The sequence below is a fragment of the Mucilaginibacter gilvus genome (genome assembly GCF_004054195.1).
GTDB lineage: Bacteria > Bacteroidota > Bacteroidia > Sphingobacteriales > Sphingobacteriaceae > Mucilaginibacter > Mucilaginibacter gilvus.
The window spans coordinates 230,686-288,356 of sequence record NZ_SBIW01000001.1; the positions used below are offsets into that span (position 1 = coordinate 230,686).

At 45.5% G+C, this 57,671-nt stretch carries 57 protein-coding genes and 1 tRNA gene (1 of these 58 running past the window's edge); 36 read left to right on the top strand and 22 right to left on the bottom strand.

Annotated elements, in window-relative coordinates:
* A protein-coding gene (gldG, locus tag EPL05_RS01045; protein ID WP_128531658.1) for a gliding motility-associated ABC transporter substrate-binding protein GldG crosses the window boundary here: on the top strand, positions 1–450 show its 3' end. The gene continues 1,953 nt to the left of window position 1, outside the view; the window shows 450 of its 2,403 coding nt (coding positions 1,954–2,403); its start codon lies off the left edge, out of view; its stop codon occupies positions 448–450.
* Between the two features lie 21 nt (positions 451–471).
* Here the strand turns inward: gldG and EPL05_RS01050 are convergent, their stop codons facing one another.
* Entirely contained in the window at positions 472–1,104 is a 633-nt protein-coding gene (locus EPL05_RS01050; protein ID WP_128531659.1) for a hypothetical protein, read from the bottom strand.
* 152 nt (positions 1,105–1,256) lie between these two features.
* On the opposite strand from EPL05_RS01050, the gene dnaN reads away from it, so the two are divergent.
* The 6 genes from dnaN to EPL05_RS01080 all read left to right on the top strand — a co-directional run bounded on the left by dnaN (position 1,257) and on the right by EPL05_RS01080 (position 7,519).
* Positions 1,257–2,381, top strand: a complete 1,125-nt coding sequence (dnaN, locus tag EPL05_RS01055; RefSeq protein WP_128531660.1) for a DNA polymerase III subunit beta — start codon at positions 1,257–1,259, stop codon at positions 2,379–2,381.
* A 179-nt stretch (positions 2,382–2,560) separates the two neighbouring features.
* Positions 2,561–3,232 (top strand): DUF4397 domain-containing protein, encoded by a 672-nt coding sequence (locus tag EPL05_RS01060; protein ID WP_128531661.1) that lies wholly within the window; start codon positions 2,561–2,563, stop codon positions 3,230–3,232.
* Between the two features lie 13 nt (positions 3,233–3,245).
* Positions 3,246–3,989, top strand: coding sequence for a DUF4397 domain-containing protein (locus EPL05_RS01065; protein ID WP_128531662.1), 744 nt, complete (start codon positions 3,246–3,248; stop codon positions 3,987–3,989).
* A gap of 54 nt (positions 3,990–4,043) precedes the next feature.
* Positions 4,044–4,700 carry a DedA family protein gene (locus EPL05_RS01070; protein WP_128531663.1) on the top strand — a complete coding sequence of 219 codons (657 nt, stop codon included), beginning with the start codon at positions 4,044–4,046 and terminating at the stop codon, positions 4,698–4,700.
* Positions 4,701–4,804: 104 nt separating this feature from the next.
* Positions 4,805–6,286 (top strand): hypothetical protein, encoded by a 1,482-nt coding sequence (locus tag EPL05_RS01075; protein WP_128531664.1) that lies wholly within the window; start codon positions 4,805–4,807, stop codon positions 6,284–6,286.
* A gap of 117 nt (positions 6,287–6,403) precedes the next feature.
* A complete protein-coding gene (locus EPL05_RS01080) occupies positions 6,404–7,519 on the top strand; it encodes an AI-2E family transporter (protein ID WP_128531665.1) in 1,116 nt (371 codons plus the stop codon).
* A gap of 83 nt (positions 7,520–7,602) precedes the next feature.
* Here EPL05_RS01080 and EPL05_RS01085 read toward each other — a convergent pair whose 3' ends face one another.
* The 8 genes from EPL05_RS01085 to EPL05_RS01120 form a co-directional block, all read right to left on the bottom strand.
* On the bottom strand, positions 7,603–8,940 hold the full coding sequence (locus EPL05_RS01085) for a M16 family metallopeptidase (protein WP_128531666.1): 1,338 nt from the start codon (positions 8,938–8,940) through the stop codon (positions 7,603–7,605).
* 17 nt (positions 8,941–8,957) lie between these two features.
* Positions 8,958–10,274 (bottom strand): M16 family metallopeptidase, encoded by a 1,317-nt coding sequence (locus EPL05_RS01090; RefSeq protein ID WP_243837181.1) that lies wholly within the window; start codon positions 10,272–10,274, stop codon positions 8,958–8,960.
* 128 nt (positions 10,275–10,402) lie between these two features.
* Positions 10,403–10,984 carry a DUF4230 domain-containing protein gene (locus EPL05_RS01095; RefSeq protein WP_128531668.1) on the bottom strand — a complete coding sequence of 194 codons (582 nt, stop codon included), beginning with the start codon at positions 10,982–10,984 and terminating at the stop codon, positions 10,403–10,405.
* Between the two features lie 78 nt (positions 10,985–11,062).
* The gene (locus EPL05_RS01100; protein ID WP_128531669.1) at positions 11,063–11,482 is read right to left on the bottom strand and encodes an OsmC family protein; all 420 of its coding nucleotides are present in this window, start codon (positions 11,480–11,482) and stop codon (positions 11,063–11,065) included.
* A 298-nt stretch (positions 11,483–11,780) separates the two neighbouring features.
* Positions 11,781–12,848 (bottom strand): NADH:flavin oxidoreductase/NADH oxidase, encoded by a 1,068-nt coding sequence (locus EPL05_RS01105; protein WP_128531670.1) that lies wholly within the window; start codon positions 12,846–12,848, stop codon positions 11,781–11,783.
* 84 nt (positions 12,849–12,932) lie between these two features.
* Positions 12,933–13,637 (bottom strand): SDR family NAD(P)-dependent oxidoreductase, encoded by a 705-nt coding sequence (locus tag EPL05_RS01110; protein ID WP_128531671.1) that lies wholly within the window; start codon positions 13,635–13,637, stop codon positions 12,933–12,935.
* Positions 13,638–13,687: 50 nt separating this feature from the next.
* Entirely contained in the window at positions 13,688–15,466 is a 1,779-nt protein-coding gene (locus tag EPL05_RS01115) for an aromatic amino acid hydroxylase (protein ID WP_128531672.1), read from the bottom strand.
* A gap of 152 nt (positions 15,467–15,618) precedes the next feature.
* A complete protein-coding gene (locus EPL05_RS01120; protein WP_128531673.1) occupies positions 15,619–16,575 on the bottom strand; it encodes a lysylphosphatidylglycerol synthase transmembrane domain-containing protein in 957 nt (318 codons plus the stop codon).
* Positions 16,576–16,744: 169 nt separating this feature from the next.
* Here EPL05_RS01120 and EPL05_RS01125 point away from each other — a divergent pair, with 169 nt between their 5' ends.
* The 3 genes from EPL05_RS01125 (at position 16,745) to EPL05_RS01135 (ending at position 19,063) form a co-directional block, all read left to right on the top strand.
* Positions 16,745–17,614, top strand: coding sequence for a carbon-nitrogen hydrolase (locus tag EPL05_RS01125; RefSeq protein WP_128531674.1), 870 nt, complete (start codon positions 16,745–16,747; stop codon positions 17,612–17,614).
* 140 nt (positions 17,615–17,754) lie between these two features.
* Positions 17,755–18,003 carry a four helix bundle protein gene (locus EPL05_RS01130; RefSeq protein ID WP_243837182.1) on the top strand — a complete coding sequence of 83 codons (249 nt, stop codon included), beginning with the start codon at positions 17,755–17,757 and terminating at the stop codon, positions 18,001–18,003.
* A gap of 34 nt (positions 18,004–18,037) precedes the next feature.
* Positions 18,038–19,063: an agmatine deiminase family protein gene (locus EPL05_RS01135; protein WP_243837183.1), complete on the top strand. Its 1,026-nt coding sequence runs from the start codon at positions 18,038–18,040 to the stop codon at positions 19,061–19,063.
* Between the two features lie 179 nt (positions 19,064–19,242).
* On the opposite strand, the gene EPL05_RS01140 is transcribed toward EPL05_RS01135, so the two are convergent.
* Entirely contained in the window at positions 19,243–20,235 is a 993-nt protein-coding gene (locus EPL05_RS01140) for a hypothetical protein (RefSeq protein ID WP_128531676.1), read from the bottom strand.
* A 166-nt stretch (positions 20,236–20,401) separates the two neighbouring features.
* Between EPL05_RS01140 and EPL05_RS01145 the strand changes: the two genes are divergently transcribed.
* From EPL05_RS01145 to EPL05_RS01165, 5 genes are all read left to right on the top strand, one after another.
* Positions 20,402–21,235: a LiaF transmembrane domain-containing protein gene (locus EPL05_RS01145; RefSeq protein WP_128531677.1), complete on the top strand. Its 834-nt coding sequence runs from the start codon at positions 20,402–20,404 to the stop codon at positions 21,233–21,235.
* A gap of 45 nt (positions 21,236–21,280) precedes the next feature.
* The gene (locus tag EPL05_RS01150; protein WP_128531678.1) at positions 21,281–21,616 is read left to right on the top strand and encodes a DUF4288 domain-containing protein; all 336 of its coding nucleotides are present in this window, start codon (positions 21,281–21,283) and stop codon (positions 21,614–21,616) included.
* 20 nt (positions 21,617–21,636) lie between these two features.
* Positions 21,637–22,671 carry a sensor histidine kinase gene (locus EPL05_RS01155; RefSeq protein WP_243837184.1) on the top strand — a complete coding sequence of 345 codons (1,035 nt, stop codon included), beginning with the start codon at positions 21,637–21,639 and terminating at the stop codon, positions 22,669–22,671.
* Positions 22,668–23,414: a LytR/AlgR family response regulator transcription factor gene (locus EPL05_RS01160; RefSeq protein WP_128531679.1), complete on the top strand. Its 747-nt coding sequence runs from the start codon at positions 22,668–22,670 to the stop codon at positions 23,412–23,414. Before EPL05_RS01155 ends, EPL05_RS01160 begins: the two co-directional genes overlap by 4 nt.
* 92 nt (positions 23,415–23,506) lie before the next feature.
* Positions 23,507–24,211, top strand: a complete 705-nt coding sequence (locus EPL05_RS01165; protein ID WP_128531680.1) for a L,D-transpeptidase family protein — start codon at positions 23,507–23,509, stop codon at positions 24,209–24,211.
* 55 nt (positions 24,212–24,266) lie between these two features.
* Here the strand turns inward: EPL05_RS01165 and EPL05_RS01170 are convergent, their stop codons facing one another.
* From EPL05_RS01170 to EPL05_RS01180, 3 genes are all read right to left on the bottom strand, one after another.
* Positions 24,267–25,154, bottom strand: coding sequence for a flavin reductase family protein (locus EPL05_RS01170; protein WP_128531681.1), 888 nt, complete (start codon positions 25,152–25,154; stop codon positions 24,267–24,269).
* 116 nt (positions 25,155–25,270) lie between these two features.
* On the bottom strand, positions 25,271–26,266 hold the full coding sequence (locus tag EPL05_RS01175) for a fumarylacetoacetate hydrolase family protein (RefSeq protein WP_128531682.1): 996 nt from the start codon (positions 26,264–26,266) through the stop codon (positions 25,271–25,273).
* Positions 26,263–26,553 (bottom strand): hypothetical protein, encoded by a 291-nt coding sequence (locus EPL05_RS01180; protein ID WP_208394646.1) that lies wholly within the window; start codon positions 26,551–26,553, stop codon positions 26,263–26,265. The genes EPL05_RS01175 and EPL05_RS01180 overlap by 4 nt, the downstream gene beginning before the upstream one ends.
* Positions 26,554–27,208: 655 nt before the next feature.
* On the opposite strand from EPL05_RS01180, the gene EPL05_RS01185 reads away from it, so the two are divergent.
* From EPL05_RS01185 to EPL05_RS01205, 5 genes are all read left to right on the top strand, one after another.
* Positions 27,209–28,366 carry a homogentisate 1,2-dioxygenase gene (locus tag EPL05_RS01185; protein WP_128531684.1) on the top strand — a complete coding sequence of 386 codons (1,158 nt, stop codon included), beginning with the start codon at positions 27,209–27,211 and terminating at the stop codon, positions 28,364–28,366.
* Positions 28,367–28,439: 73 nt separating this feature from the next.
* Positions 28,440–29,564: a 4-hydroxyphenylpyruvate dioxygenase gene (hppD, locus tag EPL05_RS01190; protein ID WP_128531685.1), complete on the top strand. Its 1,125-nt coding sequence runs from the start codon at positions 28,440–28,442 to the stop codon at positions 29,562–29,564.
* A 127-nt stretch (positions 29,565–29,691) separates the two neighbouring features.
* Complete coding sequence (locus EPL05_RS01195) at positions 29,692–30,153, top strand: YciI family protein (protein WP_128531686.1); 462 nt, start codon at positions 29,692–29,694, stop codon at positions 30,151–30,153.
* A 125-nt stretch (positions 30,154–30,278) separates the two neighbouring features.
* Positions 30,279–30,776 (top strand): TspO/MBR family protein, encoded by a 498-nt coding sequence (locus EPL05_RS01200; protein ID WP_128531687.1) that lies wholly within the window; start codon positions 30,279–30,281, stop codon positions 30,774–30,776.
* 49 nt (positions 30,777–30,825) lie between these two features.
* The gene (locus EPL05_RS01205) at positions 30,826–31,365 is read left to right on the top strand and encodes a hypothetical protein (RefSeq protein ID WP_128531688.1); all 540 of its coding nucleotides are present in this window, start codon (positions 30,826–30,828) and stop codon (positions 31,363–31,365) included.
* A gap of 98 nt (positions 31,366–31,463) precedes the next feature.
* Here the strand turns inward: EPL05_RS01205 and tamL are convergent, their stop codons facing one another.
* Positions 31,464–33,857, bottom strand: a complete 2,394-nt coding sequence (gene tamL, locus EPL05_RS01210; protein ID WP_128531689.1) for a translocation and assembly module lipoprotein TamL — start codon at positions 33,855–33,857, stop codon at positions 31,464–31,466.
* Here tamL and EPL05_RS01215 point away from each other — a divergent pair.
* From EPL05_RS01215 to EPL05_RS01225, 3 genes are all read left to right on the top strand, one after another.
* A complete protein-coding gene (locus EPL05_RS01215; RefSeq protein ID WP_128531690.1) occupies positions 33,848–34,597 on the top strand; it encodes a TrmH family RNA methyltransferase in 750 nt (249 codons plus the stop codon). The two genes, tamL and EPL05_RS01215, sit on opposite strands and share 10 nt — an antisense overlap.
* 46 nt (positions 34,598–34,643) lie before the next feature.
* Positions 34,644–34,714, top strand: a tRNA-Cys gene (locus EPL05_RS01220).
* Positions 34,715–34,745: 31 nt separating this feature from the next.
* Entirely contained in the window at positions 34,746–34,919 is a 174-nt protein-coding gene (locus tag EPL05_RS01225) for a spore protein (protein ID WP_067190784.1), read from the top strand.
* A 183-nt stretch (positions 34,920–35,102) separates the two neighbouring features.
* On the opposite strand, the gene EPL05_RS01230 is transcribed toward EPL05_RS01225, so the two are convergent.
* Positions 35,103–36,137: a quinone-dependent dihydroorotate dehydrogenase gene (locus EPL05_RS01230; protein WP_128531691.1), complete on the bottom strand. Its 1,035-nt coding sequence runs from the start codon at positions 36,135–36,137 to the stop codon at positions 35,103–35,105.
* 95 nt (positions 36,138–36,232) lie between these two features.
* Between EPL05_RS01230 and EPL05_RS01235 the strand changes: the two genes are divergently transcribed.
* The 5 genes from EPL05_RS01235 to EPL05_RS01255 all read left to right on the top strand — a co-directional run bounded on the left by EPL05_RS01235 (position 36,233) and on the right by EPL05_RS01255 (position 41,812).
* Complete coding sequence (locus tag EPL05_RS01235; RefSeq protein ID WP_128531692.1) at positions 36,233–37,000, top strand: SGNH/GDSL hydrolase family protein; 768 nt, start codon at positions 36,233–36,235, stop codon at positions 36,998–37,000.
* A 141-nt stretch (positions 37,001–37,141) separates the two neighbouring features.
* Entirely contained in the window at positions 37,142–39,067 is a 1,926-nt protein-coding gene (gene abc-f / locus EPL05_RS01240) for a ribosomal protection-like ABC-F family protein (protein ID WP_128531693.1), read from the top strand.
* Between the two features lie 213 nt (positions 39,068–39,280).
* Positions 39,281–40,543, top strand: coding sequence for a type IX secretion system plug protein (locus EPL05_RS01245; protein ID WP_128531694.1), 1,263 nt, complete (start codon positions 39,281–39,283; stop codon positions 40,541–40,543).
* Between the two features lie 147 nt (positions 40,544–40,690).
* Positions 40,691–41,215 carry an acyl-CoA thioesterase gene (locus EPL05_RS01250; protein WP_128531695.1) on the top strand — a complete coding sequence of 175 codons (525 nt, stop codon included), beginning with the start codon at positions 40,691–40,693 and terminating at the stop codon, positions 41,213–41,215.
* Positions 41,216–41,287: 72 nt separating this feature from the next.
* Positions 41,288–41,812: an O-acetyl-ADP-ribose deacetylase gene (locus tag EPL05_RS01255; RefSeq protein ID WP_128531696.1), complete on the top strand. Its 525-nt coding sequence runs from the start codon at positions 41,288–41,290 to the stop codon at positions 41,810–41,812.
* Positions 41,813–41,906: 94 nt separating this feature from the next.
* Here EPL05_RS01255 and EPL05_RS01260 read toward each other — a convergent pair whose 3' ends face one another.
* The 4 genes from EPL05_RS01260 to EPL05_RS01275 form a co-directional block, all read right to left on the bottom strand.
* A complete protein-coding gene (locus EPL05_RS01260; RefSeq protein WP_128531697.1) occupies positions 41,907–42,314 on the bottom strand; it encodes an EVE domain-containing protein in 408 nt (135 codons plus the stop codon).
* 179 nt (positions 42,315–42,493) lie between these two features.
* Entirely contained in the window at positions 42,494–43,240 is a 747-nt protein-coding gene (can, locus tag EPL05_RS01265; protein ID WP_128531698.1) for a carbonate dehydratase, read from the bottom strand.
* A gap of 12 nt (positions 43,241–43,252) precedes the next feature.
* Positions 43,253–44,857, bottom strand: coding sequence for a SulP family inorganic anion transporter (locus EPL05_RS01270; protein ID WP_128531699.1), 1,605 nt, complete (start codon positions 44,855–44,857; stop codon positions 43,253–43,255).
* Positions 44,858–44,999: 142 nt separating this feature from the next.
* On the bottom strand, positions 45,000–45,332 hold the full coding sequence (locus EPL05_RS01275) for a hypothetical protein (protein WP_128531700.1): 333 nt from the start codon (positions 45,330–45,332) through the stop codon (positions 45,000–45,002).
* A 99-nt stretch (positions 45,333–45,431) separates the two neighbouring features.
* Between EPL05_RS01275 and EPL05_RS01280 the strand changes: the two genes are divergently transcribed.
* The 3 genes from EPL05_RS01280 to EPL05_RS01290 are packed head-to-tail and all read left to right on the top strand — an operon-like array spanning position 45,432 to position 48,286.
* A complete protein-coding gene (locus EPL05_RS01280; protein ID WP_128531701.1) occupies positions 45,432–46,973 on the top strand; it encodes an acyl-CoA carboxylase subunit beta in 1,542 nt (513 codons plus the stop codon).
* Between the two features lie 5 nt (positions 46,974–46,978).
* Entirely contained in the window at positions 46,979–47,455 is a 477-nt protein-coding gene (locus tag EPL05_RS01285; protein WP_128531702.1) for a hypothetical protein, read from the top strand.
* Positions 47,456–48,286, top strand: a complete 831-nt coding sequence (locus tag EPL05_RS01290) for an isocitrate lyase/PEP mutase family protein (protein ID WP_128531703.1) — start codon at positions 47,456–47,458, stop codon at positions 48,284–48,286.
* A gap of 293 nt (positions 48,287–48,579) precedes the next feature.
* On the opposite strand, the gene EPL05_RS01295 is transcribed toward EPL05_RS01290, so the two are convergent.
* Positions 48,580–48,936, bottom strand: coding sequence for a helix-turn-helix domain-containing protein (locus EPL05_RS01295; RefSeq protein WP_166727603.1), 357 nt, complete (start codon positions 48,934–48,936; stop codon positions 48,580–48,582).
* A gap of 125 nt (positions 48,937–49,061) precedes the next feature.
* Positions 49,062–50,396 carry a rhodanese-like domain-containing protein gene (locus EPL05_RS01300; RefSeq protein WP_128531705.1) on the bottom strand — a complete coding sequence of 445 codons (1,335 nt, stop codon included), beginning with the start codon at positions 50,394–50,396 and terminating at the stop codon, positions 49,062–49,064.
* Between the two features lie 122 nt (positions 50,397–50,518).
* Between EPL05_RS01300 and EPL05_RS01305 the strand changes: the two genes are divergently transcribed.
* From EPL05_RS01305 to EPL05_RS01320, 4 genes are all read left to right on the top strand, one after another.
* A complete protein-coding gene (locus EPL05_RS01305; RefSeq protein ID WP_128531706.1) occupies positions 50,519–50,746 on the top strand; it encodes a UPF0175 family protein in 228 nt (75 codons plus the stop codon).
* 138 nt (positions 50,747–50,884) lie between these two features.
* Entirely contained in the window at positions 50,885–51,190 is a 306-nt protein-coding gene (locus EPL05_RS01310; RefSeq protein WP_208394647.1) for a DUF3368 domain-containing protein, read from the top strand.
* Positions 51,191–51,439: 249 nt separating this feature from the next.
* On the top strand, positions 51,440–54,142 hold the full coding sequence (locus EPL05_RS01315) for a valine--tRNA ligase (protein WP_128531707.1): 2,703 nt from the start codon (positions 51,440–51,442) through the stop codon (positions 54,140–54,142).
* A 102-nt stretch (positions 54,143–54,244) separates the two neighbouring features.
* Positions 54,245–56,050, top strand: coding sequence for an ATP-binding protein (locus EPL05_RS01320; protein ID WP_128531708.1), 1,806 nt, complete (start codon positions 54,245–54,247; stop codon positions 56,048–56,050).
* Here the strand turns inward: EPL05_RS01320 and EPL05_RS01325 are convergent, their stop codons facing one another.
* Positions 56,051–56,509: a type I restriction enzyme HsdR N-terminal domain-containing protein gene (locus tag EPL05_RS01325; protein WP_128531709.1), complete on the bottom strand. Its 459-nt coding sequence runs from the start codon at positions 56,507–56,509 to the stop codon at positions 56,051–56,053.
* 119 nt (positions 56,510–56,628) lie between these two features.
* On the opposite strand from EPL05_RS01325, the gene holA reads away from it, so the two are divergent.
* Entirely contained in the window at positions 56,629–57,651 is a 1,023-nt protein-coding gene (gene holA / locus EPL05_RS01330) for a DNA polymerase III subunit delta (RefSeq protein ID WP_128531710.1), read from the top strand.
* Positions 57,652–57,671 lie beyond the last annotated feature (20 nt).

Below are 57,671 nucleotides of genomic sequence, written 5' to 3' on the forward strand. Positions count from 1 at the left end.
TTTCAAAGTCCGCAGAAGATAACCGGGGTATTGCTGGAAGGTAAATTCATATCCGATTTCCGCAACAGGCCGGTGCCCGATAGTTTGGGCGAAAAGATTGAAGTATTAGGCGAAAGCAAGCCCACCAAGATGATCGTACTGAGTGATGGCGATATCCTGCGCAACCAGGTTGGTGCAGATGGCTCGCCCTACCCGCTGGGGTACGACCGCTACACCAAGCAAAGCTATGGCAACCTAACGCTATTGATGAACATTGCCGATTACATGGCCGACGACTCGGGGCTGATCTCCCTCCGCAACAAAGAGATACAAATACGCCTGCTTGACAGGGCCCGCATCCGCAGTGAAAAACTGCAATGGCAATTAATAAATAACATAGTACCTATTGGCCTGGTGTTGATATTCGCAGTTTTACAGTTTTACATCCGCAAACGTAAATACGCCCGGTAATATTTATTGATGGTAAGCAAATCAATCATAGTCATCTACTCCTAAAATGACAACATCAGTTTTTCGAATAACAAAGAAACAAGTAAACCAACCTATATAATACTCGCCCCATGGTTGTGTGGCAACTATTATTCTATCATTGCCGGTCAGTAGGCTACCAATGAACTTGCTTATCATCACCTTGGAATAATTTTCCATTTTATCATAGCAAGATCCGAGCATGGCCATTAATAATAATCTGCGGCTAAAATCCTCCACATCAATCTCGTACAACCCGATTCCTCTAAACCGTTCTTTTGAATTATATTCTGAAGAAAATTCGGTAAAATAATCATCATCATTATATCGCCACTTTTTATCAATATCATGATGAGTAAGCAAATCAAAGATAAAATCATGAACCGCAATGTTAGCGCCATTTGCCTTTGTATAAACAGCCAATCCTCCAACCGCGTTATGGTCATGGATAACTATGTCTAAAACCTCCTTATCTATATTTTCTATTACTTCCGATAAAACAAATGCAGGCTGCGTGCCAATTCTTTTAAATATAATGCCGCGATTAAATGATAAGCTTGAAAACGCCAAATAAAACGCTGTATTTTCTAATGTCGAACTGTCGAGTTCTATAAAATGCAAATCCTTTAATTCCAATTTTTTTAATTTTATTTGTGAACAATCGCAGTTTCTTTGATTGAAGCCTAACCTATTGTTAATATTACAGCTTTTTATCAACATTACCTGCACATCGTAAAGTATGCACATTAAATTTTATACTTTTGATTTACTAAACGAACTAACCCATTATGAGATTCATAGTTTCCACATCAACCTTACTCAAGCAACTGCAGTCTGTAAGTGGCGCGTTAAGCAATAGCACCGTTTTACCTATACTGGAAAACTTCTTGTTCGAGATAAAAGACGGAAACTTAACCATTTCTGCAACCGACCTGCAAACCAGCATGACCACCTCTTTAGCCGTAGAAGCCAAAGAGAGCGGTCGTATAGCCATACCATCGCGCATATTACTGGATACACTGAAATCCTTACCGGAGCAGCCCGTATCTTTCTCTGTAGACGATAAAACTTTTGCCATTGAAATAAGCGCCGGCGACGGTAAATACAAGCTAAGCGGCGAAAACGGCGAAGACTTCCCAAAGATCCCTACCGTTGAAAACGCATCATCGGTAAACCTGCCTGCATCTGTACTGGGCGAGGCGATCAATAAAACCATATTCGCGGTAAGTAATGATGAATTAAGGCCGGCCATGACGGGCGTTTATTGCCAGCTAAGCAGCCAGCACCTTACCTTTGTAGCTACTGATGCCCACAAGCTGGTACGTTACCGCCGTAAGGATGCCAAAGCGGATAGCACTACCGCGTTCATCCTGCCAAAGAAAGCGTTAACCCTGCTAAAATCGGCCCTGCCGGATAGTGATGTTAATGTATCGGTAGAGTATAATAGCACCAGCGCATTCTTCAAATTTGGTAACATTAACCTGGTGTGCCGCCTGATAGATGAGCGCTACCCGGATTACGAAGCCGTTATCCCGAAAGAAAATCCTAATAAAATGTCGATAGACCGCCTCTCATTATTAGGCACCCTAAGCCGTGTGGCTATCTACGCTAACAAAACCACCCACCAGGTAAGGTTAAAAATTAGCGGCAGCGAACTAAACATATCATCAGAAGATATTGATTTTGCAAACGAAGCGCACGAGCGTTTAAGCTGCCAGTACGAAGGCGACGACCTGGAGATTGGTTTTAACGCCCGTTTCCTGATTGAGATGCTGAAGAACCTGAGCTGTGAAGAAGTATCGTTAGAAATGTCGACCCCTAACCGTGCAGGTTTATTACTGCCACAAGGCGGCGACGAGAACGAAGACGTATTGATGCTGGTAATGCCGGTAATGCTTAACAGCTACGCATAATATTGATTAGAGGATGGCATAAAGATCAATTGGTGGTTGCTTAACGGCAAAAACCTGGTAACTACTCCAACCTCTAATCAACCCAAAACAAAAAGTCCGGCCATTAAAAGCCGGACTTTTTTGTTCCACAGATAACAAAACCTGCGGTTATACAGTTATTATTGCATCTGCTAATTTATATGAATTTCAAGTTACCTGTTTTAATTGTAGTGTTGTTCGCTTTGGCCATATCCTCCTGCAAGGTAGGAGATGATGCCGTACCCGCGTCATCTAACTTAACTACTACCTTAAATGTAGTGAACGCTACAACCGATACGCTTAACTATTATCTTAACGGGAGCCGGGTAAATACAACTTCTTCGCTCTATCCTTTTGGCTATACCGGTTACCTTGCTGTAAAATACGCCGACCAGAACTACCAGTTTAAGCGGCTGGGCAATTCTGCTGTGTTGTTTAATCTGCCCTTAGCGCTCGATACCAACAAGGTTTACTCGGTGTATATTGCCGGGGAAGCTGCCGATGATACATTTACTACACGCGATACACTGGTTTCGGATACTTCCGGGCGAGCCAAAATAAGGTTTGTAAACGCGTCTCCCGGCTCGGGCGACCTGGATGTGAAGATAGATTCCCTGAACTTTAAACTGCGAGCGTATAAATCAACTTCGGTATTTTTGCCGATAGGTGTTGGTATAAAGCATATACAGGTATTTAGGGCGGGTACCACCAACGCCATAGCCGATACCTCGCGAACGCTGACAGCAGGCAGGATGTATACACTGTTTGCAAAAGGCAAATTAGCGGGTACGGGCGGTTTAAAATTTGGCACCGGGCTGGTAGTTAATAAATAGTTTTGATAAAATAATGATCAGTAATAATAAAAGCGGCATACTAAAATACCTGTGTTTGTTTATAGTGGGGGTGCTTATAGTGCCTCAGTTCCTGTCGTGCGGTAAGGATAATAACAGCACTTCGCTGGGTACAGATAATGGTTACCTCAACATTGTAAACCTCAGCCCCAATATAAACCCGGTAAACTTATATGCCGAATTTATAAAGCAGGGCCCAACCACCTACAGGTACCCCAATGCTTCGGGGTATTTTTTAATGAACATTAACGATACCCCGTTGCAGATACGCCCGGCGCTAAGCAATACCAGCAGCCAAAGCAACCTGCTTACGCTGGATAGATCGTTAAAGAAAAACGTAAGGTATACCTGGTTCCTTACCGGTTTACGGTCAGACAGTTCGCTAACCTACATCTTCACCGTAGATTCGGGCAGCGTACCAGCTGTAGGGCGCAGCAAAATAAGGCTGGTTAACGCCTCACCGGGCAGCGCGGGCTTAAATATTACCGCGAACGATTCGCTGGTTTTCTCAAACATAGGATACAAGGCTGTAAGCGCGTATAAAGAGGTTACCGCCGGCGGCTACAACCTCAAGATAAGTGCCACCGCGGCACCATCAACCATATTAACTACACTAAAAAACGTAACCATGCTGGATGGTAAGCTTTACACCATTTATGCCTACGGTTTACCCAACCGTACAGATACCGCGGCATTTAGCGCCGGTGTTATTTTAAACACAATCCCCGATAAAAAGTAATAATAAAGCGCTTTTTAGCTTTATCTTGCTATTTTTGACTAAAATTAAAATGCTTTGGAAATAATACACAGCCTGATAGACTTCATCCTGCACATTGATAAGCACCTTGCCGAAATAACCAGCCAATATCAGGGCTGGACCTACCTCATCCTTTTTGTGATCATTTTTGCCGAAACCGGTTTTGTAGTTACCCCGTTTTTACCGGGCGACTCGCTGCTGTTTGCAGCCGGCGCTTTAATAGCGGGTGGTGCATCGGGCTTGGATATCCATCTACTGGCCATTATTTTAATTATTGCGGCTTTTGCCGGCAATACGGTAAATTACATGCTGGGTAACTACCTGGGGCCAAAGGTTTTTAAAGAGAAGAACAAAATACTGAAGCTGAGCTACTACATACAAACCAAAGCCTTTTTTGATAAGCACGGCGGCAAAGCGGTAATATTTAGCAGGTTTATGCCTATTATACGCACCATAGCCCCATTTGTGGCCGGTGTTGGCCGGATGCCTATAGGGCGATACAGCCTGTATAACATTATCGGCGGATTATCGTGGATAGTGCTTTTCCTTTACGGCGGTTACCTGTTTGGTGGTGTGCCTTTCTTTAAAAATAACTTTTCGTTGGTTGCTATCGGCATTGTGCTGTTATCTATCCTGCCACCTATTTTCGCTTTCATTAAAAGCAGGATGAACAAGGGCAAACAAGCCGCTTAGTATTATCTGTCCCTCTTGCTCATATTAACTTATTTGTCAAAAAAATATCCCGATTCTCCTTTTTTTTGACGTAATTCAAGCCAGAAATAAACCTAACTTATTACATGAAAAAAATCTTACTTATTACAGTATTAACCCTTTTTACAACCATTGCAGTACTGGCGCAGAACGACGACCCGCCCATTATGGAGGATTTTGCCAACGGTATTAAGGGCAGTAACGCCTTTGCTTTTAACGAGCACCTGAATGTAATGCAGATAAGTACGGGCGATGAAAGCTTCGACCTGGTTGCAGTAAACGATAAACTACAGGTAGTATGGCGTACCTCGCTAGCCGGCTTTGGCATTAAAACCGATAAATTTAAAGGGAAGATAGTGGCGCTTGCCTCAACCACCCACTCTAACTTTAAAGGCACCAACAATACTTTCGAGGCCTATGTTGTCGACCCGGATAACGGCAAGGTGCTGTCAGATAAGATCGTTTATAAATCTGATGATGACTACGTGGAATACCCGCAAATGTATACCGGCGACGGTGCCTTTTTTAAACTGGCAGTAAGGCAAACCGGCTACAGGCGCAAAATACATATCGGCATCCCCTTTTACGATTGGTTTTCGGACAGGTACGCCCGCGAATACAACGAAACGCGCAAACTACAGGTTGTTGAATACAATGACAAACTCGATTCGGTAAGCTCCTTTAAGCCGGTGCGCTCCAACGGGCTGTTTGTATCCCTATCGTGGAATAAGCATGCCGATATGTTCATCAGTTGGCTTAACGGTCCCAGCATCGAGGTTTATAAGTATGATGCGGGTAAAACAACGCCATCTAACCAGTTAACGGTACCTGTTTCTTTCGAGATTAAAGATTCTGCTATCCCAAGCCGGATATTGTTTACCTGCCCGTCTGATAACAGCAACGTGCTTTACTATGGGCTAATTTACAGAAACCAGGATAAGGATGCAGAATTAGGTATAGGCAAGCTCGATTTTGAAAGCAGCAAGAAAGCATACGTTACCCAGGTGATAGATAAAGCCAGCCTGAAGGCTTTAAAAAAAGGCTTTGTACCCATCAATAAAAAAGTAGATGATATAGATATGGGGTACGCCGGCGGCATGAACATTAAATATATTACCGAGGCAGATGGGAAATTATTAGTGGCGCTATCATCAAATGCAACATACTCCAGCCAAGCTGGTTCCACTTTCTATATCGAATATTCTTTAATCGTTAACGCATATGATAAAGATCTGAATTTAAGATTTCAGCAGGTGTTCCCGGCAAGCAGTAACTATCCTAACCGCCAAGTAACTACGGGTTTCCATGTTGCCAAAAACAAATTATATCTGGTGGCCAATTCAAAAAAAGGCATGCGCTCTAACGTAGGCATTTTTGGTATTTTAGACCTCGGCAGCGGACAATGGCTAAAAACAGAAGAGCTTTCTAAAAAGCACATCAGCAACGGCGATTACTCTGAAGGCCCGTCCGTATTATGGTTTGGTAATAGCTATATTGTACCGTACTTTTCACAAAAGATGTTTTCGGCAGTAAAATCGGATGTTACACTGCAACTGAACAATTATTAAAAGAACCAGCCGATATTATAAAACAGCCTGCCAAAAAGCAGGCTGTTTTTGTTTTAGCTTTGCTTAAAACAATTACCGCCAAAACTGCTTTTGTGTTTAATATGAAAATACAATTACATGGCCATAAAAATTAAAGACCAACCCTTTTACATCCAGGCAACCGCCGTGCTGTTCGGCCTTGTTTTGGTTGTTTATATTCTATCAGTACTAACTGATATACTGGTGCCGCTGGGCTTCGCGGCGTTTTTGGCCATATTGTTAAACCCGCTGGCCAATCGGCTGCAGCGGCACAAAGTGCCCAAGGTGTTATCGATCGTAATTGCTATGCTGATAGCCCTATTGGTGGTAACCGGGGTGTTTTATTTCTTATCATCCCAGGTTATCCAATTCGGCGATTCGCTGCCCATGCTGAAACAGAAATTTGGTGAAATAAGCATGAATCTTAAACATTGGGTACAAGCTACTTTTGGCATAGCCGTTGCCAAGCAGGACCAAATGTTAAAAGAGGCGCTAAGCAACAGCCAGTCGATGGTTGGCAAAACGCTGGGCGGCCTTTTAGGCACCCTGGGCATCATATTTTTGCTGCCGGTGTATATATTCTTCATGCTGCTCTACAAGCCGCTTATCCTTAATTTTTTGTACGAGGTGTTTGCCGAGGAAAATTCTAAAAAGGTAAGCGAGGTACTTAGCGAAACAAAGGGTGCCATACAAAGCTACATAGTTGGTTTACTGATAGAGATGATCATTGTGGCGGCCATGAACTCCGCGGCGTTATTACTGCTTGGCGTTAAATACGGCATACTGATAGGCTGCATTGGCGCTATATTAAACCTTATCCCATACCTGGGGGGTATTATAGCCATTGCGCTGCCGGTGTTGATGGCCACCGTAACTAAAGATGGTTATTCCACGCAATTGGGCGTTATCATCGCCTACATCGTGATCCAGTTTATTGATAATAATATACTGGTGCCACGTATTGTGTCTTCTAAGGTGCAGATAAACGCGCTGATGTCTATAGTGGTGGTACTGCTGGGAAATCAGCTGTGGGGCCTCTCAGGCATGTTTCTTTCCATCCCATTTGTGGCGGTGCTTAAAATAATTTTCGACAGGATAGAAGACCTGAAACCATGGGGCAAGCTACTGGGCGATAACATCCCAACGCGCCACATGGGTGATATTCTCAGAAACCGGCGAAAGCGAAAAGCCGTAGTGCCGGAAGCGGAGCAATAAAAATGGCCCATAGTCAATAGACCATGGACCATAATATTTCTTGTTTTCATTTTATCTATGGACTATTGACCATAGACTATCGACTAATGGTTTGTGGGCGCGCCACCGTTGTTTAAGGTGCCATTGGTGAAAAATAACGGGTGTACTTTTGTAGGGTCGCCCTGGTAAACCCAAACAATGCTGCCAATGTATTTAAGGAATGCATTGCTTACATCATTCGTGGTTAACTTTTTAACATCATCAACCAGGGTGATAGAGCGCATCCAGTTATTATGCAACACTTCATTGTTTACCATTGCTGCTGCCTGGGCTTGGTTGGTTTCGTTTTTATAGTAGAACCCGGTAAGATAAGTCACCTTCATATCGGCTACCTCATCTGCCTTAAAGCCTTCAGTTTTTACCTTGTCTACCAGTTTGTCAAACACAGCAATGTATTTATCGGGTTGGGTAGTTGATACCGAAAACCTTGCCGTTGCCGTGTTGCCGGTATTAAACCATGCCTGCGGCGCGTAAGATAAGCCGTTATTGGTACGCACCTCTAAAAAGTGCCTGTTGGCAAATATGCGCATGGCTACGTTAAAAGCATTATAATCTGGTGTGCCCGGTGCAGGGCCACTGGTTATACCTTCCACATAGTTGGTTGCGAGGTCGCGTTTTTGAGCGGCAAATGTATTTTTATACACCTTGAAGAATGATTTTTTTGCTTCGAACGGTGCGCCGGCTTTTACGTTTGCCAGCATAGCAGCTACTTTAGCCTCAATATCCGCCTTCGGCAAATCAGCCACTACCACTATTATCATTCTGGATTTGGTTAAGATCTTATTGTAGTACGCTTTGGTTTCCGCAGCGGTAAGTTTAGACAAGATCTCAACAGTACCATCGGGGTCTTTAGCATAATCCCTGCCTGCAAAAGCAACCCTGTCGGCATATTTATCAATAGCAGCATCCGGCTGCGCGTCGTTAGATTTCAGGTTGTTTATCGCATCCTGTTTAATCCGCTCAAACTCTTTCGCATCAAAAGCCGGCTGAGTAATGGCTTCGGCATATAACGGCCATACCACATCTAAATCAGATTTGATGCAGTTCATCCTGATGAGCGCATACTCCTTGGTATCAAAACCCCAAAGCTCGGCGCTTACTTTATCCAGTGCATTTTTAAAATCATTTTTCGAGCGTTTAAGGGTTCCGCATTCGGTTAAGGCATTTATGGCCATCCCTTCAATACCCATTTTTTCGGCAGGGTAATTTTCTACACCGCCCCTAATTACGGTTTGTATCTCCACAATATCGTTGCCGCTTGGCTGTACAATTACCTTTACTCCGCTCACCGTAGTTTCGTAAGGCTTGTTTTGGGCCGTAGCGGTGTTAGTAGTATATAAAGCTGCCATTACCAGCAGCACAAATAAGTTTCTCTTTTTCATCTTTAATGTGTTAACGGTTATTTAGTGGCAACAAAAAATGCTTTTGCATTGGTTGTTTTGCTTGTTTCGGGGTTGACAATTAAACCAGCTACGGATGGTTTGCCGGTGATATAAGTGCTGATGTATTTGGCAATATCCGCGCGGGTTACTTTTTGGTAATTATCGGTAATATCAGTACCATAATCAAACGAGGTACTGCACCACCAAAAACTAAGCTGGCTTGGTAAGCCGCTTGGTTTTTCCATATTACGCGCTTGGCTGCGCAGCAAAATACCTTTTGCATCGGCCATTTGCTCGTCAGTAAAATAATCCGGCTTGGCAAACTGGCTTATTTGGTTTATCGTTTCATCATAACACTCTTTCAGCTTATTTGGATTGGGCACAATAAACAAAGTAATAGCACCGGTATAGTAAGAAGTAGTGTAGCTTATGCTGGCAGAAGAAGCCAAGCCCTTATCAACCAAAGCTTGCTGCAATTTGCTGGAATTAAGCCCAACAATGTAAGAGAATACATCTGCCGCAACGGTAGCTGCCGAATCGGTTTTGTAAGCCGGACCCTGCCATGCAAAGTTCATATACGGCGTTTGCGCAATGGTGCTTTCTTTTACAAAAGCCTCGCTTTTGGCAAGAGGCTTAAACGGAGGTATAGGGTATTTTTCGTGCGGGTTGAAGCCACTGTTTGCCCAATCGCCATAAATAGCTTCGGCAAGCTTAAAAGCATCTTCATGCTTCACATCGCCGCAAATGGTTAACAAGCTGTTGTTGGGGAAATAGTATTTATCTTTGATGATCATCATCTTCTCGGGCGTAGCCGTGTTGATGATCTCGTGTACGCCTATAGGCATTTTGCGGGTGATCAGATCGCCCCAAAGAGCTTTATTGGTTTCGTAGTATAACTGAAAATAAGGGCTGCTCTCTGCACGCTGAAACTCGCCATCAACCACCGGGCGCTCTTTGGCCATATCCTCGGCACGGTATATAGGGAAACGGATAGCGGCGTTCATAAATTTGAGGCCCGCGCTTAGGCTATCTCTATCAAAGGTAAAGTAGTAGTTTACGCGTTCTACGTTGGTGGTACCGTTCCAGATAGCGCCAAGTTCCTGTGTACGTTTCAGGAATTTCTCTTGATTAGGATAATCCTTATTCGCTTTAAAAAACATGTGCTCAAAAAGGTGCGAGAGGCCGCTATACTCGGGGCCTTCGGTGTAAGCACCATTCTTTACTGCTATCTCGATAGTGGCCAAGGGTACTTTGCTATTTTCTATAACAACAACTTCGAGGCCGTTTGCTAGTTTTTTCCAGAAGTAGCCTTTTGGCAGGCGAGGCTGGGCCATAACGCAAAGCGAGCACAAAACTCCCGCGGCGCTAAGCGCAATTAGTTTAATCAGTTTTGGAGTCATATTTATGGTAATTGTGAACCATAAATATATCGTAAATAAATTTTAAACTGAATTTTTAGTTATTATTTAAATTTCAGCGATACTTTTTTGCCCGAAACATTTTGCAGGAAGGGTAAAAATATCAAACGGGCGTTTTCCTGTGCCTTCCCCAGCAAATTCATTTCGCCGGCTGTGGTAAGCATTTTCTTTTCGGCAATTTTGTAAACATCCTCTACCATGGTTTTCGCTTTATCAGGGAACCACACGCCCGATACATCATACACGCGCGAGCTTTGATGGTCGAGCTTTACGTAACAGATCTCGGGTTTTGGCAGGGTGAGCCAAATGCTGTCCTTACTTTGGGTGATATCTTCCCTATTTACTTTGGTGAGATCTATACAGGCAGTTACCTCCCCTACCGCCACAAACAGCACGCGGGCATCGGGCAGTATGGTGTGCAGCTCCTTTTTCTCCACCACATCTTTCATAGAATATTTTACGAGTTCCAGCTTACCCATAGCCGTAATTTTAGACACCATAATATCCTGGTTCACTTCGGTTTGTGTGGCAAATTGTTTCTTTAGATAGAAAATAAGAAAGATAATGGAACCTATGATCACCAGTAAAAATACCATAGTAACAGAAACGCGGGACCGGAAAGCCATAATGTGTGATTTACCTATTGCTACAAAAAAAAGCAGCGATAGTTTGCCCACCGCTGCTTTAAATAAATAGGTTATTGCTTACGCGTAAGTAACGTTTAAAGTAATTGGCACGCTTAACGCTTTTGATACGATACAGCCAGCTTTTGCGCCTTCGGCAACTTCTTTAAATTTGGCTTCGTCCACGCCGTCAATTACAGAGGCTTTCAACTCCAGGTGAATGCCCTTAATTTCGAGCGCCTGCATATCCAGGTCGAGGATAGCATCGGTAGTAAGGTCGCCCGGGGTGATGCCTGCCTGTGATAGAGCCGCGCCAACCGCCATAGTAAAGCAGCCCGCGTGTGCAGCAGCTATCAATTCTTCGGGGTTGGTACCAATACCATCCGCAAAACGGGTTTTAAATGAATATTGTGTTTTGTTAAGAATAGTGCTTTGGGTAGTGATCTCGCCCTGGCCTGCTTGCAGGGTACCGTTCCAATGTGCGTTTGCTGTGCGTTTCATGATAGTGTTTGTTTTTGAGTTTTTACGAATGTAGTAATATGTTGTATTGATTTAAAATATCGGGTGTTATGATATTGTGAATAAGAGCTTCACCCGCCTCTCAAAGCAGCAATATGCTATGAGGAGGCAGTGATTGTTAAATTCCTTTACAGTTTTATAATAAAAGATTTGGACTATTATCAAAAAAAGTGTTAACCCAGTTTTTTTTTAATTTATTGACTATCAGGTTATTGAAAAATAAATTTCGAAATTGTGTTAACTTTTGTTAACCCTGTTAGAAAGCCTTTATCGATTGTTGTTACCACTGTGCTCTATCGTACTGGTTCGGCCATTTTACGGTTATCCCCAACTCGTGTGCAGCACGCAGCGGGAAATGCGGATCGCGCAGAAGTTCGCGCGCCAGCAACACCACATCTGCCTGCCCGGTTTCGATGATCTCGTTGGCTTGTTCGGCTTCGGTTATTAAGCCTACCGCGCCTGTAAGTGTGCCTGCCCCTCCTTTAACAGCTTCGGCAAACTCAACCTGGTAGCCGGGTTTCAACGGTATGCGCGCTCCTGCTATGTTACCACCGGTAGAGCAATCTATCAGGTCGATACCTTTATCCATTAATATTTTGGCTAACGCTATGGAGTCATCTATCGTCCAGCCACCTTCGGTCCAGTCGGTTGCCGATATGCGTACAAACAGCGGGTATTCTTCGGGCCAAACCTCTTTAACCGCCGCAATGATCTCCAACAATAAACGGGCGCGGTTCTCCAGCAAGCCGCCATACCCATCGGTACGGTGGTTGCTTAGCGGCGATAAAAATTCGTGGATAAGGTAGCCATGCGCGCCGTGCAGCTCAATCACCTTAAAGCCTGCGGCCAGGGCTCGCACCGCGGCGGCCTGAAAATCGGCAATTACTTTAGCAATGCCTTCCCGGTCTAATTCAAGCGGCGCCTCTTCGGCCGGTGTAAAAGCTAAGGGGCTTGGCGCAACAGATACCCAGCCATTTTCGGCGTTTGATGATATTTGTTTGCCGCCAGCCCACGGCAGATCGTGACTGGCCTTGCGGCCGGCGTGGGCCAATTGGATGCCTGCAACAGCGCCTTGGTCGTCAATAAAATTGGTGATCTCTTTCAATTTGGCAATGTGCTCATCTTTCCAGATGCCAAGATCGCCATACGAAATGCGACCCTCGGCAGATACCGCGGCAGCTTCGGTGATGATAAGTCCGGCACCCCCCACAGCGCGGGCGCCCAAATGCACCAGGTGCCAGTTATTTGCAAAACCGTCCGTGCTGGAATATTCGCACATCGGCGATACTACGATGCGGTTTTTTAACTCAATAGTTTTTATTTTTAAGGGAGAGAATAGATGCGGCATAATGTTCCTTTTTTTACAAATATGGCAAGTTACTATTGCAGCTATCTCATGGTTTTGTAAAATAGGAAGGGCGGTCGATTAACCCTACGGCGTAGTAACCGCAACGGGCAATACTTTGCCATTAAAAAACCGATGCCCGGTAACCGCGAAATCGGCAATGTACTTGCCCATTTCAAATGCCATTACCGGCGATTCATACCCGGGGAAGGCCTGCTCCAGCATTTCTGTTTGTGCCGAGCCAAGGGCCAGGCAGTTTACTTTGATGCCCTGCTCTGCCAGTTCCTGCGCCAGGCATTCGGTTAAGGTATGCAACGCTGCCTTACTTGCCGAATAAGCCGCCAAGCCCGGAAACTTGGCGCTCCCCTGGAACGCACCCATACTGCCTATGTTGAGGATATGCGAGCCTTCGCCCATAAACTTGAGCAGGCTTTGAATAATGCGCACATGACCTATGTAATTGCTTTGCAGCATTTCTACAAAGTCGGTTTCTAAAAGTTGGGTAAAGGGTTTATTAATGAGCACGCCGGCATTGTTCACCAGCACATCTATCCTGTCATCAAAGTTTGCTGTGATAAATTGCTGCAGCCCGGCATAATCATCATGTACAATATCAAAGGCAATGGCATATAGCTCGCAATCGGGGTTGAGGCCTTTTGCAATTTCCAATAGCTTCTCCAGCTTATCCTGCGAGCGGGCCAAAGCCATAACCTTGTGCTTGCCGGAGAGTATGAGTTCTAATACAGCTTCAAATCCTACGCCGCTGCTGGCGCCTGTTATAATAATGTTCATGAGCCCTGTACTGGGAATGATAAATGTTATTGCAAATTTAGTATTTGTATCTAAACCACCAATTTCTGTTCCACCGGATGTTTAATGAGATACAACCCATCGGTGATGAGTTTTTTGTATTCGGGTTCTGTAGCAGCTTTATGTTCCAAAAACCTGCGGATCTCGGCAGCCAGGGTACGTTCTACACCTTCATGATCCAGCAGCTCCAATATTTCCAGCGCACAGAGCCAATCATCATGATGGATTTTTTGCAGCATCAGCCATACATTGCCCAGGTAGCCAAAATTCTGTCCCATATGCCTGCGGTTACGCACCTGCTGGTATAGTTTGTGCAGTTGAAGTGTGTGTTCATCGTATTCGGGGTGATGCGTGCCGGTTACCGATTTGTAGGCGATCTCCAAAAAAGCATCCTTATCCGCCGCGCCGCAAAAAACCGAGGTGATCTTTTCCCCTACCGCCATATCATAAACACCCCATGCCGGGTCGAACAAGATGTTGCCGGCTTCGTCTTTTGCTGTGCAGCCGGTAAAGGTGATCAGCTGCACCCGGTTATTTTCAGCGTGAACGGCTTTCACTTTGCCTGTAACCGTAACGCCGCTTTCAAATTGTAGCATAGTGTTTTTGCCTGTCTCAATCCCGGCCGTTTTTAGGTCGTTTAAGGTGAAATCTTCAAGCGGTTTTTCAAAATTTTTTAATCTCCCCACCGGTGAGCTAAAACCGTCTTTATGATAGCTTTTGCCATGGCCTTTAAGCTGTTTATTACCTGCTGATAATGCCGTCGGCCCGTTAGTTTTCAGGAAGGAAACATTGCCCTCTTTATCGGTAGCCAGTGCTGTAAACGTGCCCGAAACCTGCAGGCCCGAGCTATACACCGCTGTACAGGTATTTTTACTGTCGATAGCTTTTTGCAAGCCGTACTCACCTCCCCGCCTGAATGACATTGTAGCGGCGAATTGCTCCAGCACATCAATGAGGTTTTGGAAGTTAGGTGTTACAAAAAGCTGTGGCTGCGTTTTAGTGATATCGTAGCTGTATTTTACGGCATCAATGGTGTAAGGAAGTTTATTTACCTGCTTTGTCATACAGCTGGCGCTCTCGCCGATAGAGGAGAGTAAGCCCGCGCCGTATATTTTTGGCTCATCCAAATTGCCTATCAGTCCGTATTCTACCGTCCACCAGTGCAAGCGGCTTAGCAGAGCCATTTCAGATGGTTCGCCCATGTTATCCTGCCTAAAGGCAACCAGTTCTTCGGCCTTTTTTATTTCAGCCTCATCGGCATCGGGCATCTCTTTTAATATAGATAGTGCCCTTATGGTTTCATACAATTCAAAATCCTGCGCGCTAAACATCGCTTTGGCACCTATCGAACCAAAATAGCTCAGGTACTCGTGGTAATCCTTATCGGCAATAATGGGCGCGTGCCCGGCAGATTCGTGTATAATATCCGGCGCGGGGGTATATTCAATATGCTTTAACTGTCGGATATCCGCCGCTATCACCAACACGCGGTACGCCTGGTACTCCATAAATGCTGCCGGCGGTATAAAACCATCTACAGTAACAGCACCCCAGCCAATTTTGGCCAAGGCATTGTTCATCTCTTTCAGATCGGGTATTTTTTCAATGGTAAGTCCGGCTTTTTGCAACCCCGGAATGTAAGGATAGTAGGCTACATCCTTTAGGTAACTGTAGTTTTGCCGCATTACATAGCGCCACACGGCATGGTCCACCGGGGTGTAGTGCGCGTAATTTTGATCTACAATAAATTGCTTTAAATGCGCGGGCAGTGCAGTAACCTGCGGGTTATTAAAATCATTAAATCGACTCATTAGAAGCAGGCTTTAAACTATTTTCTGATACAGAAACAGCAAATAACCGATTATGATTTGATAGATTTTATATTCAGAATATTATATTTTTTTAAGCCTGCTTGCCCGAATTAAATTGCGCTTTTAAAAAAATGCTTGTGTGTAGGGCTGGGTTACTTATCGTGTATTTCGATATCACCCTTGGGCAAACCTTCCTCTAACCGGCTTGGGCGCAAAACATAGTAAACGCCTGATAATGCCACCATAATGGATATCAGGTAAAAAGATATTGGCAGAAAAACACCCAGATCGGCACTCATCGGAAAAACGTGGCTCAGCTGCTGAAAAACCGTTTCGCGGATCCCTGCGCCGCCTACGCTAATAGGAATGATGGTTGCCAATGCCGAAATAAGGAATGATAGTAAATAAGGTGAGAACTTACCATGAAAATCTTGACCGAAAAGGATGCAGATGATGCCAATAACTTGTAACGACTGCACACCAAGCGCCTTTAAATGCCCTTCGAAAAAGTAGTGGGTATACTCCCTGAAAAACTTATACGCTATAAAGTAATATACGATGGAGCCGATGGTAAAAATACCCAACGGGATGCCGATATGGATGTCTATTTGTGGTATTAAAAATATCAGCGCTACTGTGATGAGACCGATAGCCCAAAGGCCGCTAAGCCTGTCAAACATAATGGCCCAGAAAACTTTTTTGGCGGGCAGCTTATACGTTTTATTGAGCAAGTATATTTTGTAACCATCGCCACCGATACCGCCCGGCAGCAGGAAGTTATAGAACAAACCCAGCAGGTAAAGCCTAAAGTTAAAGCGTGGATCGAGGTTTAATTTGATGGATTTGAAATAACTGGACAAACGCCACGAGGAAATCACCATAGAACAGAAGTAGCAACCAAGCGCAGCCAGCATCCACCAGTAATTGGCGTTTATCAGCCTCATTTTTACCTTTTGTAAAGGCACTTTGCTGAATACATAATATAGCAACGCAAAGGTAACGGCAAATTTAAGCACCAGCTTGGTTACACTCCATACGGTATCCTTCCACGTTTTAGGCTTCAGCGCCTTCTCCGTTTCGTCTACTTCGGTTTCAATCAGATCTTTCATTCGGGCGCAAAGCTATGTTTTTTTTGGATTACACCGATTTCACAGACTCGATTTCACAGATTTTAACAGTTATCAATTTGTAATCGCAACATCAAATCGGTGTATTCATTCAGTGCAATCAGTGAAATCCTGATCCTAAATAACTATTTTTGCGCAAATTTCTATCGCAATGGGTAAAGTACAAGTAGGGTTAGTGCAGATGACTTGCACTGCAAATAAACAGGAAAACCTGGATAAGGCTATTGTTAAGGTACGCGAAGCTGCCGCTAAAGGCGCGCAGATCATTTGCCTGCAGGAGCTTTTTACATCGCTTTATTTTTGTGATGTAGAGGATTACGACAACTTCGCGCTGGCCGAATCTATCCCCGGTCCGTCTACCGATGCATTATCGGCGGTGGCTGGTGAACTTGGCGTTGTGATCATCGCTTCCCTTTTTGAGAAACGCGCGCAGGGTGTTTACCATAACACCACCGCGGTTTTAGATGCCGACGGCCAATACCTGGGCAAGTACCGTAAAATGCACATCCCGGATGATCCCGGCTTTTACGAGAAATTTTACTTCACCCCCGGCGACCTGGGCTACAAAGTTTTCAAAACCAAATTTGCAACTATAGGTGTGCTCATATGCTGGGACCAATGGTACCCGGAAGCAGCCCGCATTACCGCGTTAATGGGTGCGGAGATACTGTTTTACCCAACCGCAATAGGCTGGGCAACCACGCAGGACGAAGCAACCAATGTAGAGCAATACAACGCATGGCAAACCATCCAACGTTCGCACGCGATTGCAAACGGCGTGTACGTGGTAAGCGTGAACCGTGTAGGCGAAGAAGCCGGCGTAAAATTTTGGGGCGGATCGTTCTTTGCCAACCCGTTCGGCGCCGTTATGCACCAAACCACAACCGATGAGGAAGAAGTTGTTGTAATGGAACTGGATCTTAATAAATCCGATTACTACCGCAGTCACTGGCCGTTTTTGAGGGACAGGAGGATTGATAGTTATCAGCCAATTACAAAACGTTTAATTGACGGCGACTAACTGGCCCATAGTCCATAGACCATAGTAAAACAACAATGGCATTTAAATTTGAAAGCCTCCAAGTTTGGCAACGTGCATTAGATTTAACTGAGGAAATTGACGCTTTAACAAAGAGGAATTTTCCTTAAGACGAATTATTTGTGTTAACCTCTCAAATAAAACGAGCTGCCGATTCGGTAGTTCTCAACATAGCAGAGGGTTGTACCGGCCAAACAAACGCTACCTTCAAACAGTTTTTGGGCTATTCGTTACGATCTGCAATAGAGGTGGTATCGTGTTTGTTTATCGGAAAACGAAGAAAAATTATTAACGACACCGAATTTCAAAAGCTATACGATGATTATCAAGCTTTATGCAAAATGATCACGGCTTTACGAAATTCGCTTTAAACTAATTCCTACTATGGACCATCGACCATTGACTATGGACTCAAAATTACACTTCCCTGCCGAATGGGCTAAACATACTGCTACCTGGTTAAGCTGGCCGCATAAGGAGGCTTCATGGCCGGGGAAGATAGACCTGATATACAGCAAGTATGCTGAGTTCATCAAAGTCCTTACAGAGGGCGAGATTGTACGCGTCAATGTAATTGATGCGCAAATGGAAGCTTTCGCCAAAATGCAATTGCAACTGGTGGGTGCCAACCTGAGTAAAGTAGAGTTTTTCCACTTCCCTACCAATGATGCCTGGTGCCGCGATCACGGGCCTGCCTTTTTGGTGAATTATGAAACCAAAGAAAAAGCTATTATAGATTGGGGCTACAACGCATGGGGTGATAAATACCCTCCGTACGATCTGGATGATGTTATCCCAACCAAAATTGCCAACCATTTTAACCTGCCGGTATATCATCCGGGTATTGTAATGGAAGGTGGGTCGGTAGATTTTAACGGCGCGGGCACGTTGCTTACCACTACCGCCTGCCTGCTCAACCCTAACCGTAACCCACACTTAAACCAGCAACAAATAGAAGGCTACCTGCAAAAATACTACGGCGTGGAGCAGATACTTTGGCTGGGCGACGGGATCATCGGTGATGATACCGATGGACATATAGACGATATTACCCGTTTTGTAAATGCCGACACCGTAATTACAGTGGTAGAAGAAAATAAGCACGACGAAAATTACCACATCCTGCAAGAGAACCTGAAAACACTAAAAACTATGCGCCTGCTCAACGGCAAACAGTTGAACATTGTGGAACTGCCCATGCCGGATGCCGTAATTTACGACGATCAGCGTCTGCCTGCCTCCTACGCTAATTTTTACATTGGTAACGCGGCGGTGGTAGTGCCAACCTTCCGCAGCAAACACGACGATAAAGCGCTGGATATTATCCAAAACTGCTTCCCCGACAGGAAAGTGGTGGGTATCGATTCTACAGATATCATTTGGGGATTAGGAAGTTTCCACTGCCTGAGCCAACAGGAACCGGCGGTGTAACAATTATTGAGCGAGTTGATACCAGGGTATATGGAGTAAGCCTTGCTTTAGTTCAACTCTGGTGTTAGTTCCTTCTGTCATTGTGTAGAAAACTGTTTCTGACACCTGAATCGATTTTGCTTTGCTAACCGGTCCCCAAGGTAATAAGGTGACATTATATATTGTTCTCTTTCCCCTTGTTATAGATACATTTTCCACTTTGGTAAAAAATATTTTCGGTTTAGTTTTATCAATAAACAGTTCACAGTTATTGTAGAGCCGCAAGAATAGCCTAATGCGGTGATAATCATTAAAACAACTTGCCCCTTTATTGCATTGGCCGCATCAGCTTTCCCCTTCCAATATAGCCCGCAAAAAAATATAATGGCAATACCGCCCATCGGAAGCCAAACCTGGCTAATTTCAACCAAATGGTATTTAACAAGGGGTTTTACTACCAAAAAGACACATGACATAAACATCGAATAATATATGCTGTATACCGGACTTGTTTTCTTTGCAGCAAATTTTATTAAGCCTTTTTTCTTAGACATAATTGCTATACCGACTAAGGGATATATCATTGCAACAACAGAATATATATCGCTTGATAATATTGCATCTAAAAAAAAGAAACAAATAATGAGCCCTATAATTCCCAAAAGGTTGTAAGCCAGTGCTAATTTGCCCGCAGATCGTAAACTATTCATACGCTCGTCTTCAGACAACCCAAATTCGTTACTTTGCAAAATATCGGTCAACTGACTTTCGTACTCTTCGGCGTTTAAATCAGTGTACCGTTCACTTAGTTCAGTAATTAAGCCGTCATTATCCCCTAAGCTATCGTAATCGTTTATCATTATCCTGCGCCGGCCTTCGGCAATGGAGTAAATTAAAATTGCCTTCTCTTCTACCCTGAAACCTTTTACGTCATAATTCGCAAACGTTCTTGTACCAAGTATCCCGCTTACCGATATCGAATCATTTGATAGGACAACCTTTCTTCTTACAAGGTAGAGGCCCAGCACTATCCCCACTCCAATCAATAAAATACTTCCCGAAATCGCACCTCCGAGGCTACTCGCGGTAGATATCTTGCTTGCTAAAAACGCCCCAAATGCAAACGACGCTAAAGATACCAAGCCATAAAAAATCTTCCATCCTCTCGATATTGTATACTCCTGTTCCATCATAAATTAATCGGTTTACCAAGATAGAATTTCGCCATCTCTTTTTTCCAAACTTTTTCACCGACAATTTATCCATACTTACCGACTTCTTCAATTACATCGCCTATTAAGCATTTGCATATATCAAATGTTACATTAGTTTTGGGTAACAATAAAAATTATAGAAATCATGAACACCAATATAGATCAACAACCTAACAAAGCCAATGGCAAAGTTATGGCCGGCGGAATCCTGCTTCTGGTAGGCGCCTTTTTGCTGCTTAAGCAACTCAACCTGTTTTTCATACCCGATCATATCGACCTATGGCCTTTATGGCTCGTATTCTCTGGCCTTTGGATCGGATCGCGCAGCAACTTTCAAAAATCAAACTGGGTTGTTATAACCGCCTTGGGTGTAATATTCCTGTTAACTTCAAATATCAATAATGCCGAAGGGTTTGTTTGGCCTGTAGCACTCATTGGCTTTGGTTTCTGGATCATCCTGCGGAAGAAAAAAACAGGCGACACTTTAGGCGGCGCTGATTACTGGGATAAAAAATATAAAACAAGCACGGCTGATACCGATAAACCCCTTGCCGATTTTGGCGACACTACTTATAGCTCTGCTACAGGCGTGCCCCCAACAGATAGCAATACCACCGGCACCACACCCCCACTATCGCACGATGATATTTTAGATGCTACCGCCATATTTGGCGGGGTTAACAAAAGCATTTTTTCCAAGAGCTTCAGGGGTGGTGATATTACCAACATCTTTGGCGGTACCGAGCTTGATTTTACCCATGCCGATATCAACGGCAGGGCGATAATAGATGTCACCCAGGTATTTGGCGGCACCAAGATCATCGTACCATCCAACTGGCAGGTAATTGTAGATATGAGCGCCATTTTTGCCGGTACAGATGATAAGCGGATGAAAAGCATACAAGCCGCAAAAAGCGACAAGGTACTGATTATCAAAGGTGTATCATTATTCGCCGGCTTAGAGATCCGCAGCTATTAATTAACAGACAATTTACTCTATCCATTTACATAAAATTTGAATAACATGAATTGGTACGTAGCAAAATTAGTGTTCAGGGTGATCAGCGGCAACGGCGATCATAACGCCCAGTTCGACGAGCAACTGCGCTTGATAAACGCCGATACCGAGCACCAGGCCTTCCAGAAGGCAAGCAACATTGGCCACGCCAACCAGGATAGCTTTGTAAACGTGCAAAAGCAAACCGTAAAATGGCAATTTATAGACGTTGCCGAACTAAATGTTTTAACCGGCCTTGCCGATGGCACCGAACTATATTACAACATCCACGAGGCTCCCGACCCGGACCTGTACATCGCCTGGGCACATCATAAGTCGGCCTTGTTGGGTGTTAAAAATTAATCATACCTAAATCACCAGTTTTGGCATCAGAACAATTATCAGGAAAGAAATTATTTGGGGCATTTGCTATATGCGGGGTGGTTTGGGCCGCCCTGCAAGCATACCTACTGCATAGTTTCGGCTTTGTTTGGATGGTTGCCCTTGCCGATGCCGGTGTTAGCGCATTATTGCTTTCGCTGGCTTGCTGGCTCATTAACAATAACCTGCGCTACTACCAGCCAGACCGCGGCAGCTATATTTATCTGCTGGTATGGTGCGGTGCCCTCGCTGCCGGCTGCGCATCATCCTCCCGGTATGTCCTTCCATTTTTTGGCTTTGGGGTGGTGTTTGATAATTTTCTGAAACAATCCTTCATCATCCGCCTCTTCACCGATTTTTTGGCCATCGGCTGGATGGCCATGATCAGCGCCCTGTTCTACTCGCAGATAGACCATAAAAAAACCGAGCAACGCAAAACCGAAGCCGAGAAACTGGCCCGCGATGCCGAGCTTTATAACCTGAGACAGCAATTGCAGCCACACTTTTTGTTCAACAGCTTAAACTCTATCAACGCTCTTATCGGCTTTAAGCCCGATGAAGCCAGGCGGATGATCCACCAACTGTCGGACTTTTTACGCGGCACCCTGAAAAAGGACGACCAGCTATTAGTACCCCTGAGCGATGAGCTAACCCACCTGAATTTATACCTTGAAATAGAGAAGGTACGCTTTGGCCACCGCCTGCAAACGGAAATAACCTGTTACGAAAAATGCGCCAAGGCCTTGCTACCATCCATGCTGCTGCAGCCTTTGGTAGAAAATGCCATAAAATTTGGCTTGTACGATACCACCGGCGATGTAACCATCAGCATCAGTGGCGAATTGGAGGATAACTATCTCATCATGACCATCCAAAACCCCTACGATTCGCAAACCTCCAGGCCCCGCAAGGGTACCGGTTTTGGGCTTAGCGGGGTACAACGCAGATTATATTTGATATTTGCACGCAACGATTTGATGGAAACCCATGCAAATGATAATATATTTACAACCATTATAAAAATACCGCAGTTATGACACGCGCTTTAATTATTGACGACGAGCCATTGGCACGTATGGTTGTATTGGAATATTTGCAGGCTTTTCCGCAAATTGAGGTTTTGCAGGAATGCGGCGATGGCTTTGAAGGCCTGAAAGCCATACAGCAACACCAGCCCGACCTTATATTCCTGGATATACAAATGCCCAAAATAAACGGTTTTGAGATGCTCGAACTGGTGGACAACCCGCCTGCCGTAATATTTGCTACCGCTTTTGACGAGTTTGCCATAAAAGCTTTTGAAGCCCATGCGGTAGATTACCTGTTGAAGCCCTTTAGTAAAGAACGTTTTGTTAAGGCCATTGATAAATTCCTGTCGCACAACAATACCGCGCCTTCCGCCGCGAAAACTACCGAAACATTGCTGGAGATAGCCGCGCAATCGCCCGCGCAAAACGAGCGTATAGTGGTAAAAACAGGCACCAAGGTGAAGATCATTTCGGTACAGGATGTAGAATACCTGCAAGCCGATGATGATTACGTAAGCGTTATAACCGCCGAAGGCGCGTTTCTCAAAAACAAAACCATGGCCTTCTTCGAAAAAACCCTGGACCCAAGGTACTTCGTCCGTGTACACCGCTCCTACATCATCGCCATACAGCAAATAACCCGTTTAGACCCTTATGAGAAAGACAGCCACCTGGCCATCCTCAAATCGGGTGCAAAAATACCGGTAAGTAAAACGGGCTATGTGAAGCTGAAGCAGGTATTGGGAATATAAAGTTCTGTTATTTTATATTTAACGAAATTAAATTCTAATAAAATACAATATTCAGGTATTTTTATCGTATCTACTGATAAAAATACCAATCCATGCCTAAGCTTATCTTTATTACGTTGTTGTCCTTTTTGGTGATAACAAAACCCGTCGACCTGCCCGATAGCAAACGCGCCAGCGATGTACGTACCACCCTCTGGCCCAGGTTACAGGCAGAACTAAGCGAGCGCGGCTTCGACAGCAACTACCATATTTACCTGCGCATATTTAAGCAGACGGACCAATTTGAAGTTTGGGCGAAACGGGGTGCTAAGTATGCCTTGTTTAAAAGCTACGATATTTGCTACTTCTCCGGCGGATTGGGCACCAAAACAAAACAGGGCGACGGCAAAAGTCCCGAGGGTTTTTATACCATCACCGCAAAACAGCTAAACCCGGCCAGCAATTACCACCTCGCCATAAACATTGGCTACCCAAATCAACTGGAACAGCAAAAAGGCTATACCGGCAGTGCCATTATGGTACACGGGCATTGTGCTTCCATAGGCTGCTATGCCATGACCGATGCACGGATAGAAGAGATCTACACCCTTGTTTACAAAGCCCTTAATGCCGGGCAGGATAAGATAAGCCTTGATATTTTCCCTTTTTATATGGACGATTACCACATGCAGGCAAACGCGGCTTCACCCTCCCTGCAATTTTGGAGAACCATAAAACCGGGATATGATCTGTTTGAGAGGAACCGGGTACCGGCGGTAGGTAGGGTGGTGGGTAAACAATACGCCTTTGCGAATTAGAAACACCCAATCAACCTGTAGAGACGCGACACTTCGCGTCTCTACCAAAGAGATTTTACATCAACAACACTTTCCAGGCCTCCTCCACCAGGCCACTATCCAGCAAATACTTGGCGCGTAAATGCAGTTGCACTTCGCGGGTTTGGCTGTCGCCGATGGTGGCATCAAACAGTTCTTTTATCTCGTCGCTTTGGGCAAAGGCCTCTACTTCTTCGTCCGTAGGCAAAAATTCTACGTTACCCAATTGCCCAAGGTTATTGCCGGTGAGCACTTTGGAGTTGCGGATGGCGTAAGGGATAGCATCAACCCCAATGCCGATGGTGCGCACGGGCTTGGCCACTTTAAACAGGTTATCGGCAGTAACGCGGCAGTACCAATCGCCACCGAGGCGTGCCACGAGGTCTATTTTCTCCTGATCTATTTTGCCGGTATCGTCCAGCACATCTTCGTTTATGTGGATCAGCTTTATTTCGGCGAGCACCAAATTACCCGCGCCAGGGCCGTCGCCAAGGCTGATCACCTCGGTCACCACGCACTCAAACTGCACGGGCGATTCGGCTACACGGGGCGGCTTAACCAATTCTGAGGGCAGCGCCGTTAGGCCCGATTTAATAAACTCATCCACTCCAGCCGGGTACTCCACGCTGGAGAGCGACACCTGCTGCACAATATCATAATTCACAATATTGATCACACACTCCGGCACCAGCTTTATGTTCTCCAGCGTATGCTTAGTGGTATTATCCCGCACCCTCCGCGCCGGCGAAAACACACAAATGGGCGGGTTAGTGCTAAACAAATTAAAAAAGCTAAACGGACTTAAATTCACGTTTCCCTCCGCATCCACCGTTGAAGCGAGGCAAATAGGCCGCGGCGCAATAGCGTAATGCAGATAGTTCTGCAATTCGAGGGGTAATAGGTCGGACGTTTTGAGGGTTTTCATTCTTTTCCCTGATGTTATTAATAAAGTTTGTCATTGCGAGGAGCGGGCCGGAAGCGCGGTGGGGCACACAGCTCTTCGCGGGACCCTCGCAATGACATGGTGGTAAACGGCGGGTTTTACTTTTTTAATCCGAGTATAGAAAACTCACTTTTGCTTTTTTTAATAATATTGCCCAGCATACCCAGGCCGGTTATCTCCAGTTCAACAAGGTCGTTGGGTTGCAGCCATTGGGTTTGGTAATTGGGGTTGTTTAGCAGGCCTGTACCGTTCAGTTCCAGGAAACAGCCTGTACCTACGGTACCCGAGCCTATTACATCCCCTGGCAGTACATCACAGCCATAAGCGCAGCGCTCTATGATCTCGGCAAAGGTCCAGTCCATATCGGCCATATTGCCGCTGCTTACCTGTTCGCCATTAACCAGGCATTTCATTTGCAGGTTGTAGGCGTTACCGGTATGGCCAGGTTTTGGCTCCGTTTTATACTGCTCCAACTCATCGGGCGTAACCAGCCATGGGCCTATCACGGTAGAAAAATCTTTCCCTTTTGCAGGGCCAAGGTTCAGCAGCATCTCCTCCATTTGCAGCGTGCGGGCGCTCATATCGTTCATGATCATGTAGCCGGCTATGTAGCTATCGGCATCAGCAGCTTTAATGTTGCGGCCTTTTTTATTCAGCACCACGGCAACTTCCAGTTCAAAATCCAGTTTCTGGAAATGGTCGGGCATACATTCTATTTCGCCGGGGCCTTGTATAGCGTTGTGGTTGGTGAAATAAAATATGGGGTATTGATCAAACTCGGCAATCATATCTACCTTGCGGTTGCGGCGGGCGGCGGCCACATGCTGGCGAAAAGCATACCCGTCGCGGCAGGAGGATGGGTGCGGTACCGGGGCTATCAATTCATAAAACAACTCCTCTTTACCCTGCATTTTGCCGCTGCGCAAGTCGTCATTAACCTTTTTGGCATGTTCCATTAGTTCATCTCCACCCCATAAAAACTCATTCATGTTATCGGGGATCAATTTATCGCAGGAGTTGAGGTTATAGATATGCCCTTTGATGTATACGCCCAAATGCTCGCGATCTTCGGTTTTATAGGATACTAATTTCATAGGTATGTTGGTTTATCAGGTTTAATTTTTTTGAGGCTGCGCTCCAGGAAGATGTTTACCAGGTATATAAAACCGCCAAGGGCGGTGAGGTCCAGTATAAAGTTGCTTAAATTAAACCCCAGCTGGCTTTGGTTTACATACGCAAGCTTCCCGTTGGTATAGCTGTAAAAATGCCATGGAAAACCCAAAATGGTGAAACCATCCGTTGCGGATTTATCTTCCATAAATAAAAACGTTAAAACAACCCAGGCAACTATTCCGAATACTATAGCTTGTTTCCTGATCATACTGGCTTAATTGGAAATCAAACATAGGAATTTTGGTTGATTAAGTAAATGGTTGATTGGTGAGTGGTATTTTTTACGGTAGTTCTTTGATGCCGATAACACCGCAACAGGGATTGTAGGGGAAGCCACGGCGGGGGCATGCGCGGAAAAGCAACGGGGCCGGAGCGCAGCGCAGTCCCGCAAAGCCCGGCCCGCAGGGGTTGCCATTGTTGGTGAGTGGAGCATTTTGGAGTTTGGATGCTCGATCTCGGATTTTTTATTTCTTTTTTAGATCAGCCATCACCAACCACTCTCAGAATCAACCTCACTCCTCACAACTCTCTCCTCACCAAAATAACCCTTGCATCTTCAAATAAAACCCCCTAATTTTACCTCATCAATCATGAGCATTAAAAAACAGTTTTACTTTTCCCTCGGGCTCACCTCTATGAGTGATGCTTCGTCCTTTAGGGATGCTGTGCTCGCTACTGCCGTTTTAGCGCAGTATTAAATTCGCTGTTGTAAGGTTTTAATATTGAAAGGTTGGAATGCGATTCCAGGTCTGTTCCGTTAAAACTATTCTGCTACCTCAATCGTTTAATAATTAATGGCTTAAGGGCAAGTTTTTAAAACTTCGCAACCTTAAAACATTCCAACATTTAAACCAACAAAACCAATGCCTATTTACCATACTTTAGGGAGCATCCCGCCTAAGCGGCATACGCAGTTCCGTAAGCCCGATGGCACTTTATATGCCGAAGAACTGGTTTCTACCGAAGGGTTCTCCAGCCTGTATTCGCTGGTTTACCATGCCTACCCGCCAACCATTGTGAAGGCGCTGGGCGAGCCATACTCCGTTGAACCAAAAATAGCCCGCGAAAAACATTTAAAACATACCAGTCTTATCGGTTTTAATATCGAACCGGTTGACGATTATCTGCAAAGCCGTAAACCTGTGCTGGTGAACGCCGATTTGCATATCTCGCTCGCCGCGCCGCGCAAATCAATGACCGACTATTTTTACAAGAACAGCCAGGCCGACGAGGTAATATTTATCCACGTAGGCAGCGGTACTTTAAAAACCGGCTTCGGGAAAATAAGGTTTGCCTACGGCGATTACCTGGTTGTACCCCGTGGTACCATTTACCAGCTGGAGTTTGATACACCCGATAACCGTTTGTTCATCGTAGAAAGCTTTAGCCCCATTCGCTCGCCAAAGCGCTACCGCAACGCCTACGGGCAGCTGATGGAGCACTCGCCCTATTGCGAGCGCGATATTAAGCGCCCAACCGACCTGCAAACGCACGACGAGAAAGGCGATTTTAAGATCCTCATTAAAAAACAGGGGCTTATTTACCCTTACATCTACGGCACCCACCCGTTCGATTTTATTGGCTGGGATGGTTTCCACTACCCATGGGCATTTTCCATCCACGATTTTGAACCGATAACCGGTCGCCTGCACCAACCGCCGCCCGTGCATCAAACCTTTGAGGGGAACAACTTTGTAATTTGCTCTTTTGTTCCGAGGAAATTCGATTATCACCCCCTCTCCATCCCCGCCCCATACAACCACAGCAATGTGGATAGCGACGAGGTTTTATACTACGTAGCCGGCGATTTTATGAGCCGTAAAAGCGTAGTAAAGGGACAAATAACCCTGCACCCCGGCGGCATCCCGCATGGCCCTGCACCGGGTTCGGTAGAGAAATCCATCGGCAAGGAAAGCACAGACGAACTGGCCGTGATGATAGACCCCTTCCGCCCGCTGATGCTAACTGAAGACGCGGTAAGAATAGAAGACGAAAATTATTTCAAGAGTTGGGTTATTTAAGGTGAAAGCAGAAAGGTAAAGGCTTTTAGGAAATCAACCATTCAATAATTCACTCAATCACTAATTAATAGCAATGGACACATTAACATTAGATACAAAACCAACCACAACAGATTTTTTGCCGCTTAACGGTACCGATTATGTGGAATTTTACGTGGGCAACGCCAAGCAGGCGGCGCATTATTATAAAACTGCTTTCGGTTTTCAGGACCTGGCTTACGCCGGGCCGGAAACAGGTGTGCGCGATCGCGCATCCTACGTTTTACAGCAAGGCAAGATCCGCTTGGTGCTTACTACACCCCTGCACTCTGATCACCCCATTGCCGAGCATATTAAAAAGCACGGCGACGGCGTAAAGATCTTGGCCCTTTGGGTGGACGATGCCTTCGACGCCTTTAAACAAACCGTTGCCCGTGGTGCCGAGCCTTACCAGGAGCCAAAATCCATCACGGATGAATATGGCGAAGTGCGCACCAGCGGCATAAAACTGTATGGCGAAACCGTGCATTTATTTATAGAACGCAAAAATTATAAAGGTCCGTTTTTACCGGGCTATAGGGCTATGCAAACCAGCTACCAGCCAACCGATACCGGCCTGCTATATGTAGACCATTGTGTGGGCAACGTGGGCTGGCATAAAATGAACCAATGGGTTAACTTTTATGAGGACATTATGGGTTTCCGCAACATCTTAACATTTGACGATAAGATGATCTCGACCGAATACTCTGCCCTGATGAGCAAGGTAATGAGTAACGGGAACGGTTACGTAAAGTTCCCGATAAACGAGCCCGCAGAAGGCAAAAAGAAAAGCCAGATAGAAGAATACCTGGAGTTTTACGAAGGCGAGGGTGTACAGCATTTGGCATTGGCAACAGCGGATATTGTAAAAACCGTTACCGACCTGCAAAGCCGCGGCATAGAGTTTTTAACCGTGCCCACCACCTATTACGACGAACTAACCGCACGGGTTGGCCATATTGACGAGGACCTTGGCCCGTTAAAGGAACTCGGCATCCTGGTAGACCGCGACGACGAAGGTTACCTGCTGCAGATCTTCACCAAACCGGTGGAAGACAGGCCTACGCTGTTCTTCGAGATCATCCAACGCAAGGGAGCCAAATCCTTCGGTGCCGGTAACTTTAAGGCATTATTTGAAGCGATTGAGCGGGAGCAGGAGTTGAGGGGAAACTTGTAATTAGATTTCGGAGATGGGAGTTCCGATTTTGGATTTAGTTTGGAGCCGGGCATTTTGCCCGGCTTTTGTTTTGATAATAGCTGAGCAGATTTTCTATCTTTATTTCAGAATCCTAAAACCACATGCTATGTTACGATTAAAATTATTGCTGCCCCTGCTGTTGATGGGCATAGCCTGCCTCGCCCAAACTGAAAAACCTGCCTATAATGCCGCGCTTGCCCAAAAGCTGGGTGCCGATCAATACGGTATGAAGAAATATGTAATGGCTTTCTTGAAAGAAGGGCCTACAAAAATTACCGATGCCAAAGCCGGTCAGGAATTACAGATGGCCCACCTGCGTAATATTATGAAATTGGCTGCCGAAGGTAAGCTGGTATTAGCGGGCCCTTTTATGGACGACCATCCTATACGTGGTATTTTTATTTTTAACGTGGCAACCATTGAAGAGGCACAAGGGCTTACCGCTACCGACCCTGCCATCAAAGCGGGTACTTTGGTTATGGAACTGCACCCCTGGTATGGTTCTGCCGCGCTGATGCAGGTGGTGCCCATTCATAACACCTTAGAGAAGAAAAGCGTTGCAGAATAACTTGCAAACAGATGCGGACAGTAGCATCAAACAGCCTCACAGAACTTTTAAGCCGGCCATGATCTCCAACAAAACGCCCGACCCGGCAGCCTAAACATTTGCGTTGCCGCCGTGTTATTGTTATCATGAAAGCCAACTCAGCCGTACCCAAATTCCAGCTTATCCCGTTGGCCATAAGCCTTTTTATCACACTGGCTATCGGCGGGGTTGCCACAATATTTACCCGGCCCGAGATCAAAGGCTGGTATATTACGCTCAACAAGCCGGGGTTTACGCCGCCAAACTGGTTGTTCCCGGTGGCGTGGACAACGCTTTACGTCCTCATTGCCATAGCAGCCTACTTGGTTTGGAAACGCCGCGACGGCACTCCAGTTTACAGAACTACGGCCATTATTTATAGCATACAGCTGCTGCTCAATTTTTTATGGTCGATAGTGTTTTTTGGGCTGCACCAAATATTTGGCGGGCTTATCATCATCGTGCTTTTGCTGGTGTTCATCATTCTTAATATCGCCTGGTTTGGCAGGTTCACCAAAACGGCTGCCTGGCTGCTGGTGCCGTACCTCGTTTGGGTGAGCTATGCCACGCTGCTCAACATCGGTATTTATATACTTAACAAGTGATGGAAAAAACACTATTTTTATTGCAGGTTATATCCCCTCAAATACACTAATGAAAAAGATACTTTTTACCTGCTGCCTGTTTATGATCGCATCGGGTTTTGCTTTTGCAGATACCGTTTCTATTAAACATTTTGTGGTGAAGGAAAACCCCTTCGCTAAAGACGAGATAGCTATTGTAGCGGTTGATACCGGCAAAAACATCCAGGAGAACGTAAACGGAACCTTCAGCTTTACCATTAATGGTTTTGTAGAGACATTGAAATTTGAAAAAGGCACCGCGTTTTTCCGCCACAAGCTGGAAAAATCGAGCTTTATATTTGCCCGCCACCAAAACGACGAAGGCACCACCTCTATGCTGTATTACGTTTACCGGCACGATAGTAAACTCACCCCGGTAAAAATAAGCTGGATCCTTTTGATAGCCATCCCTTTAGGTTTGGTCTTAATAGGCTACCTGTTTAAGCGGTTCATCATCATCGCCCTTATCATCTTCTGTATCTTCCTGTATTTCAACTACCACAACGGCCTCAGCATCCCCACGTTTTTCCAAAGCGTTTTAGATGGATTGAAGGGGATATTTAGTAGTTGAGATTGGAGTTTAGAGATTAGTTAAGCCCCTTAACCAACGCGGCATTACAATGACGGCGGTTTTTAATCGCGTCGAATCTTGAAATCCTTAAATCGTGTTTAAAACGGCAACCCTATACCAAAGTTAAGCTGCATAAAGTTATAGCTATCACCTACATAGTTGCCGTTGGAGTCTACACCGGTGCTGTTTGCTTTGAGGTATGCCTTTTTGAAATCGCCTGATTTAAACAATTCGTTGGCATGGCGGAAGAGCACCCATTGATCCGCGCCGTTAAACTGGGGGTCTTTAAATTTAAAGGCCGCATCCAGCCTGAAGATAAAGAAGCTAAGATCGAAACGCAGGCCGGTACCGATACCTATAGCTGTAGAGTTGAAAAGGTTATTTAGTCTGAATTCGCCGTTAGGGTTGTCAGGCGTTTTATGCAAGCGCCATACGTTGCCCATATCCATAAACAAAGCGCCCTTAAGTTTAGTGCCGAAGAAGTTATCAACCAATTTATAGCGGTACTCCAGGTTGGCTACCATTTTTATCTCGCCAAACTGGTCGAGGTATTTTAAGCGCGCCCTGGTAGTATCTGCAGCGCCGTTTACACCATAACTGGCGCGGTTAAATTGCCCGGGGCCAAGTGTACGCGGCAGCCAGGCGCGGATATCGTTGGCACCACCGGTATAAAAGTTCTTTTCAAATATCAGTTGGTTGCTGTTGCCGTAAGGAATACCAATGCCCGGGCTGAAACGGAAAATAAACTGCCGTTCGCCGCCGAGGCTTCTGTACAGGCGGTAATCTATTTCGGTTTTTACGTATTGCGAAAATGCGTTGCCAAAAAAAGTGCGCTGGCCGAGGCTGTCTTTGGGTGTTCTGAAAGCGCGGCTCAGTAAATTCAGCGTACCGCCGCCCAAATCCAAACTTCCGCGGAAATAATAGAAATTCTCGTAAGTGTTTAGCTTGATACTGTTATACTGAAAGGTATACTGGCTCCCCGATGTAAAGGTGGTACGGCCAATAAGGTAAACGTATGAGTAGCGGTTTTGCTTCAGCAGCTCTGCCTTGGCAATAGGGTCGATATTTCCGCTGGAAAATTCGATATTGATAGGGGTTATGGAGTGCTGTTTGGTACGCGTATCGAAGAAATCGTAGGTGATGGAGTTAATCCAGCTGCGGCGCTGCACCAGTCCTTTTTGATAAAACAAGGAGAAGTTGGTAGAGAAGGTGGTGTGCGGCACCCCAAACTTGGCCAGGTTAGGAAAATCGAACGGCGATACAATGCGCGGGTATATTAAACTCACCCCGGCTTTAAACTCCTGGTTTTGGATGCCTTTGCTATCGCCGGCGTTGCGCCCGCTATCAAACAAAATACTCCAGTTAAGTTTCACCTGTAAGGCCGCCGCCTGTTTAAACAAATTACGGTTGGTAAAGGTATTGCCAATGTTGTAGCCATATCGCCCGCCGTTAAACAGGAACTCCGCCTCCACCCTGTCGCTCATGCGTTTCAGCGGGGTAATATCTATGCGGGTATTGAGCCTGTTGGTACTATCAGGCAGCTTTTCATAAATTGGGCTGGGCACATTTCTAAAAACGTTCAATTCCGATAAGCGCGAAGTAGTAAGCGTTTGCATATCGATATCAAACAGGCGCCCTTTTTTCTGAAAAATATAGTCGGTTACCGTTTTTGGCTTAAACCTCCCCGAGTAATCCACATACCTAAACTGCGAATCTACCTGTATGGTATCGGGGTTACCGGTTTTGCGGCCGTTGCTTTGTGTTACGGTTATCAGTGTGTTATTAATGGTAAAAGTTGGATGCGCCGGCTTATCGGCGGGGTTATCAATGATCATCACCAGATCTACGATACTTTGGTTGTAGCTCGAATCCGGCTCAAAGTTGACGTACTGGCGGTAAAAGTCAAAGTAGCCGTTCCGTTTCATCACCTGGAAAAACTGGTCACGGTCGTACGCCAGGCTATCGGTATCAAAGCGGCTTCCGGGGTTTACGTGCGAGTATTGCGCTTTGGTGCGGCGGTAAAGCCCTTTTACATTAGGATCTGCAATGCTATCCTTATAGTTGCGGATGCGGAACATCGGCCCCTCGGTAGCGGTAAATATCAGTTCGGCTTTTTGTTTTTTGATAACGATGGAATCGGCTACTTTTGCTTTGAGGTAGCCTTTATTCTGCAAATATTTTTGCAATTGCAGGCGCGAAAACTCCACCAGGCTACTATCTAAAAGGCGTGGTGCCTCGCCAATATTGCGTTTGCCCTTTTTGCTAAAGGTGTAATAAAATTGCAGGTTGAGCCAGTTGTTGGGTTGTTGCTCTTTATCCACATAATTAACGGCGGCTTCGGCAAATTCCTTGTCAATACCCTTTAAGGTGAGCGTGCGGACAATGGCTTGGTTTGGTTTTATTCCACGCGTAACGCTGCAGCTGGAGATAATAACCACCAAAATACTTAATATTGCAATACGGTAATGGCCGGGTGTTAAATATGCTTTCAAAATCTCAGATCAGTTTACTAACGTCTTTACAACATAAAAAGTTTCGCCGGGAAAGTGGTTTGTTTTTGGTGGAAGGTTACAAATCCATTATTGAATTTGCCAATTCGCCCTACTGTATTCAAACCATTTACCATACGCCTGGTATTGCCCCAAAATTGCTTAATTTATCCCGAAAAATAAACTTTCAGGAGATTTCGTTAAACGAACTGCAAAAAATAAGCGTTTTAAAGAACCCCGCCGATGCAATTGCTGCCGTTAATATACCCGAATGGGCCGGCTTTAGCGATCAGGACTTAAAGAATAAATTCACTTTAGTGCTTGATGGTGTGCAGGATCCGGGTAATATGGGCACCATTATCCGCACAGCCGACTGGTTTGGCATTACCAATTTGGTGTGCAGCGAGGATACGGTAGATGCTTATAACCCAAAAGTGGTGCAAGCCACCATGGGGAGCTTGGCGCGGATGAACATTAGTTATACCGATTTGAAGGAATTTCTCCGCTCGGCCAAATTGCCCGTTTATGGCGCCTTGTTAAATGGCCAAAGCATTTATAAAACCAATTTTGGCACTGAGGGACTGGTAGTTATGGGCAACGAGGGCAATGGCATCCGCCCCGAAATTGAAGCTTTGATAAGCAATGCGGTAACCATTCCACGCATAGGGGGGGCCGAATCATTAAACGTGGCTATAGCTACCGCGATATTTTGTTCGGAAGTTGCAGGAAAAAGCGCCAAATAAAATTGATTGGCAAATAATAATTGTTATTTTTGCAATCCTTAAAAAAGGTCGGATGGCCGAGTGGCTAGGCAGAGGTCTGCAAAACCTCCTACAGCGGTTCGAATCCGCTTCCGACCTCAGGGTTAAAACATTTATTAAATAAAAGATCATGGGCGTTACTCGTTTAAAAAGAAAAGATAGAAGAAACAAAACTTTCTCTCGTTTAGAAGTACAGTTTTTAAAGTTAGCTACTAACATTGAGTTAGGTAGCCGTTCTGCAGAGAAAAAAGATAGCCAAATAGCAAAAAACAATGCTGTTTTAGCTATAGCTTCAGCTAAGTAATTCTTATCTCCACAAAGCTTTGAAGGTGTACCAATTAATTGGTACGCCTTTTTTGGTTGGGGAATTTTTTCTGCGATGTAGAGACGCGATAATTCGCGTCTCCTTTAGGACGGTGGCGATAAACCTTATGAGTTGTTCTTCAAGACGCGAAGTATCGCGTCTCTACAAAATCGTGTAAATCTCTTAATCCTTCAATCGTGTCAGGATGCGTTTAATCAGCCCCGGCCCCTCATAAATAAACCCGGTGTATAATTGCACCAGCACCGCCCCTGCCGCGATTTTCTCCGCTGCATCTTCTGCCGAGTGGATGCCACCCACCCCTATTATGGGGAACGAACCACCGGATACCTTATTTAAATAGCTGATCACTTCTGTAGAGCGCTTGGTTAAGGGCTTGCCGCTTAACCCACCCGTTTCACCTTTAAAGGCCGATGTAAGCCCTTCGCGACTGATGGTGGTATTGGTGGCGATGATACCGGCTATGCCGGTCTGTTTTACAATATCTGCTATATCATCCAATTGATCATTGGTAAGGTCTGGTGCTATTTTAAGGAGGATGGGGCGGCTGATACCTTTTTTGCTATTGCGTTGCTGCAGGGTGTTCAGAATATGCATTAGCGGCTCTTTCTCCTGCAATGCGCGCAGCCCTGGAGTATTGGGCGAGCTTACATTCACTACAAAATAATCTACCACATCAAACAGCCTGTCGAAACATTTGATGTAATCGCTCACGGCGTCCTCATTAGGAGTTACTTTATTTTTGCCGATATTACCGCCTATAATAAGGGCGGTTTCACTGGTTTTAAGGCTTCTGCGATAAGCAGCTATGCGCTCGGCGGCTACATCAACCCCTAAATTATTAAAACCCATGCGGTTGATGAGCGCTTCATCTGCCGGCAGGCGAAACATGCGGGGCTTGTCGTTACCCGGTTGCGGCAATGGCGTAACGGTACCAACTTCTACAAACCCGAACCCTAAAGCACCCATTTCGGCGATCAGTTCGGCATTTTTATCAAAACCTGCGGCTAAACCTACTGCATTTTTAAACTTCAGGCCGAACACTTCTTTCTCCAAACGCTTATCGTCCGATGCCCAGATGGCTTTGCTGATGGCTGTACCGCCGGGCATTTTGTTGAGGCGTTTTAGATTGCGGGTTACAAAATAATGGACGTTCTCCGGGTCGAACTTGAACAGCAGGGGTTTAAGCAGTTGATACATGGCGCGAATTTACCGTTTTTAATATTTAAGGGTTAACATTTTGCAGAATATTGTAATTTAGTTGCTGTCCATTTTATCGGAACATCTATCTATATATGAAGAATTTTTTATTGAACTCGCGCCGGAATTTTATTAAAAACGCGGCTATTGGCACCGTTGCCACTTTGTCTATCCCGCAAATTGTATCTGCAGCTGTGGGTACCTCATCAGCAAAAAAAGTGGAGCTGAACGATAATGATATTATTCTTTTCCAGGGAGATTCCATTACCGACTGGGGCCGCGACAAAAGCAAAACCGAGGCCAATAACCCAAGTTCACTTGGCAATGGCTATGTGATCCATACCACCGGCGCCCTGCTGGTAAAATATCCGCACAAAAACCTGAAGATCTTTAACAAAGGCATTAGCGGTAACAAGGTTTATCAATTAGCCGAGCGCTGGGATACCGACTGCATCGCCCTTAAACCAACCGTACTGAGCATCCACATCGGCGTAAACGATTTTTGGCATACGCTTACCAGTGGCTACAAAGGCACCATAGAAAACTATATAGCCGATTATAAAAAGCTGATAGAGAGCACCCATAAAGCTTTACCCGGCATTAAAATCATCATTTGCGAACCATTCGCGGTAAAAGGCGTGCGGGCAGTAGATGATAAATGGTACCCGGCATTTGATGCCTACAGGCAGGCTGCCCGCGATATAGCCACGCAGTATGGTCTCCCTTTTGTGCCCTACCAATCTGTTTATGATAAAGCACTCGAAACCGCCCCCGGCAGTTACTGGACCACAGACGGTGTACACCCCAGCATTGCCGGCGCCAAATTAATGGCCGAAGCATGGGTGCAAGTGGTGAAAGGATAGATTTTAAGACAAAGGATTAAGCACCAATAGGCAAAAGAATGGCGTAATTTCACATTGCGCTGACTTAGATATACATAGCAACCGTTCCTTAATCCTTTCGTCCGTTGTCTTTTGTCCCTCAAAACCGTATCTTTGCGGCAAATGATCGCTATAAATAACCTTACGTTTGAGATTGGTGCGCGGGCGCTGTACGATGAAGCTAACTGGCATATAAAACCTGGAGAAAAAATTGGCCTTATTGGCGCCAATGGTACCGGTAAAACTACCCTTTTAAAGATCATTGTGGGCGACTACAAGCCTACCTCGGGTACTATATCTATGGCTAAGGACCTCACCATGGGTTACCTTAACCAGGACCTGCTCTCCTACTCGTCTGACAAGAACATCGTTCACGTTGCTATGGAAGCCTTTGAGCGCCAAAACCAACTGCACGACGAAATAGAAGTATTGCTTAAAAAACTGGAAACAGATTACACCGAAGACCTTTTACATAAGCTAAGCGATAAGCAGCACGAGTTTGAACTGCTTGATGGTTACAACATTGAATACAAAGCACACGAAATTTTGGCCGGCCTTGGTTTTAGCGAAGCCGAATGCCAGCGTAAGCTAAGCACCTTTAGCGGGGGCTGGCGGATGCGCGTGATGCTTGCAAAAATACTTTTACAAGCGCCTGATATCCTTTTGCTGGATGAGCCTACCAACCACCTGGACTTACCATCTATCCAATGGCTGGAAGACTATCTGAAAGCCTTTAACGGTGCTATCATCATCGTATCGCACGACAGGTGGTTCCTGGATAAGGTGATCAACCGCACCGTAGAAAGCCGCAAGGGTAAACTGAATGTGTATGCGGGTAACTATACCTTCTACCTGGAAGAAAAAGCCTTACGATCCGAGATCCAGCGCGGCGAGTTCAAGAACCAGCAATCGAAAATAAAACAAGAGGAGCGTTTAATTGAGCGTTTCCGTGCCAAGGCCTCTAAGGCGAAGATGGCGCAGTCGCGTATTAAAATGCTCGATAAAATGGAGCGTGTTGACGATGTAGATGATGATAACCCTGAGGTTAATTTCAGCTTCCGTTTCAGCAGGCAATCGGGCCGCCACGTGGTTACCATGGAGCACATCACCAAAAAATATCCGGCTATAGATATTTTAGATGATGCAGAAGCGATAATCGAAAAAGGTGACAAAATTGCCTTGATAGGTGCCAACGGTAAAGGTAAATCGACCCTGTTGCGCATTGTTGCAGGTGCTGATACCGAGTTTGAAGGCACAGCCCAAACCGGACATAACGTTACACAAACATTTTTTGCGCAACACCAGTTAGAGTCGCTTCACCTGGAGCACCAGATCTTGCAGGAGTTGCAAGCCTTCGCTCCAAAACATACCGATACGGAACTTCGCTCGATATTAGGTTCTTTCCTGTTTACCGGCGATGATGTATTTAAGAAGATAAAAGTATTATCGGGTGGGGAGAAATCGCGTGTGGCTTTAGCCAAGGCCTTAACTGCCGATGCAAACTTTTTAGTACTGGATGAGCCTACCAACCACCTGGACATGGCATCTGTAAATATATTGATACAGGCACTGCAACAGTACGAAGGTACCGTGATAGTTGTATCGCACGATAGGTACTTCTTGGATAATGTGGCCAATAAGATCTGGTTTATCGAGGATCAAAAGATAAAACAATACCCGGGCACTTACGCCGAGTACGATGTGTGGAACGATAAACGCAAATTGGAGCCGAAAGTCGCGGCACCTTCCCCTCAGCCTAAAAAGGAAGAGAAGAAAGAAGTCGCGCCCGTTAAACAACAAAGTAGCGACAACAAACATCAGCAATTGAAGAAGCTTAACCAGGATCTGACTAAGCTTGAAGAGAACATAGCTTCGGTTGAAAAGGAAGTTAAAGCCATGGAAGCCCAGCTGGCCGATAACCAGATCTTCAACCAGGCGGAAAAAATGAAGCAGATAAACAACAGCTACCAGCTTAAAAAAATGGAGCTTGGCGGCCTGCAACAAAAATGGGAAGCATTAGCCGACCAGATAATGGAGCTGGAAGCTTAAAGCGAAGCCCCCCAGCGCCCTGAAGGGGGAGTTTTTGAAAAGTATTGAGCCAAAAGACATCCGTCTTTTGGCTTTTTTGTTTCCAGGCTACCTATATAACCATCTTGTCAGCAATGACAAGTCTTTATAATTTGCTGCCGTACTTACTTGTCGCCTATTTCATTCACTGAAATATTTTCCTGCCACCCGCGTTTTTGTGCTATTATTGTGATAATGAAAAAAGCCCTTTGTCTGTTAATTCTTTCTGCGCTAACCTTTTCTATTGCCTTCGCGCAAGCACCTTACGGCAACGATGTATTTCGCCCGGAGATTAAAAGCGTTGAGTTTTATAAAGTAGATAAACAGGCGGCGGCTTTCCCCGTGATTAACTTAAACAGCGAGGAAAAAGTTGTTTTAGGCTTTGACGACCTGAGCGGCGGCAGCCGTAATTTTTATTATACCATTGAGCATTGCGATGCCAACTGGAACTCCTCGCACCTTTCGCCTGCCGAGTATCTGCAAACCTTTATGGACGATAGGCTTTTCAATTACACCTACTCATCCGGCACCTTCCAAAAATATACCCATTACGAGCTGACCCTGCCCAATCAAAACATCGCCCCAAAAATATCGGGCAACTATATTTTAAAGGTGTATGAGGATAGCGACCTTAACAAAATGATCCTTACGCGAAAGCTGTATGTGCTCAACAGTCGTGTAGGGGTTGGCGGCACCATCGCTTCGTCCAACAACGTATCGGCAAGGCGAACTAACCAAAAGCTTAATTTTACGGTAGATTACGGCGGATTGAATGTACAGAATCCCAACCGTGATATCCGCGTGCTGGTGATGCAAAACGCCCGCCCCGAAACCGGTAAAATGAACAATGTGCCCACTTATATCCGTGGCACGCAATTGGTTTATAACGATGTAAACATCAACGATTTTGCAGGCGGAAACGAGTTCAGGCATTTTGATACCCGGTCGTTAAAAGTAAATTCGGAGCGGATAGGCCGCATCTACCGGGATACGGCCAACACCGTAATGCTGCTGGGCGACCCAAACCGCAACTTGCCCAATTATACTTTACTGTATGATAACGATGGCAAGTACTATGTGATCAATCAGGATGGCCGCGATTCGCGCACGGATGCCGATTACGCGCACGTGTATTTTAATGTTGGGACGAACAAGTCGGAGGCAGAAGGCACGCCCTATATCATCGGCCAGTTTAACGATTATAACATAGATGCCAACAGCCGGATGCAATTTGACAGCCGCGGCCGCTTTTACACCAACCTGCTGCTGAAGCAGGGCGTTTACGATTTTATGTACGTTTGGGTGAACAATGCCACCAAACAACCCGATTATACCGCGCTGGAAGGGAACTACTTTGAAACGGAGAACGAATACCAGTTATTGGTTTACGTCCGCCCCGCCGGTGCCCGCTGGGAAGAGTTGGTGGGTTACAGTTTGTTACGGACGGTGAGGCCATAAGCCTTTTCCGTAGAGACGCTATACTTCGCGTCTCCCTTAGGACGGTAACAAACTCCACATCAACATAATTCATCAAGACGCGAAGTATCGCGTCTCTACAACATAATGGCTGTGTACTAATTTCCCCTTAAAAACTATCTTTGCACTATGAAAGGAAAAGCGCCTAAAGAATCATTTACCATCATGAACGAGTTGGTATTACCCAACGATACCAACACCCTCAATAATTTAATGGGTGGGCGTTTGCTGCACTGGATGGATATAGCTGCCGCCATATCCGCGCAAAAGCATTGTAACCGTGTGGTGGTAACCGCATCGGTAGATAATGTATCTTTTCATCACCCTATTAAACTGGGCGATGTGATCACCATTGAGGCTAAGGTTACCCGTGCGTTCACCACCTCGGTAGAGGTACGGATGGATGTTTATGCCGAAAACATCCCGCAGGGTACCCGCCATAAAAGCAACGAGGCTTACTATACATTTGTAGCGCTGGATAAAGATGGCGGCAAAGTACATGTGCCCGAACTGCTCCCCGAAACTGAAGACGAGGTAGAACTTTACGAAGGCGCGCTCCGCCGCCGCCAACTCAGGCTGATCTTAGGCGGCAAAATGAAACCGGATGATGCTACAGAATTGAAAGCGCTGTTTTTTGCTGCGCAGAAGAAGTAAGCACGAACACATCCGCTGGATTTGGAGTAATTTCGGCACAAACAGGTACGGGCCAATACTCGTTATACCCTTATGGATGCAAGAATTAAACTACAGCAAGGCGATATCACCAAATTAGCCGTTGATGCCATCGTGAACGCCGCCAACAGCAGCCTGATGGGCGGCGGTGGGGTAGACGGCGCTATCCACCGCGCGGGTGGCAAGCAAATATTGGAAGAGTGCATAAAAATTGTGGATCGACTGGGCCGCTGCAAAACGGGCAACGCCATTATTACCAACGGCGGCAGACTGCCCGCCAAATATGTTATCCATACGGTTGGCCCTGTTTATAACGGTGGAAAAAACGTTTTGAAAGAGGAAGAGCAACTGGCCGGTTGTTATGCCAACAGTTTAAAACTGGCGGTAGAGAATGGCATACAAACTATCGCTTTCCCAAATATCAGCACGGGCGTTTACCGTTTCCCAAAACAGCGGGCGGCAGAGATCGCGGTAGCAACCGTTGAAAATTTTCTGGCAGAAAACCATCAAATAACCCAAGTGATCTTCATTTGTTTCGACGATGAAAATCTGGGCATCTATCAAAACCTTGGCTTGTAAATTAGCCCAAAAACAGGCTAAAAAAAGCGCGTTTTTATCCCTTTTTTTGATAAAAAGCACCAAAAATTAGTAAAAACACGCAAGTTTTTGGTGGTTAATTATTCGCCAGTTCCAGTATCCGGTCAAATTCCTCGCGTTTAACCCCCATTACCGATAGGCGGCCCTGGCGTACCAGGCCGATATCTTTAAGGCGCTCATCGGCTTTTATTTCTTCGAGGGTTACGGCGCGTTTAAGGCTTTCTACGGGTTCCAAATCAACCACTACCCAGTTTGGGTCTTCGGTAGTAGGGTCCTGGTAGGCTTCTTTTACTACGCGGGCAATGCCCACAATTTCTTTACCCTCGTTACTGTGGTACCACATCACCAGGTCGCCTATTGCCATCAGCCTTAGGTTGTTGCGCGCCTGGTAATTGCGTACGCCATCCCAAAAGGTGCGGCCCTCTTTATTAAACTTTTCCCAGCTATATTTAAATGGTTCTGATTTTACCAGCCAATGATTCATGATAATGCCCTATAATTTACTGAGCAAATATGATAAAATGCGGCTGTAAACTAAATAACGGACTAACATATTTACGCAAATACCACATAAGAGCGGGCGGCCAAACATCTGCCCATAAAAAACCCCGGCTGCAACCTGCAAACCGGGGCTAATTTAAACCTCACCTCAACATGAGTATTTTAGTGTGCAGCCATGGCATCTACACCGTTCAACTCGTATACATAACCCAGGTTATGCGGGCTGCTGCTGGTCACTTTCAAGTCTTTCACAAGGCCGCTGCCCAGGTCAATTACCCAGCCATGTACCTCCAAATCATGGCGTTCCATCCAGGCGTTCTGCACAATAGATGTTTTGCAAAGGTTGTAAACCTGCTCGCTTACGTTAAGCTCAACCAGGCGGTTTACTTTTTGCGTTTCGTCTGTTATACGGTCCAGCTCGTGGCTATGCAGGCGGTATACATCTTTAATATGGCGCAGCCAGTTATCAATAATACCAAATTGCTTATTAGTGAGCGCGGCAGCAACGCCGCCACAGCCGTAATGGCCGGCAACAATTACATGCTTCACTTTTAATACGTTAACCGCATAATCGAGCACGCTCAGCATGTTCATATCCGAGTGATTGCACACATTGGCAATGTTGCGGTGTACAAACACTTCGCCCGGTTTGGTACCGGTAACCTCGTTTGCCGGTACCCTGCTGTCTGAACAGCCTATCCACAGCACTTCGGGGCTTTGGCCTTTTGCCAGGTTTTTAAAATATTCCGGATCTTCGCCGATGCGTTTTTCTACCCATTGGGCATTGTTGGCTATCAGCTTATCGTAGCTGCTTTTTTGCGCCAGCGATATCTGTTTTACATCAATAGCCGGTTTGTTGCTTTGGCCATTTTGGCCGTTGTTGTTTTTTTTATCTTCTATGGTCGACATGGTAAATTTCTTTTAAAGTTTATAAACTAATTCTTTTAATGGCGGTACGTCATACTTATCCTTCACGTCTATCAGTTGCACTATAATGCCCTTTGTGTAGGCATTGTGCTTGTAATTATGGATGATCTCCAATACATCAGGGTCTATAAAGCGGGAGTTGGAACCATCGATGATCACATCGCTGCCTTTTGGCAAGCTGGTAAGCGTTACCTGTATGGCTGCTTTATTCAGGAACGATACTTCTTCTGCAAGTCGCAGGGTGATGGTTTTTTTATCGCCTTTGGTGGTTATCTGATAAAAGTATGGGTTGCGCAAATTGGTACGCAGTATATAAAATATACCCACCATCATGCCTATCCCTACCCCTATCAGCAAATCGGTAAGCACTACTGCTACAATGGTTACTACAAAGGGGATAAACTGATCCAGCCCTTTGTGCCACATGTGCTTAAACAGCCCGATGCGTGCCAGTTTGTAACCCGTCATTAACAGGATAGCTGCCAAACATGATAGCGGTATCTGGTTAATTAATTTGGGGATGAACAGCAACGATAAAAGCAGCATCAGCCCGTGAAAAACGGCGCTCACCTTGGTACGTGCACCCGCATTTACGTTTGCGGAAGAACGTACGATAACCGCAGTCATAGGTAAACCACCAAGCAAACCGCTTACTAAATTGCCAGCCCCCTGAGCAACCAGCTCGCGGTTTGTAGGTGATATTCTCTTTATTGGGTCTATTTTATCTACAGCCTCCAGGCTTAGCAGCGTCTCTAAACTCGCTACCACGGCAATGGTAAAGGCTGTTATCCAAACTTCCTTATTTGTTATGGCTGCAAAATTCGGGCTCTTAAACAGCGCGAAGAATTCTCCGCTGTTATTCACCATCGGCAAGTTAACCATCTGTTTTTCCTGTAATGCAAATCCTGTCCCTGCGAACAATGCGCTTAGCGCAATACCCGAGAGTACCACCAATAATGGGGCAGGCACCATGGCCACTTTTTTAATTTTTGGCCAATAGATCAATATTAACAAGGATACACCCGCAATAATAACAGCACCGTAATTGATCTTGCCAACAGCGCTCATAATACCGCTGAAAGTGTTGTTACCTTCGCCGTTCTCGCTAAAGCCCTCGTCGCCTTCAAAATCGGCATCGTAGCCTACCGCGTGCGGAAACTGTTTCATGATGAGGATGATACCAATAGCAGCCAGCATACCTTCAATAACCGGGGATGGGAAATAATTTGCAATAGTGCCGGCCTTTATTATACCCAGCAGTATTTGCAGCGCCCCGGCTATCATTACGGCTAATAAGAATGTTTCGTAAGAGCCCAGTTTGGTAATAGCGTTTAATACAATAACGGTTAAACCCGCGGCCGGCCCGGCAACGCTTAGTTGCGAACCGCTGAAAATACCAACCACAACACCACCAATGATGCCGGTTAATATCCCTGCGAAGAGCGGCGCGCCGGATGCCAGCGCAATACCCAAACATAAGGGCAGCGCTACCAGAAACACTACGATACTTGCGGGTAGATCTTTTTTTAAGTTTTTAGACAGGAAATACTTCTTCAGGTTAAGGCCGCCGCCAGCGGTGCCTCCTTGATTAATTTGCATAACAGGAATTTTAGAATGAATTTGGGGACCAACAGCCAATTGCAATAGCCACAAAAAATGCAGGCAAAGCATGCTGTTTCAGCCGTAGATTAAAACATACGGCTGGTTACCCGGTTCAGCAATTTGAACCGGTAAAAAGATGTTATGCGTTGGGAGGTGGGGTAGGTACTACCGGGTGGTAAAGTTGCTGGTAAAGCGAGTGCTCCTGGTTGTGCAGCACGTTGGTTTCAACAATAAAAGTTTTGTAAACCACAAAGTGCAGGTAATTCTCATCAAAAACTTTCTTCTCTTTAAAAGTGTCCTTTTCGGGATCTTCCTTTTCGGTTTTCGATTCGTGCTCCAGCTGCATAATAACCGCGTTAACCGCTTTATTATCGAGGCATAAAAAAGCAGGCGCGATAGATATGGCCATCTTTGCAACAAAGATGCTCATAAACAAAACCACTACAGAAATTTTAAAATTCCTCGCTTTCATGCGTCGCAAATATAGTAAAATCTGCACCCCAAAAATAGTGTAATCACAATCTTACAATTTAATTACTAATTTTAGCGCTGTACCTAATAAACCGGGATAGTGGATAAAAAGTTAGAAATATTACAGCAAAAGCGCCAAAAAGCGCTTGAAGGGGGTGGTATCGCCCGTATAGAAAGTCAGCATAAAAAAGGCAAACTCACTGCACGCGAGCGCCTTCACTTTTTATTGGATGATGGCAGTTTCCAGGAAATTGGGATGCTGGTTTCGCACCGCTCTACCGATTTCGGGATGGAAAAAGAAAAATATCCGGGCGACGGTGTAGTTACCGGTTATGGCACCATTAATGGCCGGCTGGTATACGTTTTTTCGCAGGATTTCACCGTTTTCGGTGGCTCACTATCAGAAACCCATGCCGAAAAGATCTGTAAAATAATGGACCTGGCGATGAAAAACGGCGCACCTGTTGTTGGCCTTAACGACTCGGGCGGTGCCCGCATCCAGGAAGGCGTAGTATCCTTAGGTGGTTACGCCGATATATTTTACCGCAACACCATGGCCAGCGGCGTTGTGCCGCAAATATCGGCTATTATGGGCCCCTGCGCGGGCGGCGCGGTATACTCCCCCGCCATTACCGATTTTATTTTGATGGTAGAGCATACCAGCTACATGTTTGTTACCGGCCCCAATGTGGTAAAAACGGTAACGCACGAGGTAGTAACCTCCGAAGAACTTGGCGGTGCCAATACCCACGCTACCAAAAGCGGCGTTACACATTTTGCCTGCAGCAACGAGATAGATGCCATACAGCACGTAAAAAAACTACTAAGCTATATGCCTCAAAACTGCGAGGACCGTGCCCCTTCCCTGCCCTATGAAACCGGCAACGAGAGCCGCCCCGCGTTAACCACTTTACTGCCCGAAAACAATTCGCAGCCTTACGATATCCGCGAGGTGATTGAAGAGGTGTTAGATGCGGGCTCGTTTTTAGAAGTACATAAAGATTTTGCTGAAAACATTGTAGTGGGCTTTGCCCGTTTAGCAGGCCGAAGCATTGGCATAGTAGCCAATCAACCTGCTTTTTTAGCCGGAGTGTTGGATATCCATTCCTCGCAAAAAGCGGCACGCTTTGTCCGTTTTTGCGATAGTTTTAATATTCCGCTACTGGTGTTTGAAGATGTACCGGGCTTTTTACCGGGTACCGACCAGGAGTGGAACGCCATTATCACCAATGGCGCCAAGCTGCTCTTTGCCTTCTGCGAAGCAACCGTGCCGCGTATTACGGTAATTACCCGCAAGGCTTACGGTGGCGCTTATGACGTAATGAATTCCAAGCACATTGGCGCCGATATGAACTTTGCCTGGCCAACCGCCGAAATTGCCGTTATGGGTGCCAAAGGCGCCGCCGAGATCATCTTTAAACGTGAAATAACCACCGCCGATGACCCCGAGGCCAAATGGCGCGAAAAAGAACAGCAGTACGCCGAGATCTTCGCCAACCCTTACCGCGCCGCCGAGCGTGGTTTTATAGATGAGGTTATCGAACCTGCCGAAACCCGCATTAAATTGATCCACGCCTTTAAAATGCTGGAGAATAAAGTGGTGAATAACCCGAAGAAGAAGCACGGGAATATTCCGTTGTAAACAATATGGGCTTTAAGTGGAAATATCTTTGGATAATACCGATAGTAATTGCGGCTTTTGCGGTAGCTTCCTTTTATGAAGACGAATACGTTTTGTTAATTAGAAAGCTTTACGTTGCATTTACAGATGGTAAAATATCCTTTGTTGTAAGGAAGGAATTTCATTTTGCGAGCTATGCGTTTGCGGGTTCGTTTGCGGTGTTTTGTATATGGTTGTCGTTTTGGATGATATGGAAGCCGTCTAAACGAAACCTATTTTATGTAATTATATCGGTCGCCTTATTTTTTGTATCTACTGCTGTCATAGCCTGCTTTAACAGTAATGCCGAACTTATTAACTGCACAATGTGCCAAGGCGGGCGCAAAAAACTATACTCATTAAAATGTGATTCGATATTTATGGCAAGCATTGCGATTGCGGCAATTGGTTTTACAGTGGCAAAATTAAAATTTGATAGAATCGATTTTAAAAAAGAAAATTAAATGACACCTACCCAACACCAAAAAGCCGAAACCTTTAAAGCCCTGCATACCCGCAGCGGTATATTTGCCATCCCCAACCCATGGGACGCAGGCTCGGCACGAATGCTAGCGAGCCTGGGCTTTGAGGCGCTTGCTACCACCAGCGCGGGTTTAGCTTATTCGCTGGCAAAGCCGGATGGCGAAGGTGTGGTAACTTTGCAGGAGGCATTGGCAAACAGCGAAGCCATCAGCGCGGCGGTTAGCCTCCCCGTTTCTGCCGACCTGGAGAATGGTTATTCCGATGACCCGGGAGGCTGCGCCCAAGCGATACTTCTTGCCGCAAAGGCAGGTGTTGTTGGCGGTTCTATAGAAGATGCCACAGGTAAGGCTGGGTCGCCGATATATCCTTTTGAATTATCCGTAGAACGCATCCGCGCCGCAGTTAAGGCAGCCGGGAGTTTAGATTTTCCTTTTATGCTGACCGCAAGAGCCGAGAATTTGATCCATGGCGTTATCGAATTAAAGGATACCATCAAACGCCTCGAAGCTTACGCCGAAGCAGGTGCCGATGTGCTTTTCGCACCGGGACTAAAATCCGCGGAAGATATTGCCGCTGTGGTAAAAGCAGTTTCGCCAAAGCCGGTTAATGTGGTGATGGGATTATCGGGCCCAAGCTTTTCGCTTAATCAACTGGAAGACCTGGGTGTAAAACGCGTGAGCCTCGGCTCCTCCTTAGCTCGTGCAGCTTATGGGGCTTTCATAAATGCAGCCTCGGAGATTAAAAACACCGGCACATTTGATTTTGCTAACGGAATAATCCCTTACGGCGATTTAAATAAGATGTTAAAATAGTAATAAACTTACCTACTGAAGCTATCCAAAGTGGCACCCTTGTGCGATTACCTCTCTTGGCAGGGTTTACAAAAGTTAACACAATTTCAATTTATTTTTCTTAAGTTATTGATAATCAAATTTTTGTAAATATACAGGGTTAACACTTTTTTTGATAATAGTGTCACCACCATTTTCAGATTTTTTATTATGAAACCGTAAAGAAATTTAATAAGCCCTGTCTTTGCCCGGGCTATTACAGTTGGGAGGGAATAGAACGGGCAATCGGCTTGGAGAAATGATAAATCACACTGTTACCCGGCTTTTTGCTGCTGCGTACTTTGTTTAATCTCCGCCATTTCCAGTTCGTAGGCGCGCATACGGGCGTGGAGGATGTCTACCTCGGTGCGGAGCATTTGAATTTCGGTAATGAGTTTTGCAGATTCGGGCTTGTGGATATTTTTTTCTCCGGTGCCGAGGATGAGCCATTCGGGCGAGTATTTGAGCTGGAAGCAAAGCTTGCGGATAAGGTAATAGCTGATGTCTTGCTTTTTGTTGATCACCTTGCTGATGAAGCCCTGGTCTACCCCAATAGCGTTTGCCAGTGCAAGCTGACCGCCATGCTCCTTAACAATAACCTTTATCCGTTTTACAACCGCGTCGTCCGACATATTCTTCGGATGCAATGATAGTAAAAAAGTTCATAGTTCATAGATGATGGTTCATAGTTCATAAAAAGTTAATAGCGTATAGCCGCTTCGGCCATGAACTATCAACTATGAGCCATCAACTCCTCCTACATCCACTCCCTCACTGCTTCGCTGAGGTCATAAACCGGGACCGCCTTTATTTTGGCTGAGATAATACCAGCCGCAGCGGCTGAGCGGTAACCAGCAGCGCAATGCACCACTATAGGCTTGTCGGTAGGAATTTCGTTAACCCGCTCCCTTAACTCAGGTAAAGGGATAGTAAGCGCATCACTAAACAGCTTGCCGGAGTTTATTTCGGCCCAGTTGCGTGCGTCTACGATCGTATAGTTATCAGTATGCGCTTTAAATTCAGCCAGATTGATAACTGGTGATTTTACCGTCGCGCTATCCGGCGTAAGCAAAGCTGCTTTTATATTTTTTTCGTAGCCAATTTTGGCTGCCTTTTTTATCAGGATATCTAAATCGGCATGTGTTTCGCCAATAAGATAAAACTCTTCGGTGGGGGCAATAACAGATCCCAGCCAGGTCTCAAATTTCTCGCCATTCTGCAGGTTGATGCTGTTTTTAACATGGCCCCTGCGGTATAATTCGCTTGGGCGGGCATCAACCACTAACACGCCTTTTTCTAATTCTGTTTGGCTATCAGCCTTAACAACATTGTTAACGCTCTCGGCAAAGTTTGGCGCGCCGGTTTTGTTCAGTTCTACATCATAACTAAAGTATTTGGGCATAAAGGGCTGATCGGCCATTAGGGTTTGCACAAACTTTAACTCGTCCATCAGTTGCAGGGCGTAATTCTCGCGCAACTCTTTGCCTATGGTGGTCTGCAGATCGGGGCTCATGCTTTTACCGCAAAGCGAGCCGGGACCGTGTGCCGGGTAAACCGTAACATCTGCAGGTAATACCATCAGTTTTTCGCGGGTGCTATGATACATATCGCGGGCAAGTTCCTCTTTTTTGGCGGTGATGTTGCCGGCAGTCTCGCGCAGATCAGGGCGGCCTACATCACCGGCAAACAGGGTATCACCGGTAAATATGGCACAATCCTTACCTTTTTCATCCTCCAGCAAAATACAGATGGAATCGGGCGAATGTCCGGGGGTATTGATCGCTTTCAGTTTGATATCATCCAATTTTATCACGTCCCCGTCGTCAAATGTTTCATGCGGAAAGGTACCGCCGGCCAGTTTACTTACATAAATAACGGCTCCAGTGGTTTGGTGGATCTCGAGGTGCGAGCTCACAAAATCGGCATGGGGGTGGGTTTCTATCACGCCCAAAATATCGGCGCTGTGGATCTCTGCAAAATCGTAGTAAGGCTGCGGGTCGCGGGCAGGGTCTATCACCACCATGCGGCCATTGCGGATAATAGCGTAAGATGCGTGGGCCAAACCCTTATCGTAAAACTGGTTAACTATCATAACGTATAATGGCCGCAAAGATAATGTTTCGGGCGAAAGGTTTGAAGGAGGAAATGTTGGAGGAGGGTAAAGATTGGGGGGGGTATTTGATATAATAATTCTATTATTTGTATATTTACTTTATGACTACGCTAACACTCCAAATTCCAGACAGCCTTGGCGAGTATCAAAATGATACTGTAAGGTTTATAGCTGCGAAATTATATGAAGCGGGTAAATTGTCGTTAGGGCAGGCTGCCGATATGGCTGGCTTATCTAAACGTACATTTGCCGAGCTGCTTGGCGACTATGGAGTTTCGTTAATGAATTACCCCGCATCTGAGATACTTGCCGATGCCGCCCGGATATAAGATTGTAATTGCCGATGCCACCTGCTTTATTCTTTTGGCGAAAATTGGGGAATTGGAATTATTAGAAAAAATATTCAAACAAGTCTTCACCACCCTACTGTAGAAAAGGAGTTTGGCGAACAATTGCCCGATTGGGTAATGATACGCGAAGTTGAAAATGTGCAGTTTCAGTTTTCTTTAGACATTGATCCGGGAGAGGCGAGTGCGATAGCGCTTGCAATGGAATTTGGCCCGGCGCTACTTATAATTGATGACGGTAAGGGAAGGAAGGTAGCCCGAAAGTTAAATTTGGAAGTTACCGGCACTTTTGGTGTTATTTTAAAAGCTAAAGAATTTGGCATAATCCCAGCTATTAAACCAGTAGTTGAAAAGATCCGCAAAACTAATTTTTGGTATTCACCAGAAGTGATTAATGAAATCCTCTTGCTTGCTAGGGAAGCCTAACATCCTCTACTTATTAAACCACTTAATAACTACCGATATCCTTGATAATTTAAGCATAGCCGCCAGGAAACGATTTAATGGAATTGTTTTCATATCTGTGCTGTGATATAAATTATAAACTGCCGGGCCTTTATATTATTGCCACCCAAGCTTATAAATACTTATTCTTAATAAAGCCATTACCGTGCCGCAAAACTCAATATGCATTAGGGCTTAACAATTTGGCACAAATAGTTATTTTTGCGGGCTATGATCATTGCTAAAACATATTCCCCCAAAGAAGCCGAAGAAAAATGGTACAGTTACTGGTTGCAACACAATTTTTTTCGCTCGGTGCCCGATGAGCGCGAGCCTTACACTATTGTGATCCCTCCGCCAAACGTTACCGGCGTGCTGCACATGGGGCATATGCTAAACAATACCATACAGGATGTACTCATCCGCCGTGCCCGCATGAAGGGAAAGAACGCCTGCTGGGTACCTGGTACAGATCACGCAAGCATCGCTACCGAAGCCAAAGTTGTGGCCATGCTCAAAGAGCGCGGCATCAATAAAAAAGACCTTACCCGCGAGGAGTTTTTAAAATACGCCTGGGAGTGGAAAGAAAAATACGGCGGCATTATACTGGAGCAACTAAAGAAACTCGGAGCATCATGCGATTGGGAACGCACCAAGTTCACCATGGACGAAGATATGAGCGAAGCAGTTATAGACTATTTTGTTCGCCTGCACAAACAAGGGCTGATATACCGCGGTGTACGTATGGTTAACTGGGACCCGCAAAGCAAAACCGCCGTAAGCGATGAAGAAGTAAACCGCAAAGAAGTAAACCAGAAGTTGTATTACATTAAGTATCAAGTAGCAAGTAGCAAGTATCAAGATAATGCCGACGAATCTACTGAGCAGTCTAACGACTTGATACTTGATACTAAATACTTAACCGTAGCCACCACCCGCCCCGAAACCATTATGGCGGATGCGGCAATATGTGTAAACCCTAATGATGAACGCTACCTGCACCTGCATGGCAAAAGCGTGTTTATCCCGCTTATTAACCGCGAGATCCCGGTGATACTGGACGAATATGTTACCATGGATTTTGGTACAGGTTGCCTAAAGGTTACCCCGGCACATGATCTGAACGATTACGCTCTTGGCCAAAAACACAATCTGCCCATCATTGATATTTTGAACGATGATGGTACCCTAAACGATAAAGCACAGATCCTGGTTGGCGAAGATCGCTTTGCTGCCCGGAAAAAAATCGCGGTATTATTGGAAGAAGCCGGAGCACTGGCTAAAACAGAAGATTATGCCTCGCAAATAGGCTTTAGCGAACGCACCAACGCCGTTATCGAGCCAAAACTTTCGATGCAATGGTTCTGCAAAATGCAGGAAATGGCCAAACCGGCGCTTGATTATGTTTTGAATGGAGAGGTAAAGCTGATCCCCGAAAAGTTCATCAACACCTACCGCCACTGGATGGAAAACGTGCGCGACTGGAACATAAGTCGCCAATTGTGGTGGGGGCAGCAGATCCCGGCCTACTACCTGCCAAACGGCGAATACATGGTTGCCAAAACGATTGAAGAAGCGTTGGACGAAGCTAAACTCAAAACTCAAAACCCAAAACTCACCACTGCTGATTTAAGGCAGGAAGACGATGTATTGGATACCTGGTTCTCATCGGGCCTGTGGCCGATATCGGTTTTTGATGGTGTGCGTAACCCGGATAATGCCGAGATAAGCTACTACTACCCTACCAACGATTTGGTTACCGCTCCCGAGATCTTGTTCTTCTGGGTGGCCAGGATGATCATGTCGGGCCATGAGTTGCGCGGGCAAAAGCCGTTTACCAATGTGTATCTAACCGGTATTGTGAGGGATAAACAGGGCCGCAAAATGTCTAAATCATTGGGCAATTCCCCCGACCCTATTGAACTAATGGCCAAATACGGGGCTGATGGCGTACGTGTGGGTATGCTGCTATGCTCCCCTGCCGGTAACGACCTCATGTTCGATGAAAGCTACTGCGAACAGGGCCGAAACTTCGCCAATAAAATATGGAACGCCTTTAAACTGATCCAGGGATGGGCGGTTGATGAGAGCCTTACTAACACCAACCAGATAGCCATAGAGTGGTTTGATAGCCGCTTTAACCAGGCGCTGGCGCAGATAGAGGACGACTTTAAACAATACCGTTTATCGGAAGCTCTGATGGCCACCTATAAGCTGGTTTGGGACGACTACTGCGCCTGGTACCTGGAGATGGTGAAGCCCGTTTACAAAGCCGGTGCCGAAAAACAAAGCATCGATGCGGAAACCTACGCGGCTACCATCAACTTCTTTCAAAACATCTTAAAAGTACTCCATCCGTTTATGCCATTTCTTACCGAGGAGCTATGGCATGATGAACTGTTTGGCGAGAGAGACGAACTCGATTGCTGCATTGTGGCACAATTGCCCGCACTTGGGGAAATCAATTCCCAGTTAATTTCCGAGATTGAAATTATCCAGCAAGTTGTTACCCAGGTTCGTAACGTGCGGAACGCCAAACAATTATCGCCAAAAGAGGCTCTGCCACTCGCGGTAAAAACAAACTCGGCTATCAATTATGTTAAACATCAACCCATTATTAAACATTTGGGGAATATTAACGATGTGAGCCTGGTTAACGAAGCGCTTGGTGGCGCTGTAAACTTTATTGCAGGCACCGATGAATTCTACATTGCTTTGAATATAGAAATTGATGTAGCGGCAGAATGTGAGCGCCTGAAAAAAGAGCAGGAATATCTCCTGGGCTTTTTAAAATCGGTTAGTGCAAAATTGGGCAACGAACGTTTTATGGCTAACGCAAAACCCGATATTATAGATAATGAACTGAAGAAGAAAGCGGATGCAGAATCGAAATTAAAAACAGTAGAAGACAACCTAAGAAGCTTGGCTTGCTAATTGTATATATTTAAAGCTGTTTAAACCTATATGTAATTTATTGTGTGTATTAAACCGCAATATTTTTTTTAGATTTAATAAATTAACGGCTTAAAGTATAAAGTGGATTTTTTTAACTTCTCAATTTATAAAATACTTTCACGAGACCTGTCGATCCTCGACCAGGCGCGTATCCGTTTACTTTATTATGGCTTTCTGCTCATTTTTGTTGCGCTTGGCGCTTTATTTTTAAGCGTTTATTTGCAGGGGCTGCCTTTGCTTACGGCAACATCGGGTATATTGATGTTTTGCGTAGCGGCGCTGTTTAAATACCTCACCTTTAAGCCGCACTGGCGCCAGATCTCGCATATCCTGCTGATATTGGGCACCATAGTAAACTTGTCTACCGTGTTTGTGATCATGCAGGATGTTAATATCATCGTGATACAGATCATCATCCTGGTAGTGGTTTTTAGCTTTTATATGCTGGGCCAAAATTGGGGAATGTTCTATTCGCTGCTGAATTTGCTGCCGGTATTGATTTTCCTGGTAATGGTTTATGATCATAACTATTACATCGACTTTAAGCCCGAGAAGGTAGACCAAGCCACTATTATTATAGGGGTGTTTGCCAATTTCATACTCATCATATTTATTCATAGTCACTTTTATACCGCTTTTTTAAAGAACATAAAAGAGCTTAAAGATACCAGCGAAGAGCAGGCCGCCCTCAACATCAAATTCGAAAAAGCGATAGAGAAGGCGGAGAAATCGTCACAGGTGCAGTCGGAATTTTTGTCTACCATGTCGCACGAGATCCGAACGCCGCTCAACGCCGTTATTGGTATGAGTAACCTGCTGATGATGAACAATCCGCGGCCGGATCAGAGCGAGAACCTGGATATTCTGAAATTTTCAGCTAACAACCTGCTTGCCATTGTGAACGACGTACTCGATTTTAATAAGATAGAATCGGGTAAGATCGTATTCGAAAAAATAAAATTCAACCTCGTAGATCTGCTTCACAACATCTGCGGCGGGCAAATTATCAAGGCCGAAGAAAAAGGCTTATTATTTAAGCTGGATATAGATAGCGCGTTAAGGCGCAAGGTGATCTTTGGCGACCCAACCCGCCTAACGCAGATCATCTTTAACCTTACCAGCAACGCCATTAAATTTACCGCGGTAGGCAGCGTGGAAGTGCGGGTAACCTGTATAGAAGACCGCCACAATAACATTACCGTAAGCTTCTCGGTAAAGGACACCGGTATAGGTATCAAAAAAGAAAATCTTGAGAGCATCTTCGAACCGTTTACGCAGGAATCTATCACCACCACCCGCCAATATGGTGGCACTGGTTTAGGCCTTGCCATTGTTAAGCGCCTGCTGGAGCTGCAGGGTTTACAAATGCACGTACACAGTGTGGTTAACCGGGGTTCGGAGTTCTCGTTTAACATGGAGTTCCCGGTATCTACAGAGGTTGCGGCAGCGCCTGTACAAAAACAGAAACAGATCCAATCGGCTCCTGAAACGGATATCTTTGGCTCGGCCAACCTGCGCGTGCTGATAGCCGAAGACAACCCGGTGAATGTGATGCTGATGAAAAAACTGTTCTCTAAATGGCAGATAGTACCAACTATTGCCGAAAACGGGGAGCGTGCGGTAGAAATTATGCAATACGGCAACTTCGATATTATTTTGATGGACCTGCAGATGCCGATCATGAACGGTTTCGACGCCACCATCGAGATCCGCAAAATGCCCGACCCTGCTAAAGCCAATATCCCTATCATCGCGCTTACTGCATCCGCCCTGTTTGATATTAAGGACCAGGTAACCAGCGCCGGCATGAACGATTATGTGGCCAAGCCATTTAAACCGGATGAACTGATGGAGAAGATCCAGAGCCTGGTGGGCAAAACCGCATAGCTACAATTCTTTATAAGAAGGCAATTCCTCTAAAAAGCGATAACTTTCCTGCTCGAAATCTATGCTGCAATAGTAATGCTGTAGTCCGTTAGTTACAACCAGCAGTTTCACTTTGTGTACCATATTATAACGCGCGGCCTGGTCGAAAGTAGCCTGGCTGATGGCCACCGACGGCGCTTTACACTCCACCAATAAAACCTTCTGGCCCGACGAATTGTACACCACGATATCCGACCGTTTGGCCATCCCGTGCAGTTTCAGCCCGCCTTCCAGCTTAATAAGTGATTTTGGGTAATGCTTTTGCTTGATGAGGTACTGTACAAAATGCTGACGCACCCATTCCTCTGGGGTGAGAATGATCTTCCGTTTCCGCAATTCATCAAACACGCTCAACTGTCCGTTATCATCGGTAAGCTTAAAAGGGTATGGCGGAAGATTGAGCGGGAGTAACAAATCCATTATTAAGTCAAAAGTAAAAATTCAAAATTCAAAAACCTGCATAGGCGTATTCTCAACAATAGTTTATTATCCACATTAAGGAATTTTTCACTTTTTACTTTTTACTTTTGACTTACCACATGACTGCTCCCGAAATTATAAAAGACCTTAAGGCCCGCAAATTTAAGCCACTGTACCTGTTGCACGGGGAGGAGCCTTATTTTATTGACCTGGTGAGCAACTACATCGAGCATAAAGTATTGTCTGATGCCGAGAAGGGCTTTAACCAAACGGTACTGTACGGCAAAGATACCGATGTGATGACGGCCATTAACGCGGCCAAGCGCTACCCCATGATGAGCGATTACCAGGTAGTAATGGTAAAAGAGGCGCAGGATATGAAATGGGGCCGTGATGACGAGGATAAGAAAAGCATTAACCCGCTCCTCGCCTACCTGGAAAACCCGCTGCCAAGCACTATACTGGTATTTTGCTACAAATACGGCAAGTTTGATAAGCGCAAAAAAACATATAAGGCCATAGATAAGAACGGGCTGATATTTGAGTCGGCAACGTTGTACGACAGCAAGATCCCCGCCTGGATAGAGGGTTACATCACCGAAAAGAAATACAAGATCAGCGGGCAGGCATCAGCCATGCTATCCGAATACCTGGGTAACGATCTCTCTAAAATTGCCAACGAGCTGGATAAGCTGATGCTGAACGTTAGCGCCGGCGAGGAAATTACCCTGAAGCACATCCAGGATAATATTGGCATCAGCAAGGAGTACAACGTTTTTGAGCTGCAATCGGCATTAACCAAAAAGGATGCCTATAAGGTGAACCAGATTGTAAATTACTTTGAGGCCAACCCCAAGGCTAACCCCATCGTATTGGTTTTAGGCAACCTGAACAACTTTTTCAGTAAGGTGCTGGCTTATCATTACATTAAGGATAAGTCGCCGCAGAGCCTTGCGCGCGAGCTTGGCGTGAGCCCCTACTTTGTAAAGGATTACGAACAGGCGGCCCGTGGGTACAGCCTGGGCAAAACCTTCCAGGTGATCAGCTACCTGCGCGAGTACGACCTTAAAAGCAAAGGCGTAGAATCAAACACCGGCCACGGTGGTTTGATGAAAGAGCTGATGTTTAAGATATTGCATTGAATATTTATAAGTTGCGACAA

Excerpts from the sequence above, each read along its gene's own strand:
- dnaN (WP_128531660.1), top strand. The coding sequence starts at position 1,257 with ATGAGATTCATAGTTTCCACATCAACCTTACTCAAGCAACTGCAGTCT.
- EPL05_RS01060 (WP_128531661.1), top strand. The coding sequence starts at position 2,561 with ATGAATTTCAAGTTACCTGTTTTAATTGTAGTGTTGTTCGCTTTGGCC.
- EPL05_RS01065 (WP_128531662.1), top strand. The coding sequence starts at position 3,246 with ATGATCAGTAATAATAAAAGCGGCATACTAAAATACCTGTGTTTGTTT.
- EPL05_RS01075 (WP_128531664.1), top strand. The coding sequence starts at position 4,805 with ATGAAAAAAATCTTACTTATTACAGTATTAACCCTTTTTACAACCATT.
- EPL05_RS01080 (WP_128531665.1), top strand. The coding sequence starts at position 6,404 with ATGGCCATAAAAATTAAAGACCAACCCTTTTACATCCAGGCAACCGCC.
- EPL05_RS01085 (WP_128531666.1), bottom strand. The coding sequence starts at position 8,940 with ATGAAAAAGAGAAACTTATTTGTGCTGCTGGTAATGGCAGCTTTATAT.
- EPL05_RS01090 (WP_243837181.1), bottom strand. The coding sequence starts at position 10,274 with ATGGCCCAGCCTCGCCTGCCAAAAGGCTACTTCTGGAAAAAACTAGCA.
- EPL05_RS01095 (WP_128531668.1), bottom strand. The coding sequence starts at position 10,984 with ATGGCTTTCCGGTCCCGCGTTTCTGTTACTATGGTATTTTTACTGGTG.
- EPL05_RS01100 (WP_128531669.1), bottom strand. The coding sequence starts at position 11,482 with ATGAAACGCACAGCAAACGCACATTGGAACGGTACCCTGCAAGCAGGC.
- EPL05_RS01105 (WP_128531670.1), bottom strand. The coding sequence starts at position 12,848 with ATGCCGCATCTATTCTCTCCCTTAAAAATAAAAACTATTGAGTTAAAA.
- EPL05_RS01110 (WP_128531671.1), bottom strand. The coding sequence starts at position 13,637 with ATGAACATTATTATAACAGGCGCCAGCAGCGGCGTAGGATTTGAAGCT.
- EPL05_RS01115 (WP_128531672.1), bottom strand. The coding sequence starts at position 15,466 with ATGAGTCGATTTAATGATTTTAATAACCCGCAGGTTACTGCACTGCCC.
- EPL05_RS01120 (WP_128531673.1), bottom strand. The coding sequence starts at position 16,575 with ATGAAAGATCTGATTGAAACCGAAGTAGACGAAACGGAGAAGGCGCTG.
- EPL05_RS01125 (WP_128531674.1), top strand. The coding sequence starts at position 16,745 with ATGGGTAAAGTACAAGTAGGGTTAGTGCAGATGACTTGCACTGCAAAT.
- EPL05_RS01135 (WP_243837183.1), top strand. The coding sequence starts at position 18,038 with ATGGACTCAAAATTACACTTCCCTGCCGAATGGGCTAAACATACTGCT.
- EPL05_RS01140 (WP_128531676.1), bottom strand. The coding sequence starts at position 20,235 with ATGATGGAACAGGAGTATACAATATCGAGAGGATGGAAGATTTTTTAT.
- EPL05_RS01145 (WP_128531677.1), top strand. The coding sequence starts at position 20,402 with ATGAACACCAATATAGATCAACAACCTAACAAAGCCAATGGCAAAGTT.
- EPL05_RS01150 (WP_128531678.1), top strand. The coding sequence starts at position 21,281 with ATGAATTGGTACGTAGCAAAATTAGTGTTCAGGGTGATCAGCGGCAAC.
- EPL05_RS01160 (WP_128531679.1), top strand. The coding sequence starts at position 22,668 with ATGACACGCGCTTTAATTATTGACGACGAGCCATTGGCACGTATGGTT.
- EPL05_RS01165 (WP_128531680.1), top strand. The coding sequence starts at position 23,507 with ATGCCTAAGCTTATCTTTATTACGTTGTTGTCCTTTTTGGTGATAACA.
- EPL05_RS01170 (WP_128531681.1), bottom strand. The coding sequence starts at position 25,154 with ATGAAAACCCTCAAAACGTCCGACCTATTACCCCTCGAATTGCAGAAC.
- EPL05_RS01175 (WP_128531682.1), bottom strand. The coding sequence starts at position 26,266 with ATGAAATTAGTATCCTATAAAACCGAAGATCGCGAGCATTTGGGCGTA.
- EPL05_RS01180 (WP_208394646.1), bottom strand. The coding sequence starts at position 26,553 with ATGATCAGGAAACAAGCTATAGTATTCGGAATAGTTGCCTGGGTTGTT.
- EPL05_RS01185 (WP_128531684.1), top strand. The coding sequence starts at position 27,209 with ATGCCTATTTACCATACTTTAGGGAGCATCCCGCCTAAGCGGCATACG.
- hppD (WP_128531685.1), top strand. The coding sequence starts at position 28,440 with ATGGACACATTAACATTAGATACAAAACCAACCACAACAGATTTTTTG.
- EPL05_RS01195 (WP_128531686.1), top strand. The coding sequence starts at position 29,692 with ATGTTACGATTAAAATTATTGCTGCCCCTGCTGTTGATGGGCATAGCC.
- EPL05_RS01200 (WP_128531687.1), top strand. The coding sequence starts at position 30,279 with ATGAAAGCCAACTCAGCCGTACCCAAATTCCAGCTTATCCCGTTGGCC.
- EPL05_RS01205 (WP_128531688.1), top strand. The coding sequence starts at position 30,826 with ATGAAAAAGATACTTTTTACCTGCTGCCTGTTTATGATCGCATCGGGT.
- EPL05_RS01215 (WP_128531690.1), top strand. The coding sequence starts at position 33,848 with ATGCTTTCAAAATCTCAGATCAGTTTACTAACGTCTTTACAACATAAA.
- EPL05_RS01225 (WP_067190784.1), top strand. The coding sequence starts at position 34,746 with ATGGGCGTTACTCGTTTAAAAAGAAAAGATAGAAGAAACAAAACTTTC.
- EPL05_RS01230 (WP_128531691.1), bottom strand. The coding sequence starts at position 36,137 with ATGTATCAACTGCTTAAACCCCTGCTGTTCAAGTTCGACCCGGAGAAC.
- EPL05_RS01235 (WP_128531692.1), top strand. The coding sequence starts at position 36,233 with ATGAAGAATTTTTTATTGAACTCGCGCCGGAATTTTATTAAAAACGCG.
- abc-f (WP_128531693.1), top strand. The coding sequence starts at position 37,142 with ATGATCGCTATAAATAACCTTACGTTTGAGATTGGTGCGCGGGCGCTG.
- EPL05_RS01245 (WP_128531694.1), top strand. The coding sequence starts at position 39,281 with ATGAAAAAAGCCCTTTGTCTGTTAATTCTTTCTGCGCTAACCTTTTCT.
- EPL05_RS01250 (WP_128531695.1), top strand. The coding sequence starts at position 40,691 with ATGAAAGGAAAAGCGCCTAAAGAATCATTTACCATCATGAACGAGTTG.
- EPL05_RS01255 (WP_128531696.1), top strand. The coding sequence starts at position 41,288 with ATGGATGCAAGAATTAAACTACAGCAAGGCGATATCACCAAATTAGCC.
- EPL05_RS01260 (WP_128531697.1), bottom strand. The coding sequence starts at position 42,314 with ATGAATCATTGGCTGGTAAAATCAGAACCATTTAAATATAGCTGGGAA.
- can (WP_128531698.1), bottom strand. The coding sequence starts at position 43,240 with ATGTCGACCATAGAAGATAAAAAAAACAACAACGGCCAAAATGGCCAA.
- EPL05_RS01270 (WP_128531699.1), bottom strand. The coding sequence starts at position 44,857 with ATGCAAATTAATCAAGGAGGCACCGCTGGCGGCGGCCTTAACCTGAAG.
- EPL05_RS01275 (WP_128531700.1), bottom strand. The coding sequence starts at position 45,332 with ATGAAAGCGAGGAATTTTAAAATTTCTGTAGTGGTTTTGTTTATGAGC.
- EPL05_RS01285 (WP_128531702.1), top strand. The coding sequence starts at position 46,979 with ATGGGCTTTAAGTGGAAATATCTTTGGATAATACCGATAGTAATTGCG.
- EPL05_RS01290 (WP_128531703.1), top strand. The coding sequence starts at position 47,456 with ATGACACCTACCCAACACCAAAAAGCCGAAACCTTTAAAGCCCTGCAT.
- EPL05_RS01295 (WP_166727603.1), bottom strand. The coding sequence starts at position 48,936 with ATGTCGGACGACGCGGTTGTAAAACGGATAAAGGTTATTGTTAAGGAG.
- EPL05_RS01300 (WP_128531705.1), bottom strand. The coding sequence starts at position 50,396 with ATGATAGTTAACCAGTTTTACGATAAGGGTTTGGCCCACGCATCTTAC.
- EPL05_RS01305 (WP_128531706.1), top strand. The coding sequence starts at position 50,519 with ATGACTACGCTAACACTCCAAATTCCAGACAGCCTTGGCGAGTATCAA.
- EPL05_RS01310 (WP_208394647.1), top strand. The coding sequence starts at position 50,885 with ATGATACGCGAAGTTGAAAATGTGCAGTTTCAGTTTTCTTTAGACATT.
- EPL05_RS01315 (WP_128531707.1), top strand. The coding sequence starts at position 51,440 with ATGATCATTGCTAAAACATATTCCCCCAAAGAAGCCGAAGAAAAATGG.
- EPL05_RS01325 (WP_128531709.1), bottom strand. The coding sequence starts at position 56,509 with ATGGATTTGTTACTCCCGCTCAATCTTCCGCCATACCCTTTTAAGCTT.
- holA (WP_128531710.1), top strand. The coding sequence starts at position 56,629 with ATGACTGCTCCCGAAATTATAAAAGACCTTAAGGCCCGCAAATTTAAG.